Source organism: Arthrobacter sp. 05T444 (genome assembly GCF_056395905.1).
Map to the genome: position 1 here is coordinate 1 of NZ_JBFTKK010000005.1, position 55,193 is coordinate 55,193.

The 55,193-nt window shown below is 64.5% G+C and carries 57 protein-coding genes; 32 read left to right on the forward strand and 25 right to left on the reverse strand.

Going from position 1 to position 55,193, the window contains the following annotated elements; genetic code table 11:
• Positions 1-163 precede the first annotated feature (163 nt).
• Complete coding sequence (locus tag AC1DD3_RS06400) at positions 164-2,740, reverse strand: bifunctional lysylphosphatidylglycerol flippase/synthetase MprF (protein WP_230118906.1); 2,577 nt, start codon at positions 2,738-2,740, stop codon at positions 164-166.
• 162 nt (positions 2,741-2,902) lie between these two features.
• Entirely contained in the window at positions 2,903-3,964 is a 1,062-nt protein-coding gene (locus AC1DD3_RS06405) for an SLAC1 family transporter (protein WP_230118905.1), read from the reverse strand.
• Between the two features lie 169 nt (positions 3,965-4,133).
• On the opposite strand from AC1DD3_RS06405, the gene AC1DD3_RS06410 reads away from it, so the two are divergent.
• Positions 4,134-4,637: a winged helix-turn-helix transcriptional regulator gene (locus tag AC1DD3_RS06410; RefSeq protein WP_230118904.1), complete on the forward strand. Its 504-nt coding sequence runs from the start codon at positions 4,134-4,136 to the stop codon at positions 4,635-4,637.
• Between the two features lie 61 nt (positions 4,638-4,698).
• Here the strand turns inward: AC1DD3_RS06410 and AC1DD3_RS06415 are convergent, their stop codons facing one another.
• Positions 4,699-5,958 carry a multicopper oxidase domain-containing protein gene (locus AC1DD3_RS06415; RefSeq protein WP_230118903.1) on the reverse strand — a complete coding sequence of 420 codons (1,260 nt, stop codon included), beginning with the start codon at positions 5,956-5,958 and terminating at the stop codon, positions 4,699-4,701.
• Positions 5,959-6,309: 351 nt separating this feature from the next.
• On the opposite strand from AC1DD3_RS06415, the gene AC1DD3_RS06420 reads away from it, so the two are divergent.
• The 6 genes from AC1DD3_RS06420 (at position 6,310) to AC1DD3_RS06445 (ending at position 13,427) form a co-directional block, all read left to right on the forward strand.
• Positions 6,310-8,013, forward strand: a complete 1,704-nt coding sequence (locus AC1DD3_RS06420; protein ID WP_230118902.1) for a hypothetical protein — start codon at positions 6,310-6,312, stop codon at positions 8,011-8,013.
• A gap of 392 nt (positions 8,014-8,405) precedes the next feature.
• A complete protein-coding gene (locus AC1DD3_RS06425) occupies positions 8,406-8,615 on the forward strand; it encodes a hypothetical protein (RefSeq protein WP_230118901.1) in 210 nt (69 codons plus the stop codon).
• Between the two features lie 158 nt (positions 8,616-8,773).
• The gene (locus tag AC1DD3_RS06430; RefSeq protein ID WP_476881220.1) at positions 8,774-10,501 is read left to right on the forward strand and encodes a multicopper oxidase family protein; all 1,728 of its coding nucleotides are present in this window, start codon (positions 8,774-8,776) and stop codon (positions 10,499-10,501) included.
• 135 nt (positions 10,502-10,636) lie between these two features.
• A complete protein-coding gene (locus tag AC1DD3_RS06435) occupies positions 10,637-11,506 on the forward strand; it encodes an SGNH/GDSL hydrolase family protein (RefSeq protein WP_230118912.1) in 870 nt (289 codons plus the stop codon).
• A 46-nt stretch (positions 11,507-11,552) separates the two neighbouring features.
• Positions 11,553-12,398 (forward strand): alpha/beta fold hydrolase, encoded by an 846-nt coding sequence (locus tag AC1DD3_RS06440; RefSeq protein WP_230118899.1) that lies wholly within the window; start codon positions 11,553-11,555, stop codon positions 12,396-12,398.
• Between the two features lie 123 nt (positions 12,399-12,521).
• The gene (locus tag AC1DD3_RS06445) at positions 12,522-13,427 is read left to right on the forward strand and encodes an SGNH/GDSL hydrolase family protein (protein ID WP_230118898.1); all 906 of its coding nucleotides are present in this window, start codon (positions 12,522-12,524) and stop codon (positions 13,425-13,427) included.
• Between the two features lie 37 nt (positions 13,428-13,464).
• Here AC1DD3_RS06445 and AC1DD3_RS06450 read toward each other — a convergent pair whose 3' ends face one another.
• The 11 genes from AC1DD3_RS06450 to AC1DD3_RS06500 all read right to left on the reverse strand — a co-directional run bounded on the left by AC1DD3_RS06450 (position 13,465) and on the right by AC1DD3_RS06500 (position 25,570).
• Positions 13,465-14,157, reverse strand: coding sequence for a hypothetical protein (locus AC1DD3_RS06450; RefSeq protein WP_230118897.1), 693 nt, complete (start codon positions 14,155-14,157; stop codon positions 13,465-13,467).
• A gap of 202 nt (positions 14,158-14,359) precedes the next feature.
• Positions 14,360-15,700 carry a NosD domain-containing protein gene (locus AC1DD3_RS06455; RefSeq protein ID WP_230118896.1) on the reverse strand — a complete coding sequence of 447 codons (1,341 nt, stop codon included), beginning with the start codon at positions 15,698-15,700 and terminating at the stop codon, positions 14,360-14,362.
• A 28-nt stretch (positions 15,701-15,728) separates the two neighbouring features.
• Entirely contained in the window at positions 15,729-17,264 is a 1,536-nt protein-coding gene (locus tag AC1DD3_RS06460; RefSeq protein ID WP_230118895.1) for a glycoside hydrolase family 32 protein, read from the reverse strand.
• Entirely contained in the window at positions 17,257-18,210 is a 954-nt protein-coding gene (locus AC1DD3_RS06465) for a carbohydrate kinase family protein (protein WP_476881221.1), read from the reverse strand. The genes AC1DD3_RS06460 and AC1DD3_RS06465 overlap by 8 nt, the downstream gene beginning before the upstream one ends.
• Before the next feature lie 49 nt (positions 18,211-18,259).
• Positions 18,260-19,354 carry a LacI family DNA-binding transcriptional regulator gene (locus tag AC1DD3_RS06470; protein WP_230118893.1) on the reverse strand — a complete coding sequence of 365 codons (1,095 nt, stop codon included), beginning with the start codon at positions 19,352-19,354 and terminating at the stop codon, positions 18,260-18,262.
• Between the two features lie 166 nt (positions 19,355-19,520).
• The gene (locus tag AC1DD3_RS06475; protein ID WP_230118911.1) at positions 19,521-20,414 is read right to left on the reverse strand and encodes a carbohydrate ABC transporter permease; all 894 of its coding nucleotides are present in this window, start codon (positions 20,412-20,414) and stop codon (positions 19,521-19,523) included.
• 164 nt (positions 20,415-20,578) lie between these two features.
• Entirely contained in the window at positions 20,579-21,466 is an 888-nt protein-coding gene (locus tag AC1DD3_RS06480; protein ID WP_230118892.1) for a carbohydrate ABC transporter permease, read from the reverse strand.
• Positions 21,467-21,530: 64 nt separating this feature from the next.
• A complete protein-coding gene (locus AC1DD3_RS06485) occupies positions 21,531-22,811 on the reverse strand; it encodes an ABC transporter substrate-binding protein (protein ID WP_230118891.1) in 1,281 nt (426 codons plus the stop codon).
• Positions 22,812-23,378: 567 nt separating this feature from the next.
• On the reverse strand, positions 23,379-24,038 hold the full coding sequence (locus AC1DD3_RS06490; protein WP_230118890.1) for a cyclodeaminase/cyclohydrolase family protein: 660 nt from the start codon (positions 24,036-24,038) through the stop codon (positions 23,379-23,381).
• A gap of 21 nt (positions 24,039-24,059) precedes the next feature.
• A complete protein-coding gene (locus tag AC1DD3_RS06495; protein WP_230118889.1) occupies positions 24,060-24,479 on the reverse strand; it encodes a response regulator transcription factor in 420 nt (139 codons plus the stop codon).
• Between the two features lie 170 nt (positions 24,480-24,649).
• Positions 24,650-25,570 (reverse strand): NmrA family NAD(P)-binding protein, encoded by a 921-nt coding sequence (locus AC1DD3_RS06500; RefSeq protein WP_230118888.1) that lies wholly within the window; start codon positions 25,568-25,570, stop codon positions 24,650-24,652.
• Positions 25,571-25,700: 130 nt separating this feature from the next.
• Between AC1DD3_RS06500 and AC1DD3_RS06505 the strand changes: the two genes are divergently transcribed.
• On the forward strand, positions 25,701-26,513 hold the full coding sequence (locus AC1DD3_RS06505) for an alpha/beta fold hydrolase (protein ID WP_230118887.1): 813 nt from the start codon (positions 25,701-25,703) through the stop codon (positions 26,511-26,513).
• A 403-nt stretch (positions 26,514-26,916) separates the two neighbouring features.
• Here the strand turns inward: AC1DD3_RS06505 and AC1DD3_RS06510 are convergent, their stop codons facing one another.
• Positions 26,917-27,162, reverse strand: a complete 246-nt coding sequence (locus tag AC1DD3_RS06510) for a class I SAM-dependent methyltransferase (protein WP_476881222.1) — start codon at positions 27,160-27,162, stop codon at positions 26,917-26,919.
• Positions 27,163-27,216: 54 nt separating this feature from the next.
• Here AC1DD3_RS06510 and AC1DD3_RS06515 point away from each other — a divergent pair, with 54 nt between their 5' ends.
• The 3 genes from AC1DD3_RS06515 to AC1DD3_RS06525 all read left to right on the forward strand — a co-directional run bounded on the left by AC1DD3_RS06515 (position 27,217) and on the right by AC1DD3_RS06525 (position 29,158).
• Positions 27,217-27,543 carry a YciI family protein gene (locus AC1DD3_RS06515; protein WP_354962143.1) on the forward strand — a complete coding sequence of 109 codons (327 nt, stop codon included), beginning with the start codon at positions 27,217-27,219 and terminating at the stop codon, positions 27,541-27,543.
• Between the two features lie 65 nt (positions 27,544-27,608).
• A complete protein-coding gene (locus AC1DD3_RS06520; protein ID WP_476881223.1) occupies positions 27,609-28,892 on the forward strand; it encodes an RNA polymerase sigma factor in 1,284 nt (427 codons plus the stop codon).
• Positions 28,893-28,897: 5 nt separating this feature from the next.
• Positions 28,898-29,158 (forward strand): YciI family protein, encoded by a 261-nt coding sequence (locus AC1DD3_RS06525; RefSeq protein ID WP_230118884.1) that lies wholly within the window; start codon positions 28,898-28,900, stop codon positions 29,156-29,158.
• Positions 29,159-29,281: 123 nt separating this feature from the next.
• On the opposite strand, the gene AC1DD3_RS06530 is transcribed toward AC1DD3_RS06525, so the two are convergent.
• Both AC1DD3_RS06530 and AC1DD3_RS06535 read right to left on the reverse strand, forming a co-directional pair.
• Positions 29,282-29,629, reverse strand: a complete 348-nt coding sequence (locus tag AC1DD3_RS06530) for an ArsR/SmtB family transcription factor (RefSeq protein WP_476881224.1) — start codon at positions 29,627-29,629, stop codon at positions 29,282-29,284.
• 78 nt (positions 29,630-29,707) lie between these two features.
• Positions 29,708-30,448, reverse strand: a complete 741-nt coding sequence (locus AC1DD3_RS06535; RefSeq protein WP_476881225.1) for an aquaporin — start codon at positions 30,446-30,448, stop codon at positions 29,708-29,710.
• A 46-nt stretch (positions 30,449-30,494) separates the two neighbouring features.
• Here AC1DD3_RS06535 and AC1DD3_RS06540 point away from each other — a divergent pair, with 46 nt between their 5' ends.
• The 4 genes from AC1DD3_RS06540 (at position 30,495) to AC1DD3_RS06555 (ending at position 33,926) form a co-directional block, all read left to right on the forward strand.
• Entirely contained in the window at positions 30,495-31,169 is a 675-nt protein-coding gene (locus AC1DD3_RS06540; RefSeq protein WP_230118881.1) for an arsenate reductase/protein-tyrosine-phosphatase family protein, read from the forward strand.
• A gap of 211 nt (positions 31,170-31,380) precedes the next feature.
• Entirely contained in the window at positions 31,381-31,803 is a 423-nt protein-coding gene (locus AC1DD3_RS06545) for an arsenate reductase ArsC (protein WP_230118880.1), read from the forward strand.
• Positions 31,804-32,050: 247 nt separating this feature from the next.
• Positions 32,051-33,436 (forward strand): FAD-dependent oxidoreductase, encoded by a 1,386-nt coding sequence (locus tag AC1DD3_RS06550; protein WP_476881226.1) that lies wholly within the window; start codon positions 32,051-32,053, stop codon positions 33,434-33,436.
• Between the two features lie 55 nt (positions 33,437-33,491).
• Entirely contained in the window at positions 33,492-33,926 is a 435-nt protein-coding gene (locus tag AC1DD3_RS06555; RefSeq protein ID WP_230118878.1) for an arsenate-mycothiol transferase ArsC, read from the forward strand.
• A gap of 67 nt (positions 33,927-33,993) precedes the next feature.
• Here AC1DD3_RS06555 and AC1DD3_RS06560 read toward each other — a convergent pair whose 3' ends face one another.
• A complete protein-coding gene (locus tag AC1DD3_RS06560) occupies positions 33,994-34,620 on the reverse strand; it encodes a GntR family transcriptional regulator (RefSeq protein ID WP_476881227.1) in 627 nt (208 codons plus the stop codon).
• 112 nt (positions 34,621-34,732) lie between these two features.
• Between AC1DD3_RS06560 and AC1DD3_RS06565 the strand changes: the two genes are divergently transcribed.
• The 11 genes from AC1DD3_RS06565 (at position 34,733) to AC1DD3_RS06615 (ending at position 45,173) form a co-directional block, all read left to right on the forward strand.
• On the forward strand, positions 34,733-35,779 hold the full coding sequence (locus AC1DD3_RS06565) for a succinylglutamate desuccinylase (protein ID WP_476881228.1): 1,047 nt from the start codon (positions 34,733-34,735) through the stop codon (positions 35,777-35,779).
• Positions 35,766-36,710 (forward strand): ABC transporter substrate-binding protein, encoded by a 945-nt coding sequence (locus AC1DD3_RS06570; protein ID WP_476881229.1) that lies wholly within the window; start codon positions 35,766-35,768, stop codon positions 36,708-36,710. The genes AC1DD3_RS06565 and AC1DD3_RS06570 overlap by 14 nt, the downstream gene beginning before the upstream one ends.
• An 8-nt stretch (positions 36,711-36,718) precedes the next feature.
• Positions 36,719-37,645, forward strand: a complete 927-nt coding sequence (locus tag AC1DD3_RS06575) for an amino acid ABC transporter permease (protein WP_476881230.1) — start codon at positions 36,719-36,721, stop codon at positions 37,643-37,645.
• Entirely contained in the window at positions 37,642-38,445 is an 804-nt protein-coding gene (locus AC1DD3_RS06580) for an amino acid ABC transporter ATP-binding protein (protein WP_290369763.1), read from the forward strand. The genes AC1DD3_RS06575 and AC1DD3_RS06580 overlap by 4 nt, the downstream gene beginning before the upstream one ends.
• Positions 38,446-38,660: 215 nt before the next feature.
• A complete protein-coding gene (locus tag AC1DD3_RS06585) occupies positions 38,661-40,025 on the forward strand; it encodes a DJ-1/PfpI family protein (protein ID WP_230118873.1) in 1,365 nt (454 codons plus the stop codon).
• A 217-nt stretch (positions 40,026-40,242) separates the two neighbouring features.
• Positions 40,243-40,629, forward strand: coding sequence for a hypothetical protein (locus AC1DD3_RS06590; protein ID WP_476881231.1), 387 nt, complete (start codon positions 40,243-40,245; stop codon positions 40,627-40,629).
• Between the two features lie 117 nt (positions 40,630-40,746).
• Positions 40,747-42,006, forward strand: a complete 1,260-nt coding sequence (locus AC1DD3_RS06595; protein WP_476881232.1) for a sensor histidine kinase — start codon at positions 40,747-40,749, stop codon at positions 42,004-42,006.
• Positions 41,994-42,692, forward strand: coding sequence for a response regulator (locus AC1DD3_RS06600; RefSeq protein WP_476881233.1), 699 nt, complete (start codon positions 41,994-41,996; stop codon positions 42,690-42,692). Before AC1DD3_RS06595 ends, AC1DD3_RS06600 begins: the two co-directional genes overlap by 13 nt.
• Positions 42,693-42,799: 107 nt before the next feature.
• Positions 42,800-43,264 (forward strand): DUF1579 family protein, encoded by a 465-nt coding sequence (locus AC1DD3_RS06605; RefSeq protein ID WP_230118869.1) that lies wholly within the window; start codon positions 42,800-42,802, stop codon positions 43,262-43,264.
• Between the two features lie 516 nt (positions 43,265-43,780).
• Positions 43,781-44,923: an EAL domain-containing protein gene (locus AC1DD3_RS06610; protein ID WP_230118868.1), complete on the forward strand. Its 1,143-nt coding sequence runs from the start codon at positions 43,781-43,783 to the stop codon at positions 44,921-44,923.
• A gap of 64 nt (positions 44,924-44,987) precedes the next feature.
• Complete coding sequence (locus tag AC1DD3_RS06615) at positions 44,988-45,173, forward strand: hypothetical protein (RefSeq protein WP_476881234.1); 186 nt, start codon at positions 44,988-44,990, stop codon at positions 45,171-45,173.
• A gap of 56 nt (positions 45,174-45,229) precedes the next feature.
• Here the strand turns inward: AC1DD3_RS06615 and AC1DD3_RS06620 are convergent, their stop codons facing one another.
• Positions 45,230-45,787 carry a putative immunity protein gene (locus AC1DD3_RS06620; protein ID WP_230118866.1) on the reverse strand — a complete coding sequence of 186 codons (558 nt, stop codon included), beginning with the start codon at positions 45,785-45,787 and terminating at the stop codon, positions 45,230-45,232.
• Positions 45,788-45,907: 120 nt separating this feature from the next.
• Between AC1DD3_RS06620 and AC1DD3_RS06625 the strand changes: the two genes are divergently transcribed.
• On the forward strand, positions 45,908-46,345 hold the full coding sequence (locus AC1DD3_RS06625; protein WP_476881235.1) for a hypothetical protein: 438 nt from the start codon (positions 45,908-45,910) through the stop codon (positions 46,343-46,345).
• Positions 46,346-46,499: 154 nt separating this feature from the next.
• Here the strand turns inward: AC1DD3_RS06625 and AC1DD3_RS06630 are convergent, their stop codons facing one another.
• Entirely contained in the window at positions 46,500-46,937 is a 438-nt protein-coding gene (locus AC1DD3_RS06630; RefSeq protein WP_230118864.1) for a VOC family protein, read from the reverse strand.
• A 310-nt stretch (positions 46,938-47,247) separates the two neighbouring features.
• Complete coding sequence (locus AC1DD3_RS06635; protein ID WP_230118863.1) at positions 47,248-47,667, reverse strand: VOC family protein; 420 nt, start codon at positions 47,665-47,667, stop codon at positions 47,248-47,250.
• Between the two features lie 249 nt (positions 47,668-47,916).
• Between AC1DD3_RS06635 and AC1DD3_RS06640 the strand changes: the two genes are divergently transcribed.
• Positions 47,917-48,270 (forward strand): VOC family protein, encoded by a 354-nt coding sequence (locus tag AC1DD3_RS06640; protein ID WP_230118862.1) that lies wholly within the window; start codon positions 47,917-47,919, stop codon positions 48,268-48,270.
• Between the two features lie 258 nt (positions 48,271-48,528).
• The gene (locus tag AC1DD3_RS06645; protein WP_230118861.1) at positions 48,529-49,134 is read left to right on the forward strand and encodes a dihydrofolate reductase family protein; all 606 of its coding nucleotides are present in this window, start codon (positions 48,529-48,531) and stop codon (positions 49,132-49,134) included.
• A gap of 85 nt (positions 49,135-49,219) precedes the next feature.
• On the opposite strand, the gene AC1DD3_RS06650 is transcribed toward AC1DD3_RS06645, so the two are convergent.
• A complete protein-coding gene (locus AC1DD3_RS06650) occupies positions 49,220-49,663 on the reverse strand; it encodes a YdeI/OmpD-associated family protein (protein WP_476881236.1) in 444 nt (147 codons plus the stop codon).
• Positions 49,664-49,870: 207 nt separating this feature from the next.
• Between AC1DD3_RS06650 and AC1DD3_RS06655 the strand changes: the two genes are divergently transcribed.
• A complete protein-coding gene (locus AC1DD3_RS06655; RefSeq protein ID WP_476881237.1) occupies positions 49,871-50,947 on the forward strand; it encodes a hypothetical protein in 1,077 nt (358 codons plus the stop codon).
• A 204-nt stretch (positions 50,948-51,151) separates the two neighbouring features.
• Here AC1DD3_RS06655 and AC1DD3_RS06660 read toward each other — a convergent pair whose 3' ends face one another.
• Complete coding sequence (locus AC1DD3_RS06660; RefSeq protein ID WP_476881238.1) at positions 51,152-51,835, reverse strand: TetR/AcrR family transcriptional regulator C-terminal domain-containing protein; 684 nt, start codon at positions 51,833-51,835, stop codon at positions 51,152-51,154.
• Positions 51,836-51,930: 95 nt separating this feature from the next.
• On the opposite strand from AC1DD3_RS06660, the gene AC1DD3_RS06665 reads away from it, so the two are divergent.
• Positions 51,931-52,983: an NAD(P)-dependent alcohol dehydrogenase gene (locus AC1DD3_RS06665; RefSeq protein ID WP_476881239.1), complete on the forward strand. Its 1,053-nt coding sequence runs from the start codon at positions 51,931-51,933 to the stop codon at positions 52,981-52,983.
• Between the two features lie 45 nt (positions 52,984-53,028).
• On the opposite strand, the gene AC1DD3_RS06670 is transcribed toward AC1DD3_RS06665, so the two are convergent.
• Both AC1DD3_RS06670 and AC1DD3_RS06675 read right to left on the reverse strand, forming a co-directional pair.
• On the reverse strand, positions 53,029-53,454 hold the full coding sequence (locus AC1DD3_RS06670) for an ester cyclase (protein ID WP_476881240.1): 426 nt from the start codon (positions 53,452-53,454) through the stop codon (positions 53,029-53,031).
• 449 nt (positions 53,455-53,903) lie between these two features.
• Complete coding sequence (locus tag AC1DD3_RS06675; RefSeq protein ID WP_476881241.1) at positions 53,904-54,536, reverse strand: PadR family transcriptional regulator; 633 nt, start codon at positions 54,534-54,536, stop codon at positions 53,904-53,906.
• Positions 54,537-54,779: 243 nt separating this feature from the next.
• On the opposite strand from AC1DD3_RS06675, the gene AC1DD3_RS06680 reads away from it, so the two are divergent.
• Positions 54,780-55,133, forward strand: coding sequence for a hypothetical protein (locus tag AC1DD3_RS06680; RefSeq protein ID WP_476881242.1), 354 nt, complete (start codon positions 54,780-54,782; stop codon positions 55,131-55,133).
• Positions 55,134-55,193: the final 60 nt, after the last annotated feature.

Sequence of the window (55,193 nt, forward strand, 5' to 3'; positions counted from 1 at the left end):
GTACTCCCCAAGCGGTCAAACACCGCGAAAAATGCATCCTTCTGATCCTGCGAGTACCACCCGGATCCTGATGAATCACCGCTTAAACGAACCACGGTCGTTGCAACTCCCAAAAGTCGGGGTGTTGCAACGACCGCTAGAACCCAAGCTTTCTCCGTGGGGCTTAAGTGTTCGTTCGGGCTCGGCGGCGGAGGAGCCCTCTCGCCAGGGTGAGGCCTTGGCCCACGTTGATCGAGGGGAGGTAGGCCCGGGTGACCGCATTGGCGATGGCAGGCAGTGCGGCCGCGTCGGGGAAGAGCATGTACATCGGGATGTAGCTCGGCTTGAACTTCGACTTGAACGCCAGCAGGGACCTGAATCCATAGACGGGCTCCAGGGATGCGCCCAGCCAGTCGAGAAGGCGGTCCAACGCCCCGGCGGTTTCCGGCGCCAGGTGCGGAAAACGCGGGTCATGGGGTGGCCGGGCCAGAGGCGCTCCGGAGAGGCTCATGAAGTCGTAGCCTTCGTCCTGGAAGCCCAGCGCCGCCGAGGCGATGAGGAAGTCGATGCTTGCACGGAAGCCGTCGCTGCGCCGGCGCATGAAATCCAGGGTCCAGCCGATCACGTGGCCGTTCCGGTAGACGGGCAGCCAAGACGCGACGGCATGGACCGTGTGATGGGCGTCGACGGCGATCAGGCAACGGACTTCGGGGTCGTCCAGCTCGTCCAGGCTGCCGAGGGTGAAGCCCATTTCCGGGACTTTCTTGTCGGCCACCCATTCCTCGGAGATGGCCTGGATCTGGCCCTGGACCGAGATCGGTGCGGCAGAGTAGGTGGTCCACTCGGCGCGGATGCCTGCCTTGGCCGCGTTGTTCATGGCCGTGCGGATGTCCTGGAACTTCTTGCCCCGGAAGGACACGGCATGGAGGTGCAGCACGGTCTCCTGAGCAACCTGCACGGATCCCCATCCCAGGGCGGAGGCGTGGCTGCGCATTTCCTGAGCCACGAAGTAGAAGCACGGCGTCCACCCGCTGAGCCGGCAGTGGCGGGTGAACTCGGCGAAGGAGGACTCCCGGTCAGGCTGGGGACCCACCGGGGCACCGAGCGCCAAGGCCACCCCGGCAATCACCCGGTAGGCGACGAAGCTGTCGCCGGAGGAGGAGAACCAGTAGCTGTTGCCGGCCCAGGTGGTCTGCCAGGACAGCGAGCCGCCACCGTGCGCCTTGAGAATGGCCCGGGCGCGGTCCTCGTCCGCACTGTGCTGACCGTGCGCCGGGCGGAGGAAAGTCCGCAGCAGCAGGACCCCGGCCACCGCCCAGAACACCACGCCCACGCCTTCGTAGAGCAGCACGGCCGCGGTGCTCTGGGGAAAGATCGCGGGGGACAGGTCCACCAGGAAGCCCAGCGGCAGGAACCGGTCCGGGACGTCCTTGACCAGTTCGGCCAGCCCGGGGGCGGGCGTAAAGCCGGACGCCAAAGCCAGGCCAGCGCCGACGTAGACCGCGCCAAGGAGGGCCGCGGTGACAAATAGGCGGCGGCCCAGCCGGCGGTACGTTCCGGGCGGGGCGGACACTAAGAAAAGCTTCCGGCCCGCCAGCAGGAGGACGGCGAGGAGCACGGGGACCAGCATGGGCAAGACGAGGCTGAGCGGGTGCAGGCCACCGGAGGTCCCAGCCGCGCGGATCCCTTCGCCGGCCGCGGTTTCCGGTACGTCCGGCAGCAGGACCCGTGCAACGGTAAACCCGGCCAGGACGGACAGGGTTGCCTGGATGAGCAGCACCGCGGCCCAGGCGAAGCGCCGTCCGCGCCGGAGCCCGTCCGCGAGCAGCAGCAGGAGGAAGGACGGAAGGATGGACATGAAGATTCCGCCCGCGCCGGCCCGCAGCTGCAGCTGGGCGGCGGCGCATTCCTTGACCTGCGCGGGCCCGGAACACAACACGGCAAGGGTCTGCGGGTCCACCGGCTGGATGTTCGTGAACAGGAAGCGCAGCACCGAGAGCGGACCCACGGCGTGCGGGGCCAGGCCGGCCACCACGGGGCCGATGGCTGCCACCGCAACCAGCAGTGCCACGAGGACGCGGGCTTCGTGCCGGGACACGGCAGGGCGGCCGAGCCGCGGCCGCCGCCCCAGCAGCAAGGGACCCAAAAGCGCACCGGCAAAGGCAGCCCCGAGCCGGACCAGGTCCTCGAGGCCGCCGGCGAAGAGGGCGAACAGCATCAGGGTGGCAATGATGACCACCCGGACGCGGCGCCGCCACAGCGTGGGAATGGCGGCGGTTGCGGCCATGGCAGCGCCGCAGGCCATGGCACTCGGCCCCATGAAGAAATGCCCGCCCATGTCCCGGGTCCAGTTCCCCATCAGGCCTTGGGCCGCGGCCAGGAATCCCAGCGCGGCGCCGACTCCCAAAACCTGGGCGGCGAGTGCCGCCGCCGCCAACTTCAGGCTGCCAAGCCGGCGCTCCAGGGGCAGGCCCACGAGCAGCACCAGGAGTGTGCCCAGCACGTACCCGGTGAGTTCGCGCTCCCAGAACGCGGACGCCAGCACCGCCCACCACGGACCAGCCAAGGAGTGGACGCTGGCCGCCACATGGGGCTGCAGGGCAGCAGAGGGTCCGGAGAGAAGACTGGAGGAGAAAGCGCCCAGGGCCCAGAAGACCACCACGAACCCGAGCGTGGTAGGGGCGCCGCGCAGTAAGGCGACCCATCCGCGCGGCGTCCGGAGGTCGAATGGCAGCCAAGGGCCCTTTTCCGGCTGCGGCATGGGTGGCGGGACTCCTTTTAGTGACGGCCCTTCGATTCTTCCACATGCCGTCACAGCGCACGGTGCCGGGGAGGCGTCCGCCGCTGCCCGCCGTCGTAACGCATTCCGATCAGGGCCGCGGAGCTCGGATTGGTGTTTCCGGGTACGTCGCGGATGGTCGGTCTAGACGAGGGTCGCAGCCTGGTTCCCGCGTTTTGCCGACTTTCCGGCTATGGCTGCCGCGGTGCTGCGGACCGCGATGGCCATGACGAATGCTGTTGCGAGGGCCAGGATGGTCCAGGCATAGATTTCCCGGCCAGGAAGGCTTGATGCCGCGAACCAGCGGACGGCGTAGTTTGCCGTGGTGGCGACGGGGAAAGTGAAGACCCAAAACAGGGGACTGAAGGGCAGCTTGCGGTAGTCGCCTATGAGCATTACCTGCATAAGAAGCATCATGACGAGCACTCCGGTGAGGCCCAGCTGCACGGCTCCCATGGGTCCTGGGTGTGAAACCATCCAGGCAACGCTGGCTGTGGCTGGCGCCGCAAGGTATGCCGACAGGCCGGTCTTGGCCGATGGCGGAAGCGCCTCTGCGGTCATCAGCCGGACCGTGACAACGGTCCCCACGACCAGCCAGAAGAACGCGCCGATGCCGAACGCGGCCAGGGCGGCGTCGTGGGCGTGCACGCTCGAAAACCCGATGCTTGCCACGAAGGATCCGGCCACTACCGGCAGGAAGTAGCCCGGATGGATGGATTGCATGGACACTCCGCCAGTGACCCAGTGGGCGAAGAGTTGGGCTGCGACGACCGCGAGGGCGGCTATGAAGGCAACACAAACCCACCTGCCCAGCCCGGGAAAATACTCGCTGTAGTGGGCTGATAGCAGGATCCCCAGCAGTGGAATGAATGACGCAAACGGGCCGGCTACCTGGTGCTTCAGATCGGTCCGGAAGGCTCCTTTGCGCCTGAGCCCGCGCAGTACGTAGATCGCGGTCAGGATGAGCCAGATGGTGCTGGCTGCTCCGTAGAGAATATCCTCCGGCCAGGACGGCGATCCGAGGCTGGTCCGGGCTGCCGACCATGCGGCGCCGAGGCCGGCAAGGCCCAGCGGTATGCCGAACAGGCTCAATGGCAGCATGCCCGAAGGGGCGGCGGGGGAAGGCACGGCAGCTGCAGGAGCGGCAGCCGAAGGGGCAGCCGATTCTGCCGGTACCGGCTCAGTCCTGATGTCGGTCACCGTCATGGCGTACTCCTCGAAGCTGGTTTCTTGGTGGATGGAAAGAGCGCTGTGCGGTGAACGGCAGAGGGTTGGTTTGTTCCGTTGCAAGGCGTAAGCTCACCGTACAAGCTTTCTTTAAGAAAGTAAATGAACTTGCTTTAGGAAAGTAAATTGGACTTTGGAAGGACTCCTGATGCCTCGCACGAGCTGGTCAGACGACAACTGCCCCATCGCCCGGGCCGCGGACGTGCTGGGGGATCCGTGGTCTCTGCTGGTGCTGCGGGAGGTGTTCATGGGCAACAACCGCTTCGACGGCATCAAGAAGGAGCTGAGAGTCGCTGATAACGTCCTCAGCGAACGGCTCCGGCGCCTGATCGATGCGGCCGTTCTGACGGCCGAGCCCTACAGCGCGGGAACCCGCCCCCGGAAGGAGTACCGCCTCACGGCGGCCGGGACGGACGCGCTGCCCGTCCTGCATGCGCTCACCGTGTGGGCCCAGAGGCACACTCAGTCGCCGAGTGGAAAATCGCTGCGCATTATCTGCACAACCTGCGGGACCGACTCCGTCTCCGGTGCCTGGTGCCAGACATGCGGTGCCGCAATCACGGTCGCCAACACCGCATGGGACCACCCGAAATCCCCCGGCAACTTCATCGAGCTGGCTAGTGCTGGCGCTCGCAGCCAGCACAACAACTGACGCTGGGCAAAAGAAGGCCCTCGTTCAGAAGTATCTGAACGAGGGCCTTCTGAAGAGGAGGCTAGTGCCCCGCGTGGGCGGCGGCGTCGGGCGCCGTCTGGGTGGTTCCGCCGACTGAGCCGTCCTCGTTGAGAACGCGGTAGCGGGTGAGCATGCCGGCGCTGATGTGGTCGTTGACGTGGCAGTGGAAGAGCCAGGTTCCCACGTCGTCCGGGACCATGTCAGCCACCACCATGCTGGCCGGCAGGAGGTTGACGACGTCGGTGCGCATGCCCAGCGCCGTCACCGTGTTGCCGTGCCAGTGCGGCGTGTGCAGGTCAACTTCGGTGCCCATGCCCATGAGGTACCAGCGGACGTGTTCGCCCTTGCGCATAGTCATCGACTCCAGCGGCTGGTTGCCGTAGACGTAGCCGTTGATCGAATGCATCAGGTTGCTCTCGCCGAAGTCCTCGTCGTCGGTTTTGACCGTGGCGGGCTTGCCGGCGTACTTGTCGATGTTCCGCTGCAGGTAGGGGCTGGAGTTCTCGTCGCTGACCTTGAACTGGAGGAAGAACTCGCGGTCCACGTCGTTCGGGGTTCCGTCGGCGCGGGCGGCGCTGGCCTTGGTGATGACCATGGGGCCCACCAGGCCGGAGTAGTCGTCCGCCACCTCGTCGGTGTGGGAGTGGTACATCCACATCACGGAGCTGCCGTCCATGGGCCCGGGGCCGGCGCGCTCGGGCACCTCGTAGCTGTAGCTGTAGGTGCTGCCGGGGGCCACGCCGTCGTCAACTTTGGCGGCCGCGCCGGTGCCGTCGTTGTACGGCGCGCCTTCGCTGCTCTTGTCGTAGAACACACCGTGGACGTGGACCGACGCCGGCCGGTCCAGGTTGTTTTTGAAGACCACCTTGATGGTGTCCCCCACGACGCCGCGGATCACCGGGCCCTGGAAGCCCAGGTGCTGTTCTGCCGGCGTGCGCTGCTTGAGGGTCTTGAACGATGAGTCGGTGTACTCCTGGTACAGCGACTTGATGTAGGTGCTGCCGATCCGCTGCGGCCCCTGCTTGGTGAACACCTGCGCGGCCTCGTCGAACGGCTCACCGGTGATCTGGTTCTTGCCGGTGGGCGCATAGTTCCATTGCACCTCGTCGGCTCCGATATAGTACGTGCGGGTCTGCGGCACGTAATTGCTGGCGGCGTTGGCTTTCACCGCTGCCGGCCCGGTGGCATAGAGCCCCGGCGCCACCACAGCCAGAATCGCCAGCAGGATGATTACAAGACCCCACCAGGGCGAGACGGACAAGAAGCCGCGCCCCCTCACAACAAATCCATGGTTGCCCATGTCGTTCCTCCCCGTGAACGTTGGATTTTTGGCTGGCCGGATGCGGCCCAGCCCGAATAGGAGCACGCTAGGTCCGCCCAGTTGTGAATACCTTGGGGGAGCCAAGGCGGGTGGGGCGGTCACCACCCGTGTGGGGCGTCTGCCGGAAATCCGCAGGGTTTTTACAAGGGGAGGTCCCGATAGTTGGCAGCAGCAACCACTTGGAAGCCTTTGCTCCCCGGCAAAAAGTCATAAGCCTCGCACGCTTACACGCAAGTCACCCACCCTCATGAGCGCAGAGATCCAGGAGTGAACTCCCTCTGCTTCCCACAGTCCTGAATATGGATACCGGCATCTCCGAGAGGACCAGCCATGAGGACCCTTCCAGTAAGTCCCCCAACGCTTCGTAAAGTCACCATCCTTGCCGCCGCGGCCGCCCTGGTTGCGACAGGTGGAGCGGGTGCTGCCCTGGCAAAGGGCGGCGGCACTGCCAAGCCGCCGAAGGGCATCGTTTCCCCCTGGGTGGTGCCGACCCTGGCCACGCCAGGATCGGCCGCCCAGGCCCGCGGCTTCGACGACACCGGCTTTGCCAGCAAAGCCACTGTCAACCCAGACAACACTTCGTGTCCCACTGTGACGGATCCGGCCTATTACGGCGGCACCGTGACCATCAACGGCATTCTCATCACCATTCCGTGCAACCTGGTGGTCCAGATGCCGGCCAACACGCTGACCTGGGCAGACTTCGTCCATGGTACGGGCGGCACTGCCCCGCTCGGCGTTGACGGCCTGGAGCTGCGGGCGGTTGGCAATATTGTGGGATCACGCCACATAGCAGGCCTGGCTTTCGTCTCCCAGCAGTCGGCAAACAGCGGCCGGGGTGAAATCACCGGCATCGACTACGCCAACGGTGCGCTGAAAGTGGCTGACGCCGCGGGCGGCACCGTGACTGTGCAGCTGAACGACCCCAAAATTCCTAACCTGAACGGCACCGCGGCGGGGACCGGCCGGTTCAGCAACGGCCAGTCGCCTGACTTCCGCTTCAGCGTTGATCAGGACAACCCCACCATCCACGCCGCCACGGGCTACCCCATGTGCATCCCGCGGACGGATCCCGCCGTCAAGGATGACCCCCTGTGCCCGCAGCGGAACCGGCCCCTGGCACCCACGCCGTCCAACATCCTTATCCCTGCCTGCCGAAACTTCAGCGTTGCCGGTGTTGTCCCGCCAGCCAGCGGAGAGCTCAGCCCTGCGGCCGCCGGCCAGAAGTACTGCTCGCAGTATGTGATGCCGGTGCCGGGCGTCAGCACCACCGCCCCGGATGCCAACCAGCAGGCTCCCTTCGAAATCGGTGACATGGTGGACTACTCCGGAACCCTCATCCACGGGACGCCGGACTACATCTCCGCGCACACGGTCGAGGCGAATCTCGGGATCTACACCCAGCCCGGCACCCAGCCCAGCTACCTGGCGATCGGCGAATTCGGCGTGGGTACCGCAGACCCCCTGGCCACCGCACCCAACGGTGTGGCACAGGAGACCCAGGACAGGATCTTCCTGGAATCCGAAACCACCGACGTCAAGACTCCGGTGGACATCTACTACGAGGACCGCAAATCCGACGGTTCGGTCTTCAACCGGTGGATCACGCCGTTTGAAATGACCGGAGAGAATGGAGTCCCGCTCACCGGACCGACCGGCGGCATCACGACGCAAAACACCGGCCCCCAGCCGCAGCGGGCCCGGCTCCGTGCCACCAAGGCGCCCACCGGCCTCCTTAGCCAGCCGGACCGGACTGTCCGCGTCGGCGTGCGCACCTTGTGCATGCCCACACCCGTCAACACCACCACAACCACCATCAACCAGGCTTCCCTGGATAGCTGCTTCAAGAACGCCCCCACTAAGGCCAACGGGCTTCAGCCCGGGCAGTACATCGCCCCGGTCTTCGAGTACATCTTCCCGGAGAACGTGAAGCCGGGAGACGTGATCGTGCCGAACGACCTGTACCACCTGCCGTTCCTGGTCAGCGGTGAAGGCGCCAACAATGCCGGCGCTCTGGAGCCCTCCCCGTGGTAGGGGGCTAGGCAGACGGCGGCAGTGCGGTCTGAGTGAACGCGCACCCCAGCCTGTGGCGGGGACTCGCTTCGGCGGTCCTCGCCACGGGCGTGCTCGCCGGCTGCACCCAGGCACCTTTGGTGCCGACGGGCCTGCCGGCCCCTTCAGCTGGAAGTACACCGGCAGGAAGTACTGCGGCAGGAAGTACGACGGCGGCCGGGTCACCGAGCGCTTCGGCCGGGACAGCTGCTGTAGGGCCTAGCCTGCCTCCGTCGGGGGCGAACGCCCGCGGCCGCCACGGCGGCGGGGGAGCCGACGGCGCGGCCGGTCCAGACCGTTCCGCGCCCTCACTGCCCGCCGACTGGCCGGCGGCAGTTCACTTGCCACCCGGTCAGCTCCAGGGATCAACGGGCGTGTCACCCCACTGGAGCGTCATGCTGCTGGTCCCTGGCGGCGCTGACGCGGCTCTCGCCGGTGCCGTCGGGTTCTACGAGGCCAACGGGTTCAAGAGCGAAGGCGTCGCCCAGCTGCACCGCGGAACCTACCGGATCGTCATGGTGGCCATGAACCGCGACCACTCTGCCACGGACACCAACGTCACGATCGCCCTCAACCTGGGGTGAATGCACGAAGAGTGCCCCACCTCGACCTTGCAGCGGGGTGACCCAATCTGGGGGAATGTTGCTGCCGGCAACGGTGAACCTTCCAAGTTTTTCCACACCCGCGTGTCGCATGCTGGTTCGCGAAACGACACTCGCATCCCAAATCTTTGGAGGACCTCATGGCAACAACACGACGGGACGTGCTGAAGCTGAGCATCATGGGCGGCGCTGTTGCCCTCACCGGGACCAACGGGGGCGTCGCCCTCGCCGGTGTGCCGGCAAAGGGCGGCACAGACGCCGCAACCACGCCCATCAGCACGCCGAGCCGGCTCGCGGCGAAGAACATGCCGATTCCCTTCGCCCAGGCGTTCCGCCGGCCGCCGGAGCTGATCCCCTATGAGCAGGGCTGGGATCCGGACGGCCAGCCGTTCGAAAAGTACTGCCTCACCCAGAAGACGGGGACAGCCCAGATCGCCCGGGGCCTGAACACCACCCTTGCCGGCTACAACGGAGTCTTCCCGGGCCCGTCCATCCGGGTCGAGCAGGGCACCCGCACCGAACTGCGGATCAGCAACCGGCTTTCCACGAAGGGCCTCCTGTATCCCGATCCGTCCAACACGGTCACGCACCTGCACGGCTCGGCTTCGCTGCCGCAGTACGACGGCTACGCCAATGACCGCACCGCCCCCGGCAAGGTAAAGAACTACCACTACCCCAACTGGCAGGCAGCCCGGACGCTCTGGTACCACGACCACAACCACATGCTCACCGCCCAGGGCGTGTACTCCGGACTGGCCGCGTACTACTCCATCACCAACGAGCAGGAGCGGGAGCAGCTGCCGCAGGGCGAGTTCGACGTGCCGATCCTGGTCTCTGACGTGATGCTGAACGCGGACGGTTCCCTCGGCTACAACGACAACGGCCATGCCGGGCTGTGGGGCGACATCGTGATGGTCAACGGCGTGCCGTGGCCCACCATGAAGGTCAAGCCCCAGATTTACCGGTTCCGGTTCCTGGTGGGCTCGATTACCCGGTCCTACCGGTTCGCCCTGTCCAATAATGCTCCTTTCTACGTGGTGGGCACCGACGCCGGGATGACGCCGAAGGTCCAGGCGGTCTCATCCTGGCGGCAGGGCACTGCCGAACGGGTCGAGGTGCTGATCGACTTCCGGAAGTACAAGGCCGGGCAGACCGTGGAGCTCAAGAACCTGAGCAACAAGAACAACGTGAACTTCGCCAACACCGGCAAGGTCATGAAGTTCCAGGTGGTGGAGGATTCGCCGTCGCTGATGCCCGGGTCCCATTCCATCGGTTCGATCCCTTCCAGCCTGGACCCGGGCGAGCATCCCACCAAGGACAGCGGAGGCCTGGACCCGATGTCGCTGACCCCCGATATGGCCGTGGCCAAGAGGATCCTGCGGGTTCAGCGCCAGGGCGGGGAGTGGACCATCAACGGCGAGACCTGGGATGACGTGGAGAGGTCCAACTTCACCCGCTGCTTCGCCAACCCGCAGCGCATGCAGGTGGAGCAGTGGACCATCGTCAATGAATCAGGCGGTTGGTTCCACCCGGTCCACATCCACCTGATCGACGGCAAGATCATCGGCCGGAACACGAACGGCGGCAAGCCGTTCGCCTGGGAGGGCGGTCCGAAGGACGTGTTCTACGCGGGGGAGAACGAGTCCGTCACGGTCCTGATGCAGTTCGACACGGGCAAGCACGAGGGCGGCCGCTACATGGTCCATTGCCACAACCTGGTGCACGAGGACCACGACATGATGGTCCAGTTCGCCGTGGGCGATCTCAAGAACAACGATCCCATCAATGCCGACATGCCCGTCGGAGAGACAGAGGTCGAGGGGCACTACGCGTCGAACTACAAGGCCGCCTACCCGGCGGGCACCTGACACTAGACACAGGACACAGCCATGCACCGTCCTTTCAAGAAGTACGACGCCGGTTCGGTCACCTCCCAAGGTGACGGGGCCGGCGTCGTCCGTCCTTCCCTGACGGAAGCGGGCGTCGGGGCGGGACCTGCGGGGATGAACGCCGCCGGCTTCGGCCTTGAGACGCGCGGTTCCGTTGAGGGGATCACGGCCCAGCACCCGTGGAGCAGGTTCGTGGCCATGGGGGATTCGTTCACCGAAGGGGTGGGGGATCCGGAGCCGCGCAGCCCGGGCGGACTGCGGGGCTGGGCGGACCGCGTGGCGGAAGAGCTGAGCGTGGGTCACGACGATTTCGCGTACGCCAATCTGGCGGTTCGTGGCCTGCTGCTGGAGCAGATCCTGGACCAGCAGACGGAGCCCGCCCTGGCCCTGAAACCGGACTTGATCGCCGTGTCAGGCGGCGGGAACGACCTCGTCTTCCACGGCAGCGATCCTGACAAGCTGGCCGCCAAACTGGATGCCGGCGTGGAGCTGCTGAGTACCACGGGAGCCACGATCGTGCTGTTCACGGGGCCGGACTGGGGTGGGACCCCGGTAATAGGACACAACCGGGCCAAGGTGGCCATCCTCAACGAGAACATCCGGACCATCGCCCACCGGCACGATGCTGTGATCGCTGACCTGTGGGCATTGCGGGAGCTGACCGACGCCCGGATGTGGGACCCGGACCGGCTGCATTTCTCCCCGCTGGGCTACCACACCATCGCCATGATGGTGCTGGACACGCTGAACGTCGCGCACACGCTGCATCCCCTGCGGCCCAAGATCCTGCCGGACAGCAGCTGGCGCCACGCCCGGGCCGAGGACCTCGTCTGGGCACGGAAATACCTGTTCCCCTGGGTGCTGCGGCGCATCATGCACGAGACGGAGGAACAGCTGCGGGCGAAGCGGCCTCTGGCGGGCCCGGTTTTTGGTGCGGGGATGCCGCCGGGAACGTTCATCGGGACGAACCCACAGGACCACTGATACGGAGGCGTCCAATTCCTTGCCTCTACCGCCCTTCAATGCCAGTGTGAAATTTGTCAGAATCCTCATCGACCCCCACAGTCGGCTGCAGACGTCCGGCACCGAAGAACAGGAACTGCAAATGATCGAACACCAGACCTCGGCCGACGGCACGAAGATCGCCTTCGAGCGGACAGGTGAAGGACCAGCCCTGATCATCATCGGTGGCGCATTGAACAGCCGACGTTCGGCCGACATGCTCGTGCCCCTGCTGGCACCGCACTTCACCGTCTACGCGTATGACCGGCGGGGACGGGGCGACAGCACGGACACGCCGCCCTACAGTTCGGACCGAGAAATAGAGGACCTGACGGCTCTCATCGATGCCGCGGGCGGATCGGCCTACACCTATGGCCACTCTTCGGGTGCCATCCTGGCGCTTGAAGCTGCGGCCACCGGGGCACCCATTTCCAAACTGGCTGCCTATGAGCCGCCGTATCTGACCACGCAGGCCCCTCACGAACCTTGGGAAGCCTTCCGGGACCGGGTCCAGGCGGCGGTGGATGCGGGAGACCGCGGAGCCGCCGTCGAACTGTTTATCCGCCACACCGGTTCTGACTTCGACGAAGGAATGACGAGCATGCCGTGGTGGCCTGCCCTCCTCGGCGTTGCGCACACCTTGCCCTATGACCTCACGCTCACGAGGGACGGCAGCGTCCCTGCCGACAAGCTGTCGGCCATTCAGATCCCTACGCTGGGGATCTACGGGGGTGCGAGCCCGTCCTGGGCGGGGGCCGCCATCAACGCCGTCGCCGCAGCCGTTCCCGGAATGAAGCAGGAAAAGCTGGATGGCCAGAACCACGCCGTCGCGAACGAGGCTGTTGCCCCTGTGCTGATCAACTTCTTCAGTTAGACTCCAGCCCGCCTTCTGCAAATTTCCCCGGTCTTTTGGAATGCATCAGGAAACGAAAGCGTTACTTCAGTAACGCCCCGACGTGCTGGGGAGCCTGCGGGCGGCGAGGGAGAGGATAAGGCGATGGACGCCGTCGGCCGCTTTGAACTCAGCTCGGGCCGCAATGGAGCAGCCCCGCACCCGTGGAGCCGGTATGTGGCTTTGGGGGACTCGTTCACGGAGGGGATCGGTGATCCCGAAGAGCGCAGCCCGGGCGGTTGGCGCGGCTGGGCTGACCGTGTGGCGGAGGAACTGAGCGTTGACCATGAGGATTTTGCCTACGCGAACTTGGCCGTGCGCGGTTTGCTGCTGCAGGAAATCCTGGACCGGCAGCTGGCGCAGGCGCTGAGGCTGAAGCCGGATCTGATCACCCTGTCGGCCGGCGGAAATGACATGGTGTTCCACAGGAGCAATCCGGACAAGCTCGCTGCCAGGCTGGACGCGGGCGTCGAGCTGCTGAAGACCACCGGAGCCACCATTGTGCTCTTCACCGGGCCGGACTGGTGGCACACTCCCGTGCTGAGCCGGAACAGGGCCAAGGTAGCGATCTTCAACGAGAATATCCACGCGATCGCCGCCCGGCACGACTGCGTGGTGGCTGATCTGTGGGCTCTGCGGGAGCTCCGGGATCCCCTGATGTGGGATCCCGACCGGCTGCACTTCTCGCCGCTGGGGTACCACACCATTGCCATCATGGTGTTGAATTCCCTGAACGTAGCCCATTCGCTTCAGCCCCTGGAGCCCCGGGAGCTGCCGGAAAGGAGCTGGCGGGAGGCAGGAGCCGGCGACCTGGTCTGGGCCAGGACCTACTTCCTGCCGTGGGTCGTGCGGCAAATCCGGCACCAGACGGCGGAAGAGCTGCGGGCGAAGCGGCCGCAGGCTGCGCCGGTGTTCCGTGCCGGAATCCAGTCGCAGCTGCACCGGATACCGCCGGCAAGCCTCGCCACCGGCACGGAGCCCGGCTACCAGGCCCGGCTGAAGCAGGCGTAAGTCTCTGGGCGGGAGCATCGTCGTTTGTAGGGCGCTGCTAGTTGATCAGGGCCACCGCGTGCGCGATCACGAGGGCCAGCAGCACAAAGCCGCCGGCTGCCTCGAGGACCATGAATATTTTGGCCCGCGGGGACAGCGGCATGGTATCCGTGGGGCTGAAGGCCATGGAGTTGGACGCCGAGAAGTACAGGTAGTCCACGAAGGAGGCCACCCAGCCCGTCTTCACGGACGACCTGGTAGCCACCTCCTCGACGGCGTCGTGGTCTTCGTCCTGCGGAAAGCGGAAGTCGGCGGGCGGGAGGTCTTTGCGGTCGGCGTGCCGGCGGGAGACGGGCCCGCCGCGGTCCAGCTCCCAGTAGACCAGGGCGAACCCAATGATGTTGGTGACCCAGACCTGAAGCGCCGCGAGCAGGAGGGTGGGTCCGTCCTGTTTCCCGGAGGAGGTCAGCAGGATGATCAGCTGGACCAGCGCCACCTCGTTGGCGGCCACCAGCAACAGGGCCTGGCCGGTGGCGAGGTACTTGGACCAGCGGGTTTGCCGCCGAAGCCGGGCCGGGTTGAGCGCGATCAAGGGAATGAGCATCAGCAGCCCGACGGCCACCACCGCGTACCGGAGCGCCGGAAGGAAGCTGCTGGGCAGTGTGGCGTAGAGACCCAGTGCCAGGAGCAGTGCGATGACGGCGGGCCAGCGGTGTTCGGCCCTGGCGTCAGGTTTCTTGTCGAAAGACATCTGATGAGTCTAGGGACCCGGAGTGTCGGCCCGCGGTTGCGGCGCAGTCGTGTCCACCTCGAACAAGCGCGAGGTCGTGGACGGTACCCGCAGGCCGAAGACATTCTCTCCTCATATTTCCTCGCCGCTACCCTGGGAGGCCGTGGCCACAGACTCCCGCGGGCCTGAGCGGGTTACTGGGCCACAAGTGCATGTGCCGCCCTTAGAAACCGACCGTGGGAGTGGCCCTAAAGGCGTTGACAGCCCTGTCTGCGATAACTTGGGCGTCACTTCCGGAATCAAGGATCGTATTGCGAGCTGATTCGGAATCGACCATGACGGCCGTAACGGCGAGGACTTCCGAAGCCTCGGTCGTCAACAGAGCATCCACCTGAGCCGAGAAGCAGGAGTCACTTGACTTGGAGTGAACGTCCATCGCCACGACGTGGTTGTTGGAGACGAAGTTGCCAACCCCCGCCATCAGCCGGATGATGACAGGCGTCGCACCTGCCGGCCGGATGCTCTGTGAGTCGATGATCTGGGAGAAGTGATTGCCGACAACAGAGTTGTTGCTGCCGCTGACACAAAGAAGTCCGTTGAGGTCGTTCAGTCCGTTGTCGACTCCCAGGAAGGGCGTCCAGGGCTCATGGTCACGCAAGAAGTGATTCGTGGCCACGAGGTTTTCCGAACTATTCGCTGCGAGAATCAGCATCCCGGGGTAGAACGAATGCAAACGGTTGTTGGTGACGCTTGAACGCGTGACGCCGTCGAGATGGACGCTGCTCGCACCACGGGGGAAGACGTTGTTCGCGGTTATCAGGAGCCCGCCATGGTTCTCGGCGTAGATCGAGTGACCCTTGAAGCCTGCTCCGACCAAGTTGTCGGTGATCTTTGATGCCTGTCCCCACCCGCGCAGCTCGATGCAGCTTCCGCATTCAGCGATAAAGTTGTCGTGAATGGAAAGCGCGTCCGCGTTGTAGATAGTGAGTGCGTTCTCGAGGTAGACGAACCCCATGCCGTTTACGCGGAATGAGTCATTGGCGTTCGCGACATAGATACCGGTCTTGCCGTTGACGTACGTGTTCTCCGGATGCATCCCCGAGCCATCCGAGTTGAAGTGCAACCCGTCGATGCAGAAGTTGGAGAACTCGACCGAGCTGATCCGCGGGCTCCCGCTTCGCTCAACGTAGAAGGCGGCTCCCTTGGATTCCTCCCCGTCTCCGCCGAGGGGAATGTCGACGATAATGCGGCTCCCTCCGGGCCACAGCTCATGCAAGTCGGGCCATTCGTCTTCGGGAACGTTGAACCGGATGCTCGACGACGTAAAGCCGTGTCCCGAGCCATGGATCCTGAGGAAGCTGACGTCGATGACCACCTGCGTACGAAGGTGGTAGTCCCCGGGCGGAATGTAGATCACCGCGCCTGGCTTTCCTCCGTTGTTCGCATCGCTGACGGTCTGCCGGTCCTTGATGTCAGCGATGATGCTGTTGATCACTTCACCGACGTCCTCGGACGGATTGCCGACGGGCCACGTAGTCACGTCGTAGTAGTTGTTGCTTGACATAGGTTCTTCCCTTTGTGTTGTGGTTTCTCTAGGACAAGGCCGTAACGGCCAGTTTCCGCACAATGGCCGTGCCGCCCTCCACGCACACTTCGGTGCCCAGGTTCCCGGACACGGGGAACACCAGATCGCTTAAGACAACCCTGCCGCCTTGGGCGAAAACCTCCACCGAGCAGTGGTCGACGATTACACGGAGCCTTAGCACGCCGCCGTCGAGCTTCACCGGCGCCGACTCAGCCGACGCGAACTTTCCGTGGAAGGCGGTGTTTCCGGAGTTGCGGCGATCCAGGGTTAGCCGGCTCGTAACGGCATCGAAGCTGAGAACCGTTGCGGCGGTCCCGCCCGATGCGCCGAGAAGCCTGAAAGCAACGGTCCGTGCCGTGCCGGGCAGGATCTCGGCCTCGATCAGCTGGGCTGATCCGGGCGTCGCGTCGGGCAGTTGCAACAGGGAGTCGTGAAGTTCCACGTCCTGGATGGTGCGGGCCGGCTCCCCACAGTCCAACGGCAGCACCGGGCGCTGCACCAGGCGCGGCAAACCGTCCACCGTCGCGAGCTCGACCTCGCGGGCGAGCGACATCTCGGAGCGCCACGGAGACGTGGGCAAGGAGTTTGCATAGTCCCAGTTGTTCATCCAGCCGATCATGATGCGGCGGTTCTCCGGGGCATTGCTGAAGGAGACGGCGGCGTAGTAGTCACGTCCCCAGTCGAGCCACAGGCAGTGTCTGAGATCCGTGGTCCCGTCGGCATCCGCTGGAACGAGCGAATCAAAGTCGGCGGTGAACTGCACCCCATCGAAGTCGCCGACGAAGTACTGCCCTCCCGAGCCGCCGGCCACGGCACCCGGGTTGATATTGACCACCAGGACCCACTTGACGCTGTCCGGGTCTCCGTCGACGGGGAGCGGGAACAGGTCGGGGCATTCCCATTCGCCTCCTGTGGCGTTTGCAGGGCCGAAGGTGCTCAGGTATTCCCAGTCCTTGAGGTTGGCCGAGCGGTACAGCACAACCTGCTGGTGCTGGGCCTCCACCGCCACCATGACCCAGCAGGAACCGGCCGGTCCCTCGTAGCTGAACACCTTGGGGTCCCGGAAATGGGCCGAACCGCGGCCAAGCACCGGGTTGCCTGCGTATTTGCTCCACGTCATGCCGGCGTCCGTGGAGAACGCGAGAGACTGGGCTTGCGTCCCTTGGTGCACTGAGCCTTCCTTGAAGGCGCTCGTGTAGATGGCCACCAAGGCCGGATCTTCCACTGTGCCGAATCCCGACGTATTGTCGTGGTCCACCACGATGCTGCCGGAAAAGACGTCTTCTTCCTCGTCGCAGGCGATGGCAACCGGATGTTCTGTCCAGTGCAGAAGGTCGGTTGAGGTGGCGTGCCCCCAGGACATGTTGCCCCAGACGTTGTCGAAGGGGTTGTTTTGGTAGAACAGATGGTAGACGCCCCGGTGCCACACGAGTCCGTTGGGGTCGTTCAGCCAAGTGTTCTTGGCTGTGTAGTGAAGTATCGGCCGGATATTAAGGGCGGTGTCTTCGGCGGGGCCGGCAGGGTGCGTTGTTGTTTCAGTCATCGGAGTTCTTTCGGGACGTTTGGGCCAGTTCCAGAGAGTCGATCAGTTCTGCCCGCGTCGGCGGGTTCGCCCCGTGCCGTCCGACAGTTACTGCCGCAGCCAGCGAGGCGGCTGTTCCCAGGCGGGTGAGCTTGCCGTAGTCGAAACAGTCCTCGGGGTCCTCTATGAGGCCCGCGATAAGCGAGGACATGTAGGAGTCGCCTGCGCCGACAGTATCTTTGACGACCACTGGCGGTGCCGGCACTTCGATCTCGGCGGCATTCGAACGCAGATAGGAGCCGGAGGCGCCATCAGTGATGATTGCCAGTTCTGTCCCGAGATCAAGCAGCCGCCGCGCGACATCGTGAGGGGACGTGCCGGGGTAGAGCCACCGGGTATCGTCCGTACTGAGCTTCACCATGGTGGCCAGGGCAACTGTGTGTTCGAAGGTCCTGAGTGCTTCAGTGTGGCTGTGGAGCAGTGTCGGGCGGATGTTGGGGTCGTATGTGATCAAACAGCGGCCGGAGAACAGTTCCAGCAAGGACCGGACTTGGGTTGCTCCGGGTTCCATGAAGGAGGCCAGTGACCCCGTATGCAGCACCTTGGGGAGGAAAGCAGGGCTGATTTGGGGGAGGTTCCATTCGAAGTCGAATTCGTACTCCGCGGAACCGGTGCTGTCCAGAAGCGCCCTGGCGGTCGATGTGCGGTTGAGGTGTTCGGCTCCCGGAAGCAGGCGCACTCCCGCGGTGTCCAGGTGGCGGCGGATGTTCCTGCCGCGTTCATCCCTGCCCAGTGCGGTGAGAAATGCGGTGCTGACGCCTAGCCGGCCGAGTCCGAACGCGACGTTCATCCCCGATCCGCCTGGAAACTCGACGGGCCCTGCGGCGGTGTCAATGATGTCGATTATGGCCTCGCCGACGACGACGACATCCGTTTCAGGGCGTGGGGGAACTGGGGTGCTGTTCATTTGAGGTCCTTGGAGGGTTGGGCGCGTCCTTTACTGGACGCGCTCGAGGTCAGGTGTTGGCGTGTGTAGGCGAGTCCCGTGTCGCTCTACTGGAAGGGTCCTCATGTTTTGGGGCGGCGACGGAATCGCGAAGGACCAAGGGACATGGCAAAACGGTCGGGTGAGCCGCAAACAGCTGCAGGTCAGCTTTTCCCTCGATGGCGTCGATCAGGTTTTCGGTTGCCCACGCGCCCATTTCGTAGTGGGGGAGCGCGACTGTTGTCAGCGCAGGGTAGAGGTTTTCGGCGATGAGTTGCTGGTTATCAAAACCGACGAAGGAAACATCCTCCGGGATCTTCAGGCCCAGTTCCGCCGCCGCCCGGTAGGCGCCCATGGCCATCCGGTCGTTGTAGCAGAAGACCGCCGTGGGCCGGCTTTGGGGTTTCAGGAGGCGCAGAGCCGCCTGGTAGCCCCCGGGCACCTCGGAATGCTCGGACTGGACCAGTTCTTGGTGGAACGGCAGCCCGGCATCTGCCAGCGTGTCCTTGAAGGCCTTGAGCCGGGAGTGGGTTGCCGGCACGTCGTCGGTGTTGTTGAGCATGCCGATCCGGGTGTGCCCGGCGTCGATCAGGGTTCGCACGGCCGACCTTGCACCGCCCAGTTCGTCGGGGATGACGGAGGAAACAGTTTGGCTGATGTCTTCGGAGTCCACCAGGACTGCTGGCAGTGCGGCCAGGTTCTTGGGGACTTCCAGCTTCCGGTGATACATCGTGGCGTACAGGATGCCGTCCACCTGCCTGTCCAGCAGATCGGCGACATCGCTTTCCCTGGAGTCTTGGGAGCTGGTGCTGGTGGAGTTGATGATCATGATGTTGTAGCCGCGGGCCCGCGCCGTTTCCTCGGCTCCGAGGATGATCCTGCCTGCGTGGGGGGTGGTGGCGATTTCCTCGCTGATGAACCCGATCATCCCGGAGCGTTGGGTGCGCAGGGCCTGGGCGAGCCGGTTGGGCCCGTAACCCAGCCGTTGGGCCGCTTCGTGGACGCGTTCCCTCGTTCCCGCGCCCACCCGGGCGTAGGCAACGTCATTGAGGACGTGGGAGACGGTCGTGACAGAGACCCCGGCTGCGGCCGCCACGTCCTTGATGCCGACTGATCTATTGGTCATTGCTCTCCCACGTCCTCATGGTGTTGGTGCTGATTCTACGTGCGGCTTCTTCGTCCCTGAGCCCGTGCTCCGGCCAGCGGCGCGGAAGCCTGTCCTCAACGCGTGGCAGTTCGGCATGGTCCGCGTGCTTTCCGGTCTGGTACTAGTGCCTTTCCAGTTGGGTTTTTCAGCCCTTGACGGCGCCGAGCGTCATGCCTGCGACGATCTTGCGCTGCAAGAGAAGCGTGAGGAGGATGACCGGGATGGAGTACACGGCGGCCAGCGCCGTCATGGATCCCCAGTCCAGGCCGAACTGGGTCTGGAAGTTTGCGATGACCACCGGGGTGGTCTGGGACCGGATGGCGGTCATGAGGAGGGCGAAGAGGAACTCGTTCCAGGAGGCGAGGAAGGCGAAGATCGCGGTGACCGCGATGCCACCTGACACCACCGGGATCACGACCCGCCACAGGGCCCCGAGCCTGCTGCACCCATCCACCGTCGCGGCCTCTTCAAGGTCATTGGGAACGGCTTCGAAGAAGCTGGACATGAGCCAGATGGACAGTGGCAGCGAGATCGTCGTGTGGGCGATGGAGAGAGCGATAGGGGTATCGGCCAGCCCCGCGGAGGCCATCATGGAAGCCAAGGGGATGCCGATGGCCACCGGCGGCACCATGCGGGTTACAAGTGCTGCCATGATGAACACCCGCCCGCTCGGTGTTTTGTAGCGGGTGATGCCGTACGCGGCCGGAATGGCCAGGGCGAGGGACAGGACCGTGCTGATGACGGCCGTCTGCACGCTGTTGATGAACGAGGCCAGAACTCCGTTGCGGCCCAGGGCGTTGGCGTAGTTCTCCAGCGTCCATTCCTTGGGAAGGATCGTGGGCGGCACCGCGATGGTGTCGATCGGCGTCTTGAAGGAAGTGAACAGCAGGTAGAGGAATGGGAACCCGTAGAGGACCATCGCGGCTGCAAGGACGATCCACAGCAGGATGCGGGTACTGCGTTTGCCGGCTTCCAGGCCTTCGGCGTGGTGATTCCTGCGTCGGGGACGGCCCGTGCCCGAGGCTGCCGGAGTAAGCAACACCGGCTCGGCCGGGAGGGCTCTGGTGGGGGCAGCGCCGGCAGTGGCACCGGACGACTTGGTGCCGGTGGCCAGGATGGCAGAGACGACGCCTGAGTGCCGGGGGCGGGAGGCTGCCGCCTCAGCGGCAAAGCGGTCGTTGATGGGGGTTTCGGCGGTGCTCATCAGTTGTCCTTCCCTGGGCGCCAGATGGTAGCGACGGCGAAGAACGCGACGCCCAGCATGGCCAGCAGGTAGATGGTGCCCATGGCGCTGGCCAGTCCCGGATCGCCGAAGCGGATCATGGTGCGGTAGATCAGCAGGCTCATGGTTTCGGATGCGGACTGCGGGCCGCCGTTGGTCTGGATAAGGATGGTGTCAAAGGCCCTGGCTGCGTCGATGCCGCGCACAACCAATGCCACTGCGATGACGGGGCGCAGGAGCGGCAGGATGATGCTGAACAGGAGGGTGGGGGCCTTGGCGCCGTCGAGCCGGGCCGCCTCGATAAGGTCGCCGGGGATGTTCTGGAGGCCGGCGAAGAGGACGAGGCACATGAAGGAGGTGGTAAGCCAGATGTCCGGGACGGCTACCGAGAAGAGGACGATTCCTGGGTCTGACAGCCAGCCGATCTGGTTGGGGTTCTGCAGGATTCCCGCCTGGTGCAGGAGTGTGCCGATGAGCCCGAAGTTGTCGATCATCAGAAATTTCCACAACAGGCCGGCGACGATGGGCGCGATCATCAGCGGGTAGAGGAATACCGTCCGCCAAACCTCGGATTTGCGGCCAAGGGCCGTGAACAGAAGGGCCATTCCAAGCCCAAGGGCGAACTCGAGGGCGACCACCACGAAGGTGTAGGCCAGGGTGCGCCAGCCGGCGCCCACGAATGCTTCGGAGGCGAAGGCACGGACATAGTTGTCCAAGCCGACGAAGTCGCGGGGGCCCCCGGCGATCGGGGAGATCTTGAAGAGGCTGTCTGCCACTAGGCGGAACAGCGGGTAGGCCACAAATACTGCCAGGAACAGGGCCGCCGGCGCCATAAGGTACAGGGCGAAGCGGCGATCGGAGATACGCACGGTTTTCTCTTCCGATGGTTGGGGCCGCGGCCGGCACTTGTGTTCGAGCGCCGGCCGCGGAATCTTACTTGAGGAGGTCCTGGATCTGCTTTTTCGCTGCGGCCAGGAGAGTGGCGGAGTCGCCTCCGGCTACGGCTTTCTGCAGCATGGGAACCAAGGCGGTGTCCACGATCTGCTGCCATTTGGCCGTGGCGGGACGCGTGGCCGTTGCCTGGCCCTTGAGGGTCTCGATGAGTGGCTTGAAGCTCTCGTAGCCGGCCTTGTCCTGGTACTTCTCGAAGGCCGAGATGCGGGAGGCCAGGCCGAGGCTGGATTCGATGCCCAGGTCGTTGTGGTCATAGGCGCACTTGATGAATTTCTTGGCAGCGTCGCTGTTCTTGGTTGCCTTGGGCACGGAGAGGTACCAAGGGCCTGGAACACCGGCAACGCCGGCGGAGCCGCCGATCATGGGAGCGGCGCCGACCTTGCCCGCGACCGGGGAATCCTTGGGGATCTGGCGGTAGGCGTGGGCCCAGAACCGGGTCATCGCGGTCTTGCCCTGGTTGAACAGGTTCTGCGCTGCTGCCCAGTCGACCTGAGCGGCGCCGGGAGGGGCGGACTTGACCAGGCTGGTATAGAAGTCGAGCGCGTCCTTGTGCGCGGCGTTGTCGATCACGACGTTGTTGTTCTCATCGAGGACCATCGGGGAACCGGCCTGGAGGACGTGGGCCAGCCATTCGGTTTCGACACCGCCCTTCACGTCAGTGCCGTACATGCCGTCCTTCGTGAAGAATTCGGAGATGTCCTGGTATTGCTTCCACGTGGTCGGAGCGGCGAGGTCGTAACCGTACTTGGCCTTGAAGTCGGCCTTGTTCTTGGCATCGTCGAACAGGTCCTTGCGGTACAGGATGATTTCCGCGTTGGTCCAGGCCGGCATGCCGATAAAGTGCCCGTCCACGTTCGCTTCCTTCACGAGCGCGGGGAAGATGTCCTTTTTCGCCTCGTCGGTGAAGAGCTCGTCAATGGGCTGGACCGCGTCCTTGAAGCTGGGAAGCCAGACGGAGTCGAGCGCGGCGACGTCGAAGGAGACGTTGCCGGAGGAGAACTCGCTTGAGAGCCTGTTGAACATGCCGTCATAAGGCAGTTCGACGAAGTTGGCGCTAACGCCTGTATCTTTCTTGCACTGTTCGGCGACGCCTGTCAGTTCGGCGTGGCCGCCGGCCTCGACGAGGACGTTGACGGTGCTCGTGGCGCTACCCGACGTCGCTGCCGGGCCCCCCGCGCCGCAGGCGGTTGCTGCCAGAAGCACCGCGGTGGACAGGCCGCCAATGGCGGTGATCCGGGAAATCGTGGTTCGAGAGGACATCGCTGTCGACTCCCTTTCTTTTGAACGGAATCTACGGTTGGGGTGGTGGCTTGGAAACTTCAAGTCTCAGTGAAAAACCGTTTTGCCAAATCGACTTGGCATCAGATTAGGGCCCGCGGCGGATGCGTGTCAAGCATCACATTTGAAATCTTGTGGACCCTTGACGAGGCTATGGAAGCCGCCATACAGTAAGCCACAACTGACGACAAATCGTTTTGGCACATTTTGGCAAAACGCCGCATGTTGTGCGCCCCGCAGACCATCCTTCGCGTTCGTGCCTCTCCCAAGCTTTCGCACGCTCAGTCGGGGAACCTCGGGTCCTCTCGTCACCAATTCCAAGAGACACATGAAACCCACCCCGGAGATAAGCCGCCGGAGTGTCCTACGCGCCTTCACGGTGTCCGCAGCAGTGGCAGGCACCGCCTTGTCACGGAGAACCTGATGGGTTCCAACCACTTCCTGCGGCGTGTCGCCGGGGCCAACAACTGCGTGATCGGAAACCACTTCAGCTACGACGTCGTCCGGCTCTGTCACGCCGTCGGGCCAGACGCCCGGGCGTGCGCCGCGTCAGACGGCGTCGGTGGGAGCGGCCCTGTGGTCTATCTCGGCGGTCAGCCCGTCTATCCGATCGAGCGCGGCGTTGAGGTGCTCGACGGTCTCCCACAGGGCCGGGTGCTGTTCCCGAACCTCCTCGAGGGTGGAGCCCGCGGAGGTGAGCGCCGCGAGATCGAAACTCACGTTTGTGCGCGCCCCTGTCACCGCTGCCCTCAGGGCACCGAACGCGACGACGATATCGGCGATAAGCGCCGGGTTACCGTTGGAAGCAAGCCACCCCAGATCTCCGATGGCATCGATGGCTCGCTTGCCGAGCACGGCAGATGCCTTGGCGGCGACGACGGATGCCCGGTGTATGGCGTCCTCGCGTTCCGGCCCCAGTTCCAGCCGAAACGCGGCGCCGAAAGCTTTAGAGGCTGACGCGTCGTCATCGGCCAGTCGAAGGGCGACTTCCCGGAGTGAGCGCGCCCGCGCGTGAACATTGGCGAGTTCCCCGCGCTGGTGCTCCTCAGCTTCCGTATATCCGGCCACCATCGATGTCAGTGACGCGGCGATGGCAAGCATCAATCCCGCCCCGGCCCCGCCGCCCGGCGAACCGGCGGATTCCGCCAATGCGCGCGTCCAATCCTCAACCGTCGAACGCTGAGTTGTCACTGCTTCAGAATCAGCCATGACACCAAGTGTGCCCCTAACCTAGGCCGGTGATCCCGTGGCGGTGTCTTCGGCTCGCGACGGCGGGGCATCGTGGTGCTCTGGTGGGCAGAGCCGCTGTACCAGTTCTCTGAGCATGTGAGGGCGGAAGGGTTTGGCGAGGTACGCGTCTGCGCCGGCAGCCATGCCGTCGATCTCATCACCAGGTTCTGCCCACGCGGTGATCATGAGGATCGGTGCCTTCGAGAGTGTCCGCAGGCCACGCGCCGCGTCCAGGCCGCTGAGGTCCGGAAGGCCCAGATCCAGCGTGATGAGGGCTAGGTCCAGTGTTCCGGCTGCCCGGAGTCCTGCCGTGCCGGTGGTTTCGGCGTGAACGACGAACCCCATTCCGGTAAGGATCATGCAGAGCAGGTCACGGATGTCCTGGTCGTCTTCGATAACAAGGCAATGGCGTGAAGTCATGTGGTCCCCCCGACCAATTCTGAACCTACTCTATCGGCCTACGCCAGGGAGTCCCGGTGGACTTACGCGCGCCGGGGACCAGCGGGTGAAGGTGCAGTCCGGTTCAGGATCGGCGTGACTGCTTGAACCAGGACTACCAGGACCCTTGGCCCAGCGCGCCTCGGGTCCGGTCAACTCTGCTGACGGTGCTGCTCCAGGACGTCCCGGGCGGTCGTCCATCTCCGGCTGCCGTACCGGTCGTTGTTGATGTGACGCAGATTCGCGTCACCGCTGAACATGCTGGCGAAGTACTGCATGCCCTGCCACGGCGGGAACGGCTCGGTAGAGGCCGGCATGAGGGCTCTGACTGCCCGGCTCATAGTAGTCAGGGAACCAAAACTGCCCGCGTAGAGGAGCCGGAATTGTGTGCCGGTCAGGTCGGTCATCGTCGATGCCAAGGTCCTTGCCGTGACCTGGTCCCCGGCGATCTGGAGGACACGGGGCGCCCGCTCGTCGAGGGCGGCGGCGGCAGTGTAGGTGGCCGTGTCGTCCTTGGTAGTGAAATCGAGCACCTGGTCGGGGTCGGACCAAAAGAGCACACGGTGCAGGGAGAGCAGGATCATTGGTGCCTGCCCGGAGAGCATGTCGGTGAAGGCGCCGCTAAGGATGGATGTGGCCCGGATTTCGGTCGCGTCCAGTTCCCGTGCGAAGTCTCTGCGGAGCTGTAAGTTCCGGTTGCTTCGAGGCCGGATACCACGGTAATCGATGGAGAAGTCGGAAGGGATGAAGCGACGCGAACCCACCGCGGCCGCCGCCTCCAGCAAGCGCGACTGGGAACCAAGGATTGCGCTGTCGAGACCGTTGATCGCAGAGACCACGCAGTCAACATCCGTGCAGGCCCTTCGGAGCCCGTCCGGATCGTCGTAATCCGCCTGAATCACCTCGGCGCCCACGGCGCGTAGCTCGGCAATCCGCGCCGTGCTGGTCTCTTGTCGTGTCAGGACGCGAACGGTGGCGCCAAGGTCGACCAGATTCCGCAGGATCCGCCCGCCGAGATCGCCGGTGGCACCGGCAAGAAGGACGGTGCCCGGAGGGCGTGTCGTCGCGGTCATGGTTCGCACCTCAAGTGATGTCTGGTGAAAGGCGATAGTCGGCTAAAGACTACCAACGGCGGGGCGGAAGCGGTTTCCCGGTCTGACCCAACGACGCCCTTTAGCGAAGGGCCCGGATTAAGCTGACTTTGTGGAGTACAAAGCACGTGAAATACCAGTCCATTATGTCGAGCACGGTGACGGGGTTCCGGTCCTGATGCTGCATGGTGCGGGCGTGGATCACCGGGAGATGGTCGGTGCCATGGAGCCGATATTTGGCGGGCTATCCAATTTTCGGCGCATTTACCCGGACCTGCCGGGCATGGGGCAGACGCCGGCGTCGGTCACGCTCAATAGCGCCGAGGACGTTCTGGACCTCTTGCTCGCGTTCGTCGATGGTGTGGTCGGTGCCGGGCAGTTCCGGCTCATGGGCCATTCCGCAGGCGCGTACTATGCCCGAGCCATCGCCGGCAGGCGCCCGGAGCAGGTGGCAGGGCTCGCGCTGATCTGTCCGCTGGGCGAGAACGTGAGGGATTTGCCTGCGCACCAGGTCTTGAACGCCTCGGTGGATCCGGGCCGGACGCTCGGCCCGGCCGAGGAGAGTGTGTTCCGCGACTACTTCGTCGTGCAGACGCAGGCCACGCTGGAGCGATACAAGGAGTACGTGGTCCCCGCCCTTGGTTTGGTCGACGAAGCCGGCCTCGAGCGGATCGGCCAACATTGGCGGCTCAGCACCAGTCCTGAGGAGGGCCCACCGTACCCCTGCCCCGTCCTTATAGTCGCCGGGCGCCAGGACTCCACGGTGGGATACGCCAGCCAATGGGATCTGCTCGAGCACTATCCGCGGGCCACATTCGCCGTGCTCGACCGCGCCGGCCATGCGTTGCCGCACGAACAGCCCGGCCTCATCAAGGCGCTGACCACGGAGTGGCTCGACCGCGTACGCGAACACCACTCCCGGTAGGGACCCTCAGCGTGCGGAGAGCCGGTATACAGACACGTGACTGGGAGACTCCGCGGTGAAGTCGCTGCGGTCCCAGCCCGCCCACCTGGATTCCAGTTCAAACCCGGTAGCCGCGCCATGAGATCGAGCTCGCTGGGCCAGATGTACCGGTGTGGTGTCCGTCCGATCCGTGCATCCCGCCCATCCGATAGTTCTGGGCCGAACCGCACGTGCGAGATGACGTGCTGGTGCAGCACGTCATAGGTATCGACCAGGAGATACCCGGGCTGACTCACCTCGACTGTCCCGCCGTGTCCGGGTGGCAGCGAACGCAGTTGTGGCACCCAGAGCTCAATGACGAAGCGCCCGCCAGGTGCAAGATGACGGGCAGCGTTCTGGAAACACCGGATCTGTTCGTCCTGTGTCAAGAGGTTGGCGATGGTGTTGAACACCAGTAGGCAAGCGAGAAGTTTTCGCCCGCCGCTGCCTCGGTCATGTCGCCCTGAACAACGGGAATCTGGTCCTCTCCGACCTTCTCACGTAGACGGGCGATCATCGCGTGAGACAGTTCTACGCCGCTGACCTGGACCCCCGCCTCTGAGAGGGGGATGGCGACACGACCCGTGCCGACCTCAAAAGAATTTCTCACCCACTGTCCTTTTGGCGACATCCCGGTCGTCGTACTGGTGTATCAACCTCTAAAGAAGGAGTCATCGTGGAGTACATGCTGTTTATCTGTAGCGATCCCACAGCGCCGAAATATGTGGCAGCGGAGGACAACATCGTCGAATGGGGGGCCGAAATGGAGGCCAGGGGCGTCAGCCGTCACGGTGACAGGCTGCGCCCTGTCGAGGACGCAACCACCGTCACGGTGCGCGCGGGCGAAGTGGTCGTCTCGGACGGGCCGTTCGCCGAGACGAAGGAATGGATCGCGGGCTATGACATCATCGCCTGTACCGATCTCGATGAGGCTATCGAGGTGGCGTCCAAACACCCCATGGCAAGATTTGGCAAGATCGAGATCAGGCCGGTGTGGCCGCTCGGGGAGTAGCCATCCGCCTGGTGGCCTGTACTGATGATCGAGGGAGGGATGAAGTGGTGCCAGAGCCCTCCGACGTGCAGACCGCCATCGAAACCGCCTCCGCGCTGGAGACCGCGCGAATCACCGCAACCCTCATTCGCGTGACGGGCGACTGGAGCCTGGCCGAGGATTGTGTCCAGGATGCGTTCGCGCGCGCCCTGGTTGACTGGCCGATGCGCGGCATTCCGAGGAACCCCGCGGCGTGGCTGACAACCGTTGCCAGGAACAGGGCGATCGACCGGATGCGGAGTGCGGCCAGCGAAAAGAGGGCGGTGCGTGAGCTCGCTATTCTCACTGCGCTCGAAGGGCTGGAAGGCGAGGCCGAGAGCGATCCGGCGGCCGACGACGACCGGTTGCGGCTGATTTACACCTGTTGCCACCCTGCCCTCCCGCTCGATGCCCGGGTGGCGTTGACCTTGCGCACCGTCGCGGGACTGACGACCGGTGAGATCGCGCGCGCGTTCCTTGTCTCCGAAGCCACGATGTCGAAAAGGCTCGTCAGGGCCCGTGCCAAGATACGGGATGCAGGCATCCCGTATCGCGTGCCGCCGCCGGAGCTGATATCCGAACGCACGGCCGGGATCCTGGCCGTGCTGTATCTGATGTTCAACGAAGGCTATTCGGCCACCGGCAGCAACTCCTTAATCCGCGAGCCGCTTGTCCGGGAAGCGATTCGCCTGACCCGGTTGCTGGCTGCGTTGCTCGACGGGTCCCCACAAGAACCAGAAGCTCTGGGTCTCCTGGCGCTCATGCTGTTCCACCATGCCAGGCGAAGGACGCGAACAGACGCCGCAGGGGACTTGGTGACGCTGGAGGAGCAGGACCGCCAATCATGGGATAGGGCCGCGGTTGCAGAGGCTGTGGCGCTGCTGGCGGCCGCCGATCAAATGGCCATTTCACGCCGTTCCCAGCCCGGAAGTTACCGCATCCAGGCGGCCATTGCTGCCTGCCACATGACAGCCAGCAGTTCCGGCACAACAGACTTCGGCCAGGTGGCCTTGCTCTATGACCACCTGGCGCAGATTGCACCGTCACCGGTCATCGAGCTCAACCGTGCCGTCGCCGTCGCGATGTCCCAAGGACCGGAGGCAGGGCTTGCCCTTATCGACCAGCTTGACCTGACACGGTCGCTGGAGGGCTACTACCTTCTGCCCGCCGCGAAAGCCGATCTCCTGCGGCGCCTTGGCCGAAAGACAGAGGCCGGCCGCGAATATCAGCGGGCCCGGGAACTCGCACCGTCCGAGGTCGAGCGGCGCTACCTTACCAAACGCCTGGCGGAGACTACTGCCGGGTCCCCGTCGTCATCTGAATACAGCTAGAACAAGTGCCCGCTTTGCAAAAGGAACTCAGAGCCTCCGGAGAGTTCGTGGAAGCCCATGAACTCGATGAAGAGGCGAAGTTCGTAAGAATGGACGGCGGCAGGCGCTCTGTGACCGACGGTCCGTTCATCGAATCGAAGGAAATCGTGGCCGGCTACTACATCGTCGACTGCGTGGACATGGACCGCGCCGTGGAAATTGCCGGCAAATTCGGAGAGGCCAAACTGTGGCCGATCGAGGTACGCCGCATCGACCCGGTGACCTGACACCAGGCAAGAAATCAGCGGTAGGTGGCAGGGAACCGGCCCCGTGCCTCGTTCAGAGGGCCGGGGAGCGGCGTACGTCCGGCGAGTCGGCTGGTTCCATGGCCCGGATCGCCACGGGCAAGGTCATAGCTTTGCGAGGATGCCGGCGACGTCGTCCAGGGCGCCGGGGGCAAGGGAGAAGTAGGCCCAGGTGCCGCGCTTTTCGCGGTGCAGCAGTCCGGCTTCGACCAGGACCTTCAGGTGGTGGGACACGGTGGGCTGGCTCAGGTCCAGCGGATCGGTCAGGTCACACACGCAGGTCGCCCCGGAGGATGAGGCCTTGATGATGGAGAGCAGCCGGAGCCGGTTCGGGTCGGCCAGCGCCTTGAAGACCACGGCCTGTTGCTTGGCGTCTTCAGGGCCCAGGGCCGGCGCCGATGCCGGCGCGCAGCATTCATCCGTGGCCGGCTCGAGAATGGGCAGCAAGTTCATGTACCCCATTATGCGCCAATATAGACGTTCATCAATGTAGAGATCCTGGAGCAGGCCGCATGCCTGCCGCGGCCAGGGCTAGGGGCTGGTCTTTTCTGCTTCGTGCGGAAGTACGACGTCGTCGGCGGTGCGGGCTGCCGAGGGGAACAGGAGGAGCAGGAGGCCCAGGCCTGCTGCCGCGCCAATGAGCTGCGCGACGACGAAGCCTGGCACGGAGGCCGGTGCGATGCCGGCGAAGGTGTCGCTGAAGATGCGGCCGACTGTCACCGCGGGGTTCGCGAACGACGTCGAGGATGTGAACCAATATGCGGCCCCGATGTAGGCGCCCACCGCCGGCGCGGCAAGAACGCCCCGCTTCGTGGCGGCAAGTGTGAAGATCAGCAAAATGAGCCCGGCGGTCGCCACAACTTCCCCGAGCAGATGCCCGCCGGTGGCGCGGTCCTTGAAGGAGATGGAGGTCCCCACCTCAAACATGGCATTCGCGAGGACGCTGCCGCTGATCGCACCCAGCGTCTGTGCAACCACATAGGTGCCGAACTCCGGCAGAGTCAGTCCCGAGCCGCTGCGCCGGCCCAGGATCCAGTCCACGAGTGAGACCACTGGATTGAAGTGCGCCCCACTCACGGGCCCGAACATCAGGATCAGCACGGTCAAACCGAGCACGGTGGCGGTGCTGTTCTGCAGCAGCTGCAGGCCCACGTCATTGGGGGAGAGCTGCTGCGCCGCGATCCCCGAGCCCACGACGATCATCACGAGCAAGCTCGTGCCAAGCAGTTCGGCGACGGTGCGGCGCCACAACGGCGGCTGGTTTGAAGTCATGGCACCAAGCTTGACCGATGAAATTAACTCAGTCAAAATTGAGTCAATGAAGACTGAGTCAGTGGATGCTTTTCAGGCGCGGGTGGCCAAGCATGCGGCCCTCGCGGATCCTGCGCGGCTGCGCATCGTCGACCTGCTGACCCTGGGGGACGTCTCTCCGACGGAACTGCAGGCTGAGCTGGGGATGCCCTCGAACCTGCTTTCCCACCATTTGCGCACCCTGGAAGGAGCGGGCCTGGCAACCCGCCACCGCTCGGAGGCCGACAGGCGCCGCAGCTATATCCGGCTTGCCGCCGGTGCACTGGAAGGCCTCGCGCCCGGTGTTGAACACGGCGCCAGGCGTGTGCTGTTCGTCTGCACCCGGAACAGCGCCCGGTCCCAGTTGGCCGCCGCCCTCTGGCCGCAGGTCAGTGGAATCCCATCGGCCTCGGCGGGAACGCACCCCGCGGACAGCATCGCTCAGGGAGCCATCGACGTCGCAGGCCGGCATGGGCTCACCATCGCAAAGCGTTCCCCGCGGAGGCTGGACCAGGTGGCCGGTGACGGGGACTTCGTCGTGACCGTGTGCGACAACGCCCACGAGGAACTTACCGGCCTCGGCGGCGTCCACTGGTCGGTGCCGGATCCGCTGCGGCTCAACACTGAGGAAGCCTTCGAGAACGCCTTCGCCGACCTCTCCCACCGCATTAGCGACCTGGCACCCCGGATGCACGCCGCCTAGCCCCGGGCGGTCTCCGGCACAGAACGGCGAACTCTGGCGGGCAGGACCGGCAATAAACCCGCTTCGCCGTGAATATTGACAATCATCAATCTATTGTCCGATACTCCATATATCGATCAACATCAATATCTTATGAGCGACGCAAAGGCTTCGGGCGTGACGACCTCAAGCAGACCCTCTCGCCCATCCCTAACTGATTCCAGGAGAAACAGTGAGCACCGAATCCGCCAAGAAGCCCTCCGTCCTCTTCGTGTGCGTGCACAATGCCGGCCGTTCCCAGATGGCCGCCGCCTTCCTGACCAGCCTCTCCAAGGGGGCCATCGAGGTCCGTTCCGCCGGATCCCAGCCTGCAGACAAGATCAACCCCGCCGCCGTCGAGGCTATGGCCGAGGCGGGCATCGACATGTCCGCCGAGGTCCCGAAGGTCCTCACCACCGAGGCCGTGAAGGAATCGGACGTCGTGATCACCATGGGCTGCGGGGATGAATGCCCGTACTTCCCGGGCAAACGCTACGAGGACTGGGTGCTGGAAGACCCGGCCGGCCAGGGCGTCGACGCCGTCCGTCCGATCCGTGACGAGATCAAGACCCGCATCGAGGGCCTGATCGAGTCCCTCATCCCAGCTGCCAAGTAACCGGCCCGGGACGACGCGGACAGTATCGCCGCGGCCTTGGTGGAGGAACCCACCCACGCCTGAAACCCGGACAAGGGGAGGAGGTGAGCTGAATGACCACCGGATGCTGCGGCGGCGACTCGGGTTGCTGCGACGACGATCAGGACTGCTGCTGACGCCCCGCTGCCTGCCGGTCCCTTCAAGCGATGGGACCGGCGGGCCCCGCCCGTACTTGAACCGCCACACCCGCTGAACGAAAGAGGACAGCATGGATTCGACAAACAGCCTTCCCGTTGCAGTGATCGGCGCCGGCCCGGTGGGCCTGGCCGCTGCGGCCCACCTGCTGGAGCGCGGCCTGGAGCCGCTGGTCTTCGAGGCGGGACCGACGGCGGGCGCGGCCATCGAGCAGTGGCGCCACATCAGGCTGTTTTCACCATGGCGGTACAACCTCGACGCCGCCGCCCTCCGCCTGCTGGAAGCGTCCGGCTGGGAATCACCCCGGCCCACCGCCCTGCCGTACGGCGGCGAACTCATCGACAACTACCTCGAGCCCGTCGCCGCGCTGCCGGAGATCGCCTCCCGGCTGCAAACCGGCGCGCGCGTCGTCGCTGTGACACGGCAGGGCCTGGACAAGACCCACGCCCGCAACCGTGACACCACACCCTTCACCGTCCGGGTCGACCACGCCGACGGCGAAACGCGCGACCACGCCGTGGCTGCTGTCATCGATGCCTCCGGAACCTGGTCCCGCCGCAATCCGCTGGGCACGTCCGGCCTGCCTGCCATCGGCGAGAACGCCGCAGCGGGCCGGATCTCCGCGCCGCTTCCCGACGTCACCGGCCGCGACCGCGCCGCCTTCACGGGGCGCCGAGTCCTGGTGGTTGGCGCCGGGCACTCCGCCGCGAACACCCTCATCAGCCTGGCCGACCTCGCGAAGGAGGAGCCGGACACCACGATCCTGTGGGCGCTCCGGGGCCAGTCCGCGTCGAAGGTCTACGGCGGCGGTGACGCCGACGGGCTTCCCGCACGCGGCCAGCTCGGCGGCCGGGTCCGGCGGCTCGTGGAGGCCGGAACAATCGAACTGCACACCGGCTTCGGCATCGCTTCCCTCAAAACACTGGATTCCGGCGTGACCGTCGAAGCCGTTGACGGCCGCACCCTCGACGCCGACATCGTGGTGCCCTGCACCGGCTTCCGCCCGGACCTGGACATCCTGCGCGAACTCCGGCTCAACCTGGACCCTGCCGTCGAGGCTCCGGTGGAGTTGGGCCCCCTGATCGACCCCGAATTCCACTCCTGCGGCACAGTCCCTCCGCACGGCGCCAAGGTCCTGGCCCACCCGGAGAAGGACTTCTACATGGTGGGCATGAAGTCCTACGGACGGGCACCGACCTTCCTGCTGGCCACCGGCTATGAACAGGTCCGCTCCGTCGTGGCCGCCCTCGCCGGGGACCGCGAAGCCGCGGACACCGTCCACCTCGAACTCCCCGAGACCGGCGTCTGCTCCACCGATGCCGACGCCAGCTGTGACGTCCCCGCCACTGGGACAATGTTAGGAGCGGCCTCCGTGGAGAGCGGCTGCTGCGGCACACCCGAACCGGTGCTGGTCGGTTTCCCCACCGGCCTGACCCACGGCCGCTCCGGCATCAACTGACGCAAACCCGTTCCACCCACTTGGTCGACTCACACACAAAGGAAACAACGCACTCATGACCCCTGAAACACCCGGTACACACAAGACCCCTGCCGTCCTCTTCGTCTGCAGCAAGAACGGCGGCAAATCCCAGCTCGCCGCCGGCCTGATGAACCAGCTCGCCAACGGGGCCGTCAGCGTCTACTCGGCAGGCACCAAGCCCGGCAAGTCCCTTAACCCGCAGGCCGTGGAGTCCCTAACCGAACTCGGCGTCGACATCACCGGCGAACACCCCAAGCCGGTCGCGGACGAGATGCTGGACGCCGTCGACGTGGTGGTGGTGCTGGGAACCGAGGCGAAGCTCGAACCCCGCGACGGTACCCGCTTTGAGGTCTGGGAAACAGACGAACCCTCCGAACGCGGCATTGAAGGAATGGAACGGATGCGCCTTGTCCGGGACGACATCAAGGCCCGGGTCCAGAAGCTCTACGCGGAGATCGCCGGGAACTAGCCAGGCCCACCTCTGCAGGGTCACCCCATCGAAGCAGCTATAACTGAGGCTGGAATGTACTTCCCGGTCAGTCTTTCTCGTGACACAGATCCAACAAGGGGATCAGTGTTTCGAGGTCGTTTGCGCGGGCCGCAGCCAGGATCTCCCGGTGGGCGCCTGCCACGCGCTCAAGCTTGGCCTCATCCAGAGGATACGAGCGGCTGATGAGCCGCTGAACCGGGTTATCCCACACGGATTCGAGTGTTTTCAGCAGAAACCCGTTGGGCGCCGGTGCCGCCAGGCCCAAGTGGAACGCCCGCGTGGCGGTAAACAGTTCCTCTGGATCGGCGCTTGCCGCGCCCTCCGCGATGAGCAACTCAAGCCGCGCAAGCTGAAGGTCCGTGTACCTGGCACCGCATTGCCTGATTGCCATAACCTCAAGAGCCTTGCGGACTTCGTAAACTTCCTCGACGGCTGAGCGGGTCAGTGTGGTCGCGAAAAAGCCGGCCCCCGGGACCAGGGTGGCGAGTCCTTCATGGACCAAGCGGTTCAGCGCATCGCGGACCGGGGTGCGGGAAACACCATATTCTTCAGCCAGTTGTTCCTGGACCAGAGGAGCGCCAGGTTCGACCACGCCATTGACGATCTCATTGCTGATCCTGTCGTAGACGTGCTCGCTCAGCGGCCGCATCCCCTTGGCAGCTTGCGCAGCCATTCGCCTCATCCCCTCACCGGTATCAAAACTCATTTAATCCTACGTGCTTTACATCACAGGATTCACTGTATACAGTGAATCCAATCCTACCAACCCCGACGAAAGTTGCCTAATGAGCCTGCACATTCCCCGCATACGCGGCATCGATTTTGCCGCCGCCGGCAAACAGTTGGGCTACCTGGAGATTGAGCATTCGGACAACGAAAATGACGCTGCAGTCATCCCCTCGCCCATCGCCGTCCTGAGCGGCGGAGACGGCCCCACGGTCCTCCTGATCGCCGGCACGCACGGTGACGAATATGAAGGCCAGATCCTGCTCCAGGAGCTCATCCGTTCCCTGCACCCGGACGACGTCACCGGGAGATTGATCATTCTGCCCGCCCTCAACATTGCAGCCGTCCGCGAAGGACGCCGCGTTTCCAGCGTGGACAAGGTCAATCTCAACCGCGCCCTCCCGGGCCGCGCCGACGGCGGACCCGCGGAGCAGATCGCCTCGCTTATCGCCGGGGAACTCATCCCCATGGCGGACTTCGTCATGGACATCCACTCAGGGGGCATCGCCTCCGAATATGTTCCGTCCGCGTTCGTCTACCAGGGACCGACGCCGGAGCTATGGGCCGAGAAGACAGCGGCCGTCGCCGCGTTCAACCCCCCATATTCGGTGGTGGTGAAGCCCATGCTGAAGGCAGGCTCCATCAGCGGCGCCGCCGACCAGGCGGGCGTACCGATGATCTCGACCGAACTCGGTGGCAGGGGAACCGTATCCTTGCCGATCCTCAACAGGGCCAGGACGGGACTTCGCTCGCTGCTTGGCCACTGGGGAGTACTCAAGGACGCATCCTCCGCCGGCGGTTCGTCCGACGCCGAAGCCCCGATCCGGTGGGTTGAACTCACCGCACAATCCCCGGTCCATTCCACGATGGCCGGCCTCTTCGAACCGGTAGTCGACCTTGGCCAGAAGGTCAGGGCTGGCGACCTCGTGGCCCGGGTTCACTCGGTTGAAGAACTCGACCGGCCCTCACAAGACTTCTTTGCACCCATTGACGGGGTAGTTGCAATCGTTCGGCATCCCGCTCTCGTCAATGTCGGCACCACAGTGGTCAACATCGCCGTTGACCACGGAACAACCTATCCGGAAGGCAATCATGAACCGTCCTAGATACATCTCCATAGGCACCCTCCTACTGGCGGCCGCCGTCGGGCTCACCGGCTGCACCACTGCTTCACTCGACGCCGGCAAAGAAGCCGCGGTCAATTCCATTCCCGGCAAAGACGCAGACATTCCAGCGGCGCCGTTCAACCAGGCCGCAGCGAATCTCTTGCCCGCGGACGTCAAGACCAAAGGCACACTGGTGGTTGGCACGGACCCCACCTTCTCCCCATATGAGTTCTACGCGGCTGACAGCAAGACGGTTGTCGGCTGGGACGCAGACTTTGCGAAAGCCGTTGGCGAGACGCTGGGACTCGAAGCGAAAATGGTTCCGGCGACCTTTGACACCATCCTCCCGGGCGTGAGCTCGAACAAGTACGACGTCGGCATCTCGGGCTTCAACGTCACGGCCGAGCGCAAGCTGAACGCCGATTTCGCCTCCTACCAAAGCAGTGGCTCCGGCCTCGCGGTCAAGACGGGCAATCCCAAGAAATTGGCCCTCGACGCCATGAAGCTGTGCGGCACCAAGGTGGGCGGCGAAAAGGGAACCACACAGGGGATCGAGACCCTTCCGGCGTTTTCCAAGCAGTGCGTCGACGCTGGCAAGGCGCCGATCGACATTCAGCTCTTTCCCTCCCAGAACGAAGCCAACCTGGCCCTCATCTCCGGGCGCGTAGACAGCGTCCTGTCAGGTCTTATCGGCATGAGCTACGCAAGCAAGCTTTCCGGCGGTGCCTTCGAGCTCGCCAGCAATCAGGACTTCGAACCGACCCCGGTCGGTATCGCCATGCCGAAGGGTTCGGCTCTGACCAAAGCAATAGTTGCGGCCGTCAGGGCGCTGATCGCAGGCGAAACCTATAAGGCGATCAACACGAAGTACGGCATCCCGGACTCCGTGACCATCAGCGCTGACGCCGTGGACGCGAGCGGAGTGAAATGAGCAGCCTGATGAGTCTCCCCAAGGTGGGGACCACCCGCGGACAGTTCACCGTGGTGTCAGCCAGGCACCCGTGGCGATGGGTGGCTGGTACCGCGGTCGCCGCCGTCGTCGTCTTGCTGCTTGTTTCAGCGGTAAGCAATCCCCGTTTCGGCTGGGACAAAGTGGCCCTGTATTTCCGCGACGTCGCCATCATCAACGGGATCGGTATCACGCTGTTTCTGACGGTGGTTTGCATGGCCGCCGGCGTTGGCTTGGGCGTAGTGCTTGCGGTCATGCAGCTCTCGGCAAACCCCGTGGTCAAGGCCTCGGCAAGCGCCTACGTGACGATCTTCCGCGGCACGCCTGTCCTGGTGCAGCTGTTGTTCTGGTTCAACTTGTCGGCGCTGTATCCGGAGATCACCTTCGGCATCCCGGGCGTGAGCCTGGACGCCAACCAGATCATCACACCCCTCGCCGCGGCGATCCTTGGCCTGGGCCTCAACGAGGCCGCCTACATGTCGGAGATCGTGCGGGCAGGAATCCAGTCCATCGACCAAGGCCAAGGCGAGGCGGCGGGTGCCCTCGGCATGTCCCGCATCCAGACCCTCACCCGGGTGATCCTGCCGCAGGCCATGCGCGTCATCATCCCGCCCACGGGCAACGAGTTCATAGGCATGCTCAAGATGACTTCGCTGGTCAGTGTGCTGGCAGTCCCCGAGCTCCTGTATTCAGCCCAGATCATCTATTCGAAGAATCTGCAGGTGGTCCCTCTGCTCCTGGTAGCCAGCATCTGGTACATCATCGTCACCACGGTCTTTTCGGTGGGCCAAGGTTACTTGGAGCGGCATTTCGCGCGGGGCACATCCCGGTCCGCCCCGCCGACCGCAGCTGCGCGGCTGCGCAAATTCTTCACCGTTCACTCCGCTCAAGGCTCAGGAAAGGCCGGGCAATCATGACCATCAACACAACCATGCCCCTGCCATCGTCACCGGAGCGGCTCCCGCTGGTACGCGCGGAAGGCGTACGAAAAAGCTTCGGGGACAACGAGGTCCTCAAGGGCATCGACCTGCACGTCCAAAGCGGCGAAGTGGTCTGCCTCATCGGCGCCTCCGGCTCCGGGAAAAGCACCTTCCTCCGCTGTGTGAACCACCTGGAGAAGATCGACGGCGGCCTGCTGTGGGTCGCCGACAGGGCGGTGGGCTACCGGATCAAGGGCGACAAGCTCCACGAACAGTCCCACAACGAAATCTGCGCCGACCGCACCGATATCGGGATGGTTTTCCAGCACTTCAACCTTTTCCCGCACATGACCGTGCTGGAAAACCTCATGGAAGCCCCGCTCAGGGTGCTCAAGCAGCGCAAGGCGGATGTCCGCCGTCGAGCATTGGATTTGCTGGAAAAGGTAGGCCTGTCGGAGAAAGCGGATGCCTACCCGCGGCACCTCTCGGGCGGGCAGCAGCAGCGCGTGGCGATCGCCCGGGCGCTCTGCATGCAACCGAAACTGATGCTGTTCGATGAGCCGACGTCGGCGCTGGATCCTGAGCTGGTGGGCGAGGTCCTCAGGGTCATGAAGGACCTGGCCCGAACGGGAATGACCATGATCGTCGTGACGCACGAAATGGGATTCGCGCGGGACGTGGCCGACCGCGTGGTGTTCATGCACGGCGGCCGGATCATTGAGGAAGGTCCCGCAGAGGCCGTCATTGGCAACCCGCAGCATGAGCGGACCCGGGCGTTCTTGTCTGCCGTGCTCTAGTCATGGCGCTGCCGGCAGAACCCGTCGTCGGAGGTGGGCGGTTCCGCCGCCGGCGGGTTCGCCGGGCTGCCACGCGTAGTACCTGGGTACAGGTTGTACCGGCTGGGGAATGTCCCGTCGGCTGACGCCTGTGAAGGCGGGGATCCGTAGCGTGAAAGAGCAACCAGCCACACAGGTTGGCGGCCCCACACCTTCCCCGGAATCGAGACTCATCCATGGTTTCCCGTTCAAAACGCGTTATGTACGCCGCCCTCTCGGTCGGGTTGTCCCTCCTCACGGTAGTCGTGCTGGCAGTCGCCGGCGGAGGGGTGGCGGAGGCAGAAAGCCACGTCGCGCCGCCCATTCAAGGCCTGAACGAACTCCCTGCGAATCGTCCCTCATTCTCCGGCGCGATGGTTGTGGCCGTTGTCCTGGGCTCGTCGGGCACCGTGGGCAGCGACGTTCTGGCTCCCTACGAAGTGTTTGCCAGCTCCCCGAATTTCTCCGTCTACACAGTCGCAGCGCAGTCTGCCCCTGCGCCAATTGACGGAGGTCCGGCGATAGTGCCCACGTACACGTTCGAGGACATTACATCGGGCAGGGCCCGGCAGCCCGACGTCGTCGTTGTCCCGGCCGTCGGTGCCCCGGAGGGGCCAGAGGAAACCGCAATGCGGGAGTGGATCGTGGAGCAATCAGGTCGGGGTGCCCGCATCCTGGGCGTCTGCAACGGATCGAGCGTACTGGCCGAGACCGGCCTCTTGAGCGGCCGAAGGGCGACAAGCCATTGGTCACGTCTGGGTGCTCTGAAGAAGAGTCATCCGGAGGTCCAATGGACGGGAGGTCTGCGGTACGTTCAGGACGGCATGATCACCACCACTGCCGGTGTTACGTCCGGTATCCCGGGCGCGCTGAAAGTCATGGAGGATCTGGCGGGGGCTGAGGAGGCCGACCGGGTTGGCCGGCTGGTGGACTACCCGGGCTGGTCCACCGGGGCGGCAGCTGAGATACCCGTCCAGTCCTTCGACGCCGGGGACATTCCCGTCGGACTCAACGCCCTCATTCCGTGGTTCCGGCCGACGATCGGCGTCGGGCTCTTCAATGGAGTAGGCGAAATTGACGTCGCCAGCGCATTCGAGGTCTACAACATGTCCTTCGCCGCCCGGGCGGTGGCCGTCGGCGCCACGAACACGGTCACCACCAAACACGGGTTGGTTCTGCTGACTGTCCCGGAACGGCAGGCACCTCCGGTGGACAGGGTCATTGCTCCCGGGGCGGTGGGGGACCGGGGTATCGACCCGCAGTTGAGGGACTGGGCTGCATCCCGCAACGTGCCCGTCGATGCTCTCCGGGGCACCGACGGAATGTTCGGATTCGACGGCGCGCTCGAATACTTGGCGCGGCATACCGACCGTGCCACGGCGCTGTCCGCGGCGAAGATGATCGACTATCCCACGGCGCATCTGAAGCTTCCGGCCGGAGGAACGCCTGCCCGGGTTCCTGTCTTGCTCGCGCTCGGCCTGCTCCTCGCCATTCTCGCCGGTTCCCTGCCGGCGATCATAGGAACCCTTGTCCGCCGCCGGGCACAGGGGCGGATGACATGACGCCGGGTCCCTACCTTCTTCGGACTAGGACAGCCGGGACGATGATGTCTCTCAGCCATGCAACAATGATCCCGCTGATGGCGGTTGCGATGATTCTCCGCTTTCGCGAATATGCCCGCCACAGCCACAGCCACAGCCACAGCCACGAGCACAGGGCGCGACGCCGAGGGGTCAGCAAGTGGAGGAACCACCACATCCGCGCACTCAGGGGGAAATAATGATCACCATCGCAGCACCCGCAATACTCGCCTGCGTGCTTCTGGCCGGCCTGACCATCTTCCAGGGCGCGCTTATCGCCGGGGCTCCGCTCGGGAGGATGGCCTGGGGCGGACAACACCGTGTCCTCCCGACCAACCTCAGAATCGGGAGCGCGGTATCCCTAGGCGTGTATGCTCTCTTCGCCTACGCCGCGCTGGCCAAGGCCGGCCTCGTCCCGGCGTTGGTCAGCGAATCCTTTACTTCCGTCACCATGTGGGTGATGACGGCATACTTCGCCCTCGGCGTCCTCATGAACGGGATCTCCCGCAGCAAACCCGAACGCCTCGTCATGACCCCCACCACAGCTGCGCTCGCAGCCCTCTACCTGGTCCTTGCACTCCACTAGTTTTCGACGGCGGGCTGCATCACCGGCCACCTGTGTTCAGCCACAGCGGTACACAGCACCTACTTAAGTGAAGACCGAAGGACCCTTATGCACTCCACGCCGGGTAGAGTCCGGAGCATGACCGGGACGGGGGACGCTGAGCGTCGGGCAGCGGTGCCGGAGGTGGCTTTGACGGAGCCGGTTCCGTCGAACGAACCGATTTTGCGAGGCGGATGGCGTTCTCGCCCGCGAACCACAGACGTCCTGGTCGCTGCCTCGTACACAGTGCCGGCCCTGGTGGCAGCTGTCGCCTTTCACGTCGGCGCGACCGACGGGGGCCAGGGGTTTATGCTCCCAGTGCTCGCTGTTCTGGGTTCGGGCACTGCGCTGCTGATCCGCCGTCGAACTCCCATCTTTTCGTTGGCCGCCACGGCAGGGATCATGCTCGCCACCTTCGCGGTTCCGGCAAGTTTCGCGGCGGTGGCGACAGCCATGGCGCTGTACGCCGTCGCCGTCTACCGGTCAGTGCGGGGCGCCGTCCTTGGCCTGCTGGGGACCGGCGGAATCCTCCTTCTCGCCGCGGTCCTCCTCCCCGGGTCGACGGTGGACCTTGGCCAAGCCGGCCAGGCGATCGTCTTACTCGTGATCGCGGCGTTGGCCGGCCTGAACGTACGCACGCGCCGCGGCCACGTGGCCGCCCTCGTGGACCGCGCCGACCGGCTGATGCGTGAACGGGAGCACCTGGCCAGCATTGCCGCTGCCGCTGAGCGCAACGCGATCGCCCGGGAGATGCACGACATCGTCTCGCACGGGCTGGCAGTGATGATTTCCCTGGCCCATGGTTCGGCAGAGATCGCCCCTACTGATCCTGCCCGCGCCGTGCAAGCCATGCGCCAGGTCGCCGAGACGGGCCGCGTTGCAGTGGCGGACATGCGCCGGATGCTCGGAGTTCTGAACGAAGGCGACAAGGGGGAGTCCGCGGGCACAGTAGCGCCTGCGCCCGGGGTGGGGGACGTCCAGGCGCTGGTAGAGCTTTTTCGTTCTACGGGCCTTCCCGTGGTCCTGCAGTCGGCCGGTGTTCCTCCGGCCGATCCCGGGATACAGCTGGTCATCTACCGGGTCATCCAGGAAGGGCTCACCAATGCGCTTAAGTACGCGAGAGGCGCCACAGAGATCACGGTTGGCATGCAGTTCAGCGCCGAGGCGATTATGGTCTCGGTGACGGACGACGGGCAACCAGGGGGCGTTCCTGCCGAACGTGCCGGGCATGGCATCGTGGGCATGCGTGAGCGCGTCGCACTGTATGGCGGCACGGTGCAGGCAGGTCCTCTGGCCGGCGGAGGATGGTCCGTGACCGCAGGGTTCCCGCCGCAGAAGAGAGCCCCATGGAAACGGTGACCACCCCGCCCGCGCGCCCGATCCGAGTACTGCTCGTTGATGACCAGACCCTTGTCCGAATGGGATTCCGCATGGTGCTGGATGCCCAGGACGGGGTGGAAGTCGTTGGCGAAGCCGCTGACGGCAGGACTGGAATCGACATGTGTCGGACCCTATCACCGGACGTGGTGCTGATGGATGTGCGGATGCCGGACACTGACGGCATCGCCGCGACCGAGCTAATCGCCCAGGACTGCCCGCAGTCTCGCGTCATTGTCCTCACGACCTTCGATCTCGACGAGTTTGCCTTCGCGGCGCTCCGGGCCGGTGCCAGCGGTTTTCTGCTCAAGGATGTGGGACCAGCTGAGCTGCTCGCGTCCATCAGAGCCGTCGCCGGAGGAGACGCCGCCATTTCCTCCAGGGTCAGCCGCCGCATGCTGGACCTCTTCAGCCAAAGGCTTCCCTCCGGTCCCTCCTCCGGGGATGACGAAGCCGTCGCGGCCCTGACACCGAGGGAACTGGAAATTTTCTCGGCCATCGCCGGAGGACTTACCAACACGGAGATCGGGGCACGAATGTTCGTGACCGAATCAACGGTGAAAACCCACGTGGGCCGCATCCTGATGAAGCTCGGGCTGCGCGACCGCGTGCACGCCGTCATCTTCGCCTACGAACACGGCCTGACCGGCGACCGCCGGCCGGGCTGACTGGCGGACGACTGGGGCGAAGCGTCGTTTTGTGTCAACGCAGGACACGCGTAACTAAAGGCGTGCGCTTACTGGCGGCGCCGGCGCATCCCGGCCAGACTGCCGGTATGACGATTACCGAAACCATGGCCCCGTTCGTGGGCACCTGGCAGGGCCACAACCGGCTGCGCATCATGCCCACGGATGAGTTCCAGGAATCCGTGGCGACTGCGACCGTCACCGTGACCGCCCGGGAGTTCGTGACCATCGAGTACACGTGGTCGCATGAGGACAAGCCGCAGAGCGGACTGCTGCTCCTGGGCTCCGGCCCTGCCTCCGGACCTGGTGCGGCAGCGGTGTGGGTTGATTCCTTCCACTCCGGGCCGGAATGGATGAACTTTGCCGGGGAAATCGGCGACGACGGCGTGGTCAGGCTGACCGGCTGGTACGCCGCCCCGTCCGGGCCTGACTGGGGCTGGGAGATCCACATCGAGCCCGGCGACGGCAACAGCGGACGGATCACCATGAACAACCTGGTGCCCGAACGTGATCCGTACCAAGTGGTCGAAGCCGTGTACCGCCGGCAGGCCTAGGCTAGTCTCTCCCATCTATAGCGGCTTGTTGCTTCACTGTGCTCATTGCCGTCAGGCGCTTATGCAGGCGTGCGGCAATGCCGGCATGAGGTCGATGGCCAGTTCGGTTTTCATATGAGACGACTTCGAAACCTGCCGCAGCGAGCATCTGAACGGCCTCTTTAATGGGCCATGAGTATCCGGGGGTATGGCGTGTGGCTGGTTAGTGATGCCACACGGAACGGGATACCAGGAAATCGTGCTGTCGCTTGCTCGATGAACGCTGGTACGAGGTCGACCCCCTCGACGGCGGTGCCGACTGTAGCCCGCAAGCCCAAAGTCGCCAGGTTGCTGCGATCCTGCTCGTTGCCGACGACCTTGAGCCGGCCGCGGCAGAGCAGGAGACCAGTGAAGCCGTGCACCGCCTAGGGCGCATCTTGCCTACTGTTGACGGTATTGTCATCACACCCGGTGGCCTCCACGGATCCGGAACACCAGTCAGCAGCGGTACGAACACCGGAGCAAGGAAAATAGCCGATGTCGAACGACGAGTTCACCTTCCCGCCGACTCCTGGCGCGTCACCCGTACCGGATCCGGGCGGGCCAGGATCACGGCCAAGGGGTCTTGGCAGTGGTCTGCAAAGGCAGGTGGCGGAGGTCATCCGCCATGTGCTGGAGGATCCGGATCCTGAAGGCGAGTGGGCCAGAAGCCAGCTGCGTGAACGCCTCGCCGCCTACCCGGGACACCCTGAGCGGGCGTTGCTGGAACATCTGATCCTGACCAGAAGCCTGACGGGTGCGGCCGAGGACGCGACCGCACCCCGCCCGGGGGAGGGCTCCGCCGAGACGGCGTTCCCGTTCGGCACCCATGACCTTGACCAGGGCTCCTTGGATGCCGGCCGGATACACCGGATTGAAGACGTGTTGGAGAATCGGATGGTGCTGACGGCCCTGCAGCCCATCCGAAGACTGCCCAGCGGAAACGTCCTCGGGTTCGAGGCACTGGCACGATTCGTCAGCACCGACGGCTCCCGCGCTGCCGCCTGGTTCCGGGACGCAGCTGCCCTCGGCCTCGGCATGGACCTGGAAATAGCAGCCCTTGAAAGTGCGATCACTGCCGGGCAGGAGATCCCTTCCCCGCTGTTCATCGCCGCCAACCTCAGCCCGGCCGCCATCACCGATCCCAGGGTCCAATACCTGCTGCTCACATCCGCCCTGCCGCCGGAGAGGATGGTCATCGATTTCACCGGGCATGACAGCGAAGGGCAGCGTGCAGGGGAAGACTGGGAAGCCATTAGCGTCGCCCTGGATCTGCTTCGCCGCAACGGCGCGAGCTTGTCCATGGACTTCTCCAGTGAGGACCGTTCCATCCCGCGCATCCGCGAAATCCGTCCGGACATCATCAAACTTGACCGGGATTTCATCAGTGGGTTGGTTCACGGTCAGGCCGGGGAGGCCGCCGCCGCGGTGCGCGGACTGGCCCGTGAAACAGGAGCGGTGCTGGTCGCCGAAGGAATTGAAACGCAGGCCGAACTCGACGCAGTCATCGAAGCGGGCGTGACAGCCGGACAGGGCTTCCTGCTGGGGCGGCCGTCGGCGAACCCCGCTGACTGGACCTCGTGGGTCGCCCTGACGCATAGCCGCCCCGACGGCTCGTCCCCACTGCGCCCCGGCCTCTAGCGGCTCTAGCAGCCAGCCCTCTGGGGTGCGTTTCATATGCGGGGAGGTCCGTACCGTGGCCGCCATGGCCGCCGCTGTCATCTCCCGGTTCGGTCGCCTTGCTGGCACCGCCCTTGTCATCATCTGGTTGGGACGCCTTGCTGGCACCGCCCTTGTCATCATCTGGTTGGGACGCCTTGCTGGCACCGCCCTTGTCATCGCCAGGTTCTGCTGTGACGGTGGTGCCGCTGCCGCTGCCGCTGCCCGCTAAAGGTTCGGCCACCGGGCACCAACAGTACGGTGATCGACCGGCTTACGGCGGCGGATTCAGCTGGAGGAGGCAGACTGGTCAGGGCGAGCCAAATCGGCCTGGATCGCGCGGATAATCGAGGCGAGGATTCCGGACGCGAGAAGTCCTGACCCCAGCGGGCCGGCGGAATTCCCACCCAGCGGTGGCAAGCGCCGAAGCGCGGACCGGGCTTCGGCAGTCATGTGCTCGAGTTGCCAGTGGACCTCGTCGTCGACCGTCTGGGGCCGATCGGGCGCTGCCAGTCCGGCCGCTTTCGCGGCATACGCTGCTGCCCCCAAGGCGTGCGCGCCCATGTGGGCGACGGATGCGGCTTGCGTGGCAGACCGGGCGGCAGCCACCGCAGCAGGGCTATTCACCTCGCGTGCGGCACGGCCCGCAACAAACCGCCGGCGGATCTCTTCGGCGGCACTGCGCTCACCGCGAGCGAAGGCCCGGGCTCGGGCGATGGCGTCGCGGGGGCGGCCATCTGCCGGTGCCTCTGCCTCAAATAAAGCCAGGACTCGCTCAGCGCAGTCTGCGGCCCAAATCGCGACGACGCGGCGCTCGGCCTCGCTTAGCGTCTGCGGAGAAGCCATATCAGTACCGTACACACCGCTCGCAGACCCATCCCCCTAGGCGACGCCAAGCGTGACACGCAGCCCTGCGGAACGACGCTACGGAGCGCTGGGCTCACCCTCGCCTGCAAGAATGGGCGCATGGCTGAGTCGAAAGGTTCTGGGTCCAAGTTCACCCCCGAGGAGCGGGCCGCAATGAAGCAGCGCGCCAAGGAGCTAAAGGAGCGGCAGAGCGCCGCCGAGGCCTTACAGTCGGTTCTCGACAAGATCGCCTCACTTGACGAGCCGGACAAGAAAAACGCTGAGCGCATTCACTCGATCGTCATGGGGGTCGCCCCGTCGCTGGCCCCGAAGCTGCTCTACGGCAGCCCCGCCTATGCCAACGCGGACGGCAAGCCCGTGCTGTTCTACCAGGAGCGCGCGAGGTTCAAGGCTCGCTACGGCAACCTCACGTTCTTCGGGCCGGCACAGCTCGACGATGGCACAATGTGGCCCACGTCATACGCCATCACCGAGCTCTCATCGGCCGACGAGAAGGTCATCGCGGAGCTGGTACGGAAGGCCACTGGCCAGCTCTGATTCACATCGCCCTGATACCGGGTTGGGGCCGTCTCACGTGGGGTGCCTGCCCGGCAACGAGGAGACCGAGTGAGCGTCCGCAAGCCCGTCCTTCACCGGACAGTCTCTGGACCCTGAGGCCTGGCAATACAGGCCAATTGGGCCGATTCGGGTGTCAGTCTTTCTTCAGTTCCTGGGCGAGCATCACGAGGATTCCGCTGGGGCCGCGGAGGTACGTGAGTTTATAGACGTCCTTATAGGTCGCCACACCGCGTAGCGGATGGCATCCGTGCTTTGCAGCTACCTCAAGGGCCTTATCGATGTCGTCTACCGAGAAGGCCACGCGGTGCATGCCAATGTCGTTGGGCCGAGTCGGGTTCGACTCGATCGCCTCGGGATGGATGTATTCGAAGAGCTCGAGTCGACCATGACCATCTGGGGTCTGGAGCATCGCGATGTTGGCATGGTTTCCATCAAGTCCAACGGCAGTATCGGTCCACTCGCCCTTGACCGTGTCACGGCCGACGAGTGTAAGACCGAGATCGGTGAAAAAGGCGATTGCTGCTTCGATGTCGCGAACAGCGATACCCACATTCTCAAATTTGATGGCCATGCGTTGAAAGCTACCAAAGCGGAGCTATTAGCTCCAGTGGCGAGACGCCACTGTCTGTCCGTTGGCCGATCGGCTAACGGGCGGCCGGGGGTGACATTTGTCGCTGCGATTCACATGACCGCTGTCGGTCATTCCTGTTTTTGGCGGTCGAACCGTGGCGGTTTGACCAAAATCAGCCCATGGTGGGCGGTAAGTGGGCCGCGCGCAGCCTTGCAGCAGCACTCATCACCGACCACAAACGGACTGAAACCGTGCTTGGGAAGTGCCTAAGTGAAGTGTCGCGGGTTCAACGAAGTGGGACGCTTCCATGTCAGCCAGTGACGACGTCTGCCTCCGTGATGCCGTCCGCGTGTCCGGGAGGCCACTCGACCAGCTCGATTTCGTATCCGTCGGGGTCAGTGAGAATCGCCGTAAACGGCGGCCCGTCGGCGTCACCGTGTCGAACCACCGGCCCCGGTTTCAGGCCCGCGATGGTCAACCGGTCCAAGGTTGCCCCTAGATTGTCCACCTGCACCGCAAGGTGCTCGAAGCCGCCGGGGTCCACCGGTCCGGCAGCCGGGCGATGGACCAGTTCCAAAGAGACAGCCGGCTCCTCGGGAAGCTTGAGCAGGGAGAGAGTCGACTCACCATCGAGTTCGACGGTGCTCAGGACCTGGTAGCCGAGGATGGAGTAGAAGGTCAGCGAAGCCTCCCGATCGGAGACCCGGTAGGCGGGAAACAGCGTTTTCAACGGTTGAATCCTCCATGAGATAAGGCTGGGTTGGCGAGGCCGCGGCTGGACTCTATCGAGTGATGTTTCGCAACTATTAGACAAGAAACTAAGAGGTTCCGTCGATAGGTCCGCGCGGGTCCTCAACATGCAGGTGAGTGTTCCGTGTGTCCCACACCTAGCTCCCAGCTCGTATTCCTCGGCCGGGACAGTTGGTGTGCTGCTCGTGTCATTGTCCCCGGCCCGGCTCCTGACCAATAGGCTGGGCTGATGACCTTGGAATGGGAACAGGTGATCGTCCACTCGCTCGATCCGATGACCTTGGGGCAATGGTGGGCCGAGGCGCTCGGCTGGATGGTGGTCCACTCCTCCAATGACGAATTCGAGATCCGCGCCGAGCCGGATCGCCTGCCGGGGTTGGACTTCGTCCGGCTCGATGAGCCCAAGAAGGGCAAGAGCCGACTGCATCTGGACTTCAGGCCGGATGACCAGGACGCCGAGGTGGCTCGTCTCGTGGCTCATGGCGCAAAGCGTGTCGATATCGGCCAGGGTGAGCAATCTTGGGTCGTGTTGGCCGACCCCGAAGGGAACGAGTTCTGTGTCCTCGGCCGACGGCGCCAGTGACGAGCGTCTGGTGCGAATCGCTTTGAGCTGGGGAAGGCTTAACCGCCCACTGATGCTGCTTGACCCGGAGGTGGTCATCTAAGGCTAGGGAGCAGTCCATGTGCGTTATTCGGTAGCCCGCCCTTGACCGCGACCTCCGCGGGAGGTGCCCAAGGCTAGCGGTATGGCTCGGTTTCGGGCAGAGTTTCGGAGCAAGGTCCGGGATCGCCGATGAAGCGTCTCCGAGGGAACAGAGCGGCGGCAATGAAACTGACGACAATGACGCAGATCACCGTTGACGGAGTGGTGCAAGGAAACGGCCACGCGACCGATGATGAGCGCAGAGACGGGTTCGAGCGCGACGGGTGGGCCATGGGGGTCTTCGATGACGAGACCGGGGCGTTTATCACCCAGACGTTCCGGCGCGCCGATGCTTTCTTGTTTGGCCGGCGAACCTATGAGATCTTCGCGGACACGTGGGGCTCGAACGAGCAGATGCGCGCACACCCGATCGGTGTGGCGTTGAACAAGGCACCCAAGTACGTTGCATCGAACACGATAACCGATCCGCACTGGGCGGGCACGACCGTCCTCTCGGGCGACCTTGCGGCGGCCGTCGGCGAATTGAAGGCCCAGCCAGGAGGTGAGCTGCAGGTGCACGGCAGCGGAGCCCTGGTCCGGTGGTTGCTCGAGCACGAGTTAGTCGACGAGCTCACGCTGCTGATTGTCCCGGTGGTCTTGGGTCAGGGCACACGACTGTTCCCCGAAGCGGGCTTGGACGTCGCGCTCGACCTGGTTGATTCGCGAGCCGACACGAAGGGCGTGACGATTCAGGTCTACCGACCGGCCGGGCGCCCGCACTACCACCCTGCGCGCCCAGCCTGAAGGAAGTGGCATGCGCCGATTGGATCGTAGCCCTTGGCGCAGGACACGGGCTCTGCGTTAACGGGCTCCGGCCGCTCCGGCCGGCTTACTTCTTGCCTGCCTTGAGGTCGGCCACCACCTTGATGATCCGGCGTGAGCGTGTGTCTTCCGTTTTGGCATCCGCGATCGGCTCCACATATCGCCGCTGGCTGCTGTAGTTCAGCGTCGCGTAGAACGCTTTCGCCTCGGGTTCGGCATCTAGGGCGGTGGCGAGGTCTTCGGGAACATTGATGACCCGCGGCTGCGTGTCCAGTTCGACGTCGACCTCAACAGTGTCTCCGGCCGAGGTGCCGGTCAGTTCCCGGTTGGCCGCGCTGACCCCCACCATGTTGTGGCCGCCCATCACCGCGATGCTGCTGCGGTAGCTTTGGCCGTTAATGGTCACGACTACCGGCGGCCGCTTGCCGGCATTGAGTGCGTTGACGATGTCCTCAGGAATCTCAATGCCCGCTTTGTTGCCGCTGCCTTGAATGGTGGTGGTGAATTTCATGTTCACAGTATGCCTTCCCTCAATCCATGCATCCGTGGCCCGCCTCGGTGAAGAGCACGACGCGTCTGGGAAGGGGTGATTCTGACAGCACCGACCGAAGCCGGGCGGGATTCTGGCAGCGAAGATTCATGTCGCCGACTCTTGGAGTTCAGCTCGTGCCAATAGCCTCGTCCGGGGATTCAGAGACCAACGACGAGGAGAGTTTTCATGCGTTCAATGACAAGATTCGCGATCGCAACGGTCGGGGCCGTCCTGCTGTCGACTTCGTTGCTGGCTCCGCCCGCGCTGGCGGCCAACAACGGCACGGACGCAGGTCAGATTAACGGCGAGGGGCACCAAGGCAACACCAATGGCTTCAGCTTCGGAGTGATCGGCGACGTGCCCTACGGTGACGCTGAAATCCAGGCGTTCCCGTCCTACATTCAGGACCTCAACGCGCACAAGGAACTGAGCTTTGTCGCACACGCCGGCGACATCAAGAATGGATCTTCCCAGTGCTCTGACCAGTACTTCGAAGCCATCAGGAAGAACTTTGACAGCTTCACCGCACCGCTCGTCTACACCCCGGGCGACAACGAGTGGACAGACTGCCACCGCCCGAACAACGGAGCCTACATCCCCTTGGAAAGACTAGCCAAGGTTCGGGAACTCTTCTTCCCCAAGCCCGGGTTCACACTCGGTGCACCCATGAAGGTGAAGTCGCAGGCCAAGGAAGGCTTCCCGGAGAACGTCAGCTTTCGCAAGCATGAGGTCGCCTTCACGGCCGTCAACATTCCGGGCAGCAACAACTCGATGCTGCCTTGGACCGGACTAGGCCAAACTCTGCCCACTGACGCCCAACTGAATGAGGTCCAGCAGCGGACCCGAGCGGATATCGAGGAGTTGAAGGCCACGTTCCGGAAGGCGCAGAACCGCGGTGACCGGGCCGTCGTCGTGATGATTCAGGCCGACATGTTCGACCCGACAATCGCGGCTCCGTCCCAGGCTGATTTCGGTGCTTACAAGGCCCTAGTGCAGACCTTGATCGAGGAATCGAACTCGTTCAGCGGTCCGGTCTATCTGATCAACGGCGACAGCCACGTTTATAACCAAGACCATCCCCTCGCGGCTGGCTCGGCGTGGCTATCCTTCTACGGGCAGGCCACAGCGGCGAAGAACCTGACGCGAGTCACTGTGGATGGCTCCAACAATGCAAAGGACTGGCTCAAAGTCACTGTCAATCCGGAGGGTTCAGAGAGCGTCATGTCGTTCGACCGGATCCCGTTCACGCACCCGGCTTCGTAGGCGGAGCGACTCCAGCTGGTTTGGCGGACAGCGGTCAGCCGATCCGCTCGGCCAGGGACACGATGATGTTTGAACCCGACCGCTCGCTTCCCGCCGTCCTCGAGGCAGTACATGACGTTGACAACGAGGGACTGGAGAAGGTATCCCCGCCGCGGTCGATGATGGCTTTGGTGACCGGCAGCCGCGGACCATGTTCGCAGGTGGTCAGGTGCCGCGGGCTCCACCGGAGTGCTGAAGCGACCTCGCGAGGCCGTCGAGGACCAGGTCAAGCCCGAACTCAAACTCCGCACCGTAGTCGTAGCCGGGTTTCATGATGTGCTCAATCGAGAACTCGGCGAGGTGGGGGTACTCCTCGGCGGAATACCGATCCATCATCTGCTCGGCGACTTCGGTGACGGTCTCGGGGCCGTTGATAGGCAGTGTGGCCTCGGAGAGGGCGAACCCGTACACGTATGCGTCGATCAAGGCAAAGGCGTGCGCGGTCATCTCCACCGAGAAGCCCGCCTCACGCAGGGTGCCGATGACGGCGTCGTGGTGCTTCAGCGTCGCCGGGCCGGGGCTTGTTCGCGTCTCCACGAGACCGATCGCCCAGGGGTGACGCCGCATCGCTTCACGGGCGGAGGCGGCCCGCCGTCGCATCTCGGATTGCCAATCGCCGCCGATCGTGGGCAGTTCGATCTCGCTGAAGACGATGTCCACGATGCCGTCGAGGACCTCGTCCTTGTTGGCAACGTGGTGGTAGATCGACATTGGCTTGGCCTCGAGCGCGGTGGCCAGCGAGCGCATCGTCAAGGATCCGATGCCGCCGGCATCGGCGACCGCGACGGCGGCGCGCAGCACCAGCGCCCGGCTGAGCCGGGGGCGGCTCTCGTTCGTTCGTGCAGGCATCCAGACTCCAGAGTTTCGTTCGGGCCATAGACCGTTCGTACTTAGTACGATACATTGACCGTACTAAGTACGGCAAACTGATGGAAGGTACCGACATGACGAATCCCAGAAGCGCGAAGTCCGCGGACAACCCGGCAGCCGCCGACACGATGCAGGCCATCGTTCAGGACGGATACGGCCCCGTCGACGTCCTCCGACGCGGCAGGATCGCGCGGCCCGAGATCGCTGAGAACGAAGTGCTGGTCCGCGTGCACGCGGCAGGCATGGACCGCGGAACGTGGCACATGATGACAGGCCGCCCCTACCTCATGCGCGTCATCGGGTTCGGATTCCGCGCGCCGAAGAATCCCGTGCCCGGGTTCGATGTCGCCGGCACGGTCGCCGCCGTCGGTTCCGCGGTGTCCCGGTTCGCGGTGGGGGACGAGGTGTACGGGATGGCCCGGGGCTCCTTCGCCGAGTACGCTGCGGCGCTGGAGGACAAGCTCGGCCACAAGCCGGCGAACCTGTCATTCGAGCAGGCGGCGGCGGTTCCGATCTCGGCCGGTACCGCCCTCCAGGCCCTGCATGACGCCGGGCGGGTGGAGCGCGGGCAGCAGGTGCTGATCCTGGGCGCCTCGGGCGGCGTCGGCACCTACGCCGTGCAGCTGGCCAAGGCCCTCGGAGCGGAGGTCACCGGCGTCAGCAGCACCGCGAAGACCGATCTGGTGCGTTCCCTCGGGGCCGACCATGTCCTGGACTACACGCAGGATGACTTCGCCGACGGAACGCGTCATTACGACCTGATCCTGGACATCGGAGGGAACCCGCCGCTTTCACGGCTGCGGCGCGCCCTCACGCCCACCGGCACGGCCGTCATCGTCGGAGGTGAGGAAGGCGGCAGGTGGACGGGCGGCTTCGGCCGGAGCCTGCGGGCACCATTGGTGTCCCTGTTCGTACATCAGCGCCTGACCATGCTCGCTTCCAAGGAACGCGCCAGCGACCTCGAACGGCTCACCCCTCTCATCGAGGCCCGCCAGGTGACGCCGAGCATCGACAGGACGTACACGCTCGATGAGGTTCCGGATGCCATGCGCCATCTCGAAGCCGGAGACGTGCGCGGCAAAATCGCCATCACCATTCTCACCGAAGAAGGAAGATCTGGCCGATGACAGGGCCCCGGGCTGTGCGGTCATGAACAGTACGTGGATGCCGGGTCAGTCCCCGGGCATCTGGATCACGCCGAGCTGCCGCATCAGCCCGAGGTCGTCCCGGTCTGACCAATGCTCGGCGATCTTTCCATTTTCGACTCGGTGGATGGCCACTCCGGTCTCCCGCAGGTCGGCACCTGTGGGAGGCAGGGGTCCGGGGAGCTCACCCTCGTGTCGACCGTAGGCCGTTAACCTGGTCACCACCTTGTCCCCTTCGGCGATCTGGTCTTCGATCTCGTGCCGCCCTGGCGTCGCCTTCCAGAATATGCGGAAAGCCTGTTTCAGGCCCTCCCGGCCGGCTGGAAGTCCGGGAAATGGCGGGTTGTGGTCAAGATAGTCCTCAGCGACCAGGTCGTCCATCGCATCGATGTTCCCGGCGTCGATCTCTGTGTAAAAGCGCTGCACGAGCGCTTTGTTGTCGTCAGACTCCACAGTCGTCCTTCCATTGGTACACGGAGGCCCCTGCCCGGACCGACCGAACCAACCAGTACAAGCAGTTCAAGTGTCCCGGGGGTGGCCAGTCTAAACCCACTGGCCTGACTGCGATAGGCAAAGGTGGCCCCGCTTCATCCTTGGTCCACTCGGTGAGTTATCTTCGATGGAGGGCCAGTCGTCGCACGCGTGCGTGGTCGCCTTCGACCGGAAAATCGAGGCTGAACTGGCGAGATCACCGCGGTCACCGACCTGGGAGGATCAAGAACCCCATCCTGGCTGGGCTGTCCGTGCCCGCTCCAGCCCGGTTCGCCCCAGAACCCGGAGACGCCGGCCCAGGCCGGCCTCTTCACCCTTAAGCCCCGGTTACCGCCATCCATCCCGGCTCGGCGCCCCATTCTGTCGCGGCCTGCGGCCCGCACAGCCTGCGGCCCGCGCGGCCGTCCGGGTCAGTCGGCGAGGATGAGGTAGAGCGCGCGGCGGGTTTCATCCATTTTTTCTATGGCTGCCTGGCGCTGCTCTTCGGTTGCCGCTACGCGGAATTGCTGGATGACTCCCATGAGCTTTCCCACGCTGTGGTGAAACGCAGTCCCGGAGCCGTGCGGGTCGGTGTTCCAGGCGTTGGCGAGCTCTTCGGCGTGTTCGGCAACGTAGGCGCGGCCGTCCTCCGTGAGGGTGAATTCCGTGCGGCGGCCCTCGCCCACGGGGGCAATGAGCTCCTCGTCAACGAGCTGCTGGAGCGTGGGGTAAACAGATCCCGGACTGGGGCGCCACGTGCCGGAGGTCTTTTCTGCGATGGTCTTGATCAGCCCGTATCCGTTGGAGGGCGCTTCGGCCAGCAGCGAAAGAATCGCAGCGCGGACATCGCCCCGGTTGGCGCGGCGCGAACCGCCCGGTCCGAAACCCCGCGGCCCGAAGCCGCCGGGTCCAAAACCACCGGGGCCGAAACCTCCGGGACCGAATCCGCCGCCGTGTCCGTGGGGTCCGCGGCGGCCCCTTCCGCGTTCGAAGCGGCCCTTGCCCGGCCCCTCCTGGGTGAAACTGTTTTCTGTGAATCTGTTGTCGTCGTGGATGCCTTTCATGGCAGCACGTCCTTTCAATCTGAACCAACACGCCGATAATCGGCGATACTTAACGATATATCGGTAAGTATCGGCCGTCAATGATCAGAATGCCTCCTGGATACCACTGTTCCGGTTCCGGCTTCAGCTCCGGGCCGCCGGCCGCGGACCGTCTGGCCGTGGCGTTAGGCGGCCCCGCTGCTCCCGTGGCTGCGGCCGTGGGCGGACCTTCCGAAGGGTCAGGTCCAGTGAGACGATTCCACTATGAGCGAGAAATCAAGCGGCACTTCGGCGGACCATGGCCCGCACCAGCACGCCCACGCCGCGCCGACAACGCAGCAAATGCGTACCGTGGGCCAACGCCGCCGTGACGCAGAAGAGAAGCTGGAACACCATCTCCAGGAAGCCCGCCACAAGGATGATCCGCACCACGACGACGACGCCGGACAACACGACGCCGGACAGGAAGCCGCCGGGGCCGTCGATAGCCGGGACGTAGCCGCCAACCAGAACGACGACGGTCTCACCGCAGCCGACCGCGTGGACCTGATCGCCAACCAGGCACTCAGCGAAGGTCAAGACGCCGAACACAGCCAGGAACCCGACGGCACGCCCTGACCAGCGATGACACCTGAAAACCTCAGGGCGCAGGACGACGGTGGCAAAGGGACCTTCCTG

Excerpts from the sequence above, each read along its gene's own strand:
- AC1DD3_RS06470 (WP_230118893.1), bottom strand. The coding sequence starts at position 19,354 with ATGACCAATAGATCAGTCGGCATCAAGGACGTGGCGGCCGCAGCCGGG.
- AC1DD3_RS06500 (WP_230118888.1), bottom strand. The coding sequence starts at position 25,570 with ATGACCGCGACGACACGCCCTCCGGGCACCGTCCTTCTTGCCGGTGCC.
- AC1DD3_RS06665 (WP_476881239.1), top strand. The coding sequence starts at position 51,931 with ATGACGAATCCCAGAAGCGCGAAGTCCGCGGACAACCCGGCAGCCGCC.
- AC1DD3_RS06640 (WP_230118862.1), top strand. The coding sequence starts at position 47,917 with ATGACCTTGGAATGGGAACAGGTGATCGTCCACTCGCTCGATCCGATG.
- AC1DD3_RS06595 (WP_476881232.1), top strand. The coding sequence starts at position 40,747 with ATGACCGGGACGGGGGACGCTGAGCGTCGGGCAGCGGTGCCGGAGGTG.
- AC1DD3_RS06415 (WP_230118903.1), bottom strand. The coding sequence starts at position 5,958 with ATGGGCAACCATGGATTTGTTGTGAGGGGGCGCGGCTTCTTGTCCGTC.
- AC1DD3_RS06620 (WP_230118866.1), bottom strand. The coding sequence starts at position 45,787 with ATGGCTTCTCCGCAGACGCTAAGCGAGGCCGAGCGCCGCGTCGTCGCG.
- AC1DD3_RS06540 (WP_230118881.1), top strand. The coding sequence starts at position 30,495 with ATGAAGACTGAGTCAGTGGATGCTTTTCAGGCGCGGGTGGCCAAGCAT.
- AC1DD3_RS06410 (WP_230118904.1), top strand. The coding sequence starts at position 4,134 with ATGCCTCGCACGAGCTGGTCAGACGACAACTGCCCCATCGCCCGGGCC.
- AC1DD3_RS06515 (WP_354962143.1), top strand. The coding sequence starts at position 27,217 with ATGCTGTTTATCTGTAGCGATCCCACAGCGCCGAAATATGTGGCAGCG.
- AC1DD3_RS06650 (WP_476881236.1), bottom strand. The coding sequence starts at position 49,663 with ATGAAATTCACCACCACCATTCAAGGCAGCGGCAACAAAGCGGGCATT.
- AC1DD3_RS06675 (WP_476881241.1), bottom strand. The coding sequence starts at position 54,536 with ATGAAAGGCATCCACGACGACAACAGATTCACAGAAAACAGTTTCACC.
- AC1DD3_RS06565 (WP_476881228.1), top strand. The coding sequence starts at position 34,733 with ATGAGCCTGCACATTCCCCGCATACGCGGCATCGATTTTGCCGCCGCC.
- AC1DD3_RS06405 (WP_230118905.1), bottom strand. The coding sequence starts at position 3,964 with ATGACGGTGACCGACATCAGGACTGAGCCGGTACCGGCAGAATCGGCT.
- AC1DD3_RS06460 (WP_230118895.1), bottom strand. The coding sequence starts at position 17,264 with ATGACTGAAACAACAACGCACCCTGCCGGCCCCGCCGAAGACACCGCC.
- AC1DD3_RS06655 (WP_476881237.1), top strand. The coding sequence starts at position 49,871 with ATGCGTTCAATGACAAGATTCGCGATCGCAACGGTCGGGGCCGTCCTG.
- AC1DD3_RS06435 (WP_230118912.1), top strand. The coding sequence starts at position 10,637 with ATGAACGCCGCCGGCTTCGGCCTTGAGACGCGCGGTTCCGTTGAGGGG.
- AC1DD3_RS06485 (WP_230118891.1), bottom strand. The coding sequence starts at position 22,811 with ATGTCCTCTCGAACCACGATTTCCCGGATCACCGCCATTGGCGGCCTG.
- AC1DD3_RS06490 (WP_230118890.1), bottom strand. The coding sequence starts at position 24,038 with ATGGCTGATTCTGAAGCAGTGACAACTCAGCGTTCGACGGTTGAGGAT.
- AC1DD3_RS06645 (WP_230118861.1), top strand. The coding sequence starts at position 48,529 with ATGACGCAGATCACCGTTGACGGAGTGGTGCAAGGAAACGGCCACGCG.
- AC1DD3_RS06625 (WP_476881235.1), top strand. The coding sequence starts at position 45,908 with ATGGCTGAGTCGAAAGGTTCTGGGTCCAAGTTCACCCCCGAGGAGCGG.
- AC1DD3_RS06600 (WP_476881233.1), top strand. The coding sequence starts at position 41,994 with ATGGAAACGGTGACCACCCCGCCCGCGCGCCCGATCCGAGTACTGCTC.
- AC1DD3_RS06560 (WP_476881227.1), bottom strand. The coding sequence starts at position 34,620 with ATGGCTGCGCAAGCTGCCAAGGGGATGCGGCCGCTGAGCGAGCACGTC.
- AC1DD3_RS06455 (WP_230118896.1), bottom strand. The coding sequence starts at position 15,700 with ATGTCAAGCAACAACTACTACGACGTGACTACGTGGCCCGTCGGCAAT.
- AC1DD3_RS06680 (WP_476881242.1), top strand. The coding sequence starts at position 54,780 with ATGAGCGAGAAATCAAGCGGCACTTCGGCGGACCATGGCCCGCACCAG.
- AC1DD3_RS06610 (WP_230118868.1), top strand. The coding sequence starts at position 43,781 with ATGTCGAACGACGAGTTCACCTTCCCGCCGACTCCTGGCGCGTCACCC.
- AC1DD3_RS06420 (WP_230118902.1), top strand. The coding sequence starts at position 6,310 with ATGAGGACCCTTCCAGTAAGTCCCCCAACGCTTCGTAAAGTCACCATC.
- AC1DD3_RS06550 (WP_476881226.1), top strand. The coding sequence starts at position 32,051 with ATGGATTCGACAAACAGCCTTCCCGTTGCAGTGATCGGCGCCGGCCCG.
- AC1DD3_RS06630 (WP_230118864.1), bottom strand. The coding sequence starts at position 46,937 with ATGGCCATCAAATTTGAGAATGTGGGTATCGCTGTTCGCGACATCGAA.
- AC1DD3_RS06510 (WP_476881222.1), bottom strand. The coding sequence starts at position 27,162 with ATGTCGCCAAAAGGACAGTGGGTGAGAAATTCTTTTGAGGTCGGCACG.
- AC1DD3_RS06465 (WP_476881221.1), bottom strand. The coding sequence starts at position 18,210 with ATGAACAGCACCCCAGTTCCCCCACGCCCTGAAACGGATGTCGTCGTC.
- AC1DD3_RS06585 (WP_230118873.1), top strand. The coding sequence starts at position 38,661 with ATGGTTTCCCGTTCAAAACGCGTTATGTACGCCGCCCTCTCGGTCGGG.
- AC1DD3_RS06400 (WP_230118906.1), bottom strand. The coding sequence starts at position 2,740 with ATGCCGCAGCCGGAAAAGGGCCCTTGGCTGCCATTCGACCTCCGGACG.
- AC1DD3_RS06575 (WP_476881230.1), top strand. The coding sequence starts at position 36,719 with ATGAGTCTCCCCAAGGTGGGGACCACCCGCGGACAGTTCACCGTGGTG.
- AC1DD3_RS06445 (WP_230118898.1), top strand. The coding sequence starts at position 12,522 with ATGGACGCCGTCGGCCGCTTTGAACTCAGCTCGGGCCGCAATGGAGCA.
- AC1DD3_RS06450 (WP_230118897.1), bottom strand. The coding sequence starts at position 14,157 with ATGTCTTTCGACAAGAAACCTGACGCCAGGGCCGAACACCGCTGGCCC.
- AC1DD3_RS06555 (WP_230118878.1), top strand. The coding sequence starts at position 33,492 with ATGACCCCTGAAACACCCGGTACACACAAGACCCCTGCCGTCCTCTTC.
- AC1DD3_RS06570 (WP_476881229.1), top strand. The coding sequence starts at position 35,766 with ATGAACCGTCCTAGATACATCTCCATAGGCACCCTCCTACTGGCGGCC.
- AC1DD3_RS06530 (WP_476881224.1), bottom strand. The coding sequence starts at position 29,629 with ATGAACTTGCTGCCCATTCTCGAGCCGGCCACGGATGAATGCTGCGCG.
- AC1DD3_RS06590 (WP_476881231.1), top strand. The coding sequence starts at position 40,243 with ATGATCACCATCGCAGCACCCGCAATACTCGCCTGCGTGCTTCTGGCC.
- AC1DD3_RS06605 (WP_230118869.1), top strand. The coding sequence starts at position 42,800 with ATGACGATTACCGAAACCATGGCCCCGTTCGTGGGCACCTGGCAGGGC.
- AC1DD3_RS06615 (WP_476881234.1), top strand. The coding sequence starts at position 44,988 with ATGGCCGCCGCTGTCATCTCCCGGTTCGGTCGCCTTGCTGGCACCGCC.
- AC1DD3_RS06535 (WP_476881225.1), bottom strand. The coding sequence starts at position 30,448 with ATGACTTCAAACCAGCCGCCGTTGTGGCGCCGCACCGTCGCCGAACTG.
- AC1DD3_RS06495 (WP_230118889.1), bottom strand. The coding sequence starts at position 24,479 with ATGACTTCACGCCATTGCCTTGTTATCGAAGACGACCAGGACATCCGT.
- AC1DD3_RS06580 (WP_290369763.1), top strand. The coding sequence starts at position 37,642 with ATGACCATCAACACAACCATGCCCCTGCCATCGTCACCGGAGCGGCTC.
- AC1DD3_RS06430 (WP_476881220.1), top strand. The coding sequence starts at position 8,774 with ATGGCAACAACACGACGGGACGTGCTGAAGCTGAGCATCATGGGCGGC.
- AC1DD3_RS06660 (WP_476881238.1), bottom strand. The coding sequence starts at position 51,835 with ATGCCTGCACGAACGAACGAGAGCCGCCCCCGGCTCAGCCGGGCGCTG.